51 protein-coding genes, 3 tRNA genes and 2 pseudogenes (1 of these 56 cut by a window edge) are annotated in these 55,929 nt (G+C 67.9%); 38 read left to right on the top strand and 18 right to left on the bottom strand.

Annotated elements, in window-relative coordinates; genetic code table 11:
• The 5 genes in view from ABD678_RS00615 to ABD678_RS00595 are tightly spaced (at most 20 nt apart) and all read left to right on the top strand, a layout consistent with a single transcriptional unit that may run on beyond the window.
• On the top strand, window positions 1-651 hold the 3' portion of the coding sequence (locus ABD678_RS00615; protein ID WP_344752671.1) for a carbohydrate ABC transporter permease. It extends 186 nt beyond the left edge of the window; 651 of the gene's 837 nt are visible here — the last part of the coding sequence; its start codon lies beyond the left edge, outside the window; the stop codon is at window positions 649-651.
• A 20-nt stretch (window positions 652-671) separates the two neighbouring features.
• Entirely contained in the window at window positions 672-1,823 is a 1,152-nt protein-coding gene (locus tag ABD678_RS00610) for a Gfo/Idh/MocA family protein (RefSeq protein WP_344752669.1), read from the top strand.
• A complete protein-coding gene (locus tag ABD678_RS00605; RefSeq protein ID WP_344752667.1) occupies window positions 1,820-2,767 on the top strand; it encodes a dihydrodipicolinate synthase family protein in 948 nt (315 codons plus the stop codon). Before ABD678_RS00610 ends, ABD678_RS00605 begins: the two co-directional genes overlap by 4 nt.
• A complete protein-coding gene (locus ABD678_RS00600; RefSeq protein WP_344752665.1) occupies window positions 2,764-3,696 on the top strand; it encodes an ROK family protein in 933 nt (310 codons plus the stop codon). Before ABD678_RS00605 ends, ABD678_RS00600 begins: the two co-directional genes overlap by 4 nt.
• Window positions 3,693-4,373 carry an N-acetylmannosamine-6-phosphate 2-epimerase gene (locus tag ABD678_RS00595; RefSeq protein ID WP_344752663.1) on the top strand — a complete coding sequence of 227 codons (681 nt, stop codon included), beginning with the start codon at window positions 3,693-3,695 and terminating at the stop codon, window positions 4,371-4,373. Before ABD678_RS00600 ends, ABD678_RS00595 begins: the two co-directional genes overlap by 4 nt.
• On the opposite strand, the gene ABD678_RS00590 is transcribed toward ABD678_RS00595, so the two are convergent.
• Window positions 4,370-5,119, bottom strand: coding sequence for a FadR/GntR family transcriptional regulator (locus ABD678_RS00590; RefSeq protein WP_344752661.1), 750 nt, complete (start codon window positions 5,117-5,119; stop codon window positions 4,370-4,372). The genes ABD678_RS00595 and ABD678_RS00590 overlap by 4 nt on opposite strands.
• A 148-nt stretch (window positions 5,120-5,267) precedes the next feature.
• Between ABD678_RS00590 and ABD678_RS00585 the strand changes: the two genes are divergently transcribed.
• On the top strand, window positions 5,268-6,242 hold the full coding sequence (locus ABD678_RS00585; RefSeq protein ID WP_344752659.1) for a DUF4862 family protein: 975 nt from the start codon (window positions 5,268-5,270) through the stop codon (window positions 6,240-6,242).
• Between the two features lie 60 nt (window positions 6,243-6,302).
• On the opposite strand, the gene ABD678_RS00580 is transcribed toward ABD678_RS00585, so the two are convergent.
• Window positions 6,303-7,298 (bottom strand): alpha/beta hydrolase, encoded by a 996-nt coding sequence (locus tag ABD678_RS00580; protein WP_344753517.1) that lies wholly within the window; start codon window positions 7,296-7,298, stop codon window positions 6,303-6,305.
• Window positions 7,299-7,537: 239 nt separating this feature from the next.
• On the opposite strand from ABD678_RS00580, the gene ABD678_RS00575 reads away from it, so the two are divergent.
• The 5 genes from ABD678_RS00575 (at window position 7,538) to ABD678_RS00555 (ending at window position 13,498) form a co-directional block, all read left to right on the top strand.
• On the top strand, window positions 7,538-9,451 hold the full coding sequence (locus ABD678_RS00575) for a DEAD/DEAH box helicase (protein ID WP_344752657.1): 1,914 nt from the start codon (window positions 7,538-7,540) through the stop codon (window positions 9,449-9,451).
• Window positions 9,452-9,513: 62 nt separating this feature from the next.
• Window positions 9,514-10,368, top strand: coding sequence for a tryptophan 2,3-dioxygenase (gene kynA / locus ABD678_RS00570; protein WP_344752655.1), 855 nt, complete (start codon window positions 9,514-9,516; stop codon window positions 10,366-10,368).
• 63 nt (window positions 10,369-10,431) lie between these two features.
• Entirely contained in the window at window positions 10,432-11,481 is a 1,050-nt protein-coding gene (locus ABD678_RS00565) for an amidohydrolase family protein (RefSeq protein WP_344752653.1), read from the top strand.
• Entirely contained in the window at window positions 11,478-12,695 is a 1,218-nt protein-coding gene (locus ABD678_RS00560) for a kynureninase (protein ID WP_344752651.1), read from the top strand. The genes ABD678_RS00565 and ABD678_RS00560 overlap by 4 nt, the downstream gene beginning before the upstream one ends.
• Window positions 12,692-13,498 (top strand): PaaX family transcriptional regulator, encoded by an 807-nt coding sequence (locus ABD678_RS00555; RefSeq protein ID WP_344752649.1) that lies wholly within the window; start codon window positions 12,692-12,694, stop codon window positions 13,496-13,498. Before ABD678_RS00560 ends, ABD678_RS00555 begins: the two co-directional genes overlap by 4 nt.
• Here the strand turns inward: ABD678_RS00555 and ABD678_RS00550 are convergent.
• Window positions 13,495-14,457: a DMT family transporter gene (locus ABD678_RS00550; protein ID WP_344752647.1), complete on the bottom strand. Its 963-nt coding sequence runs from the start codon at window positions 14,455-14,457 to the stop codon at window positions 13,495-13,497. The genes ABD678_RS00555 and ABD678_RS00550 overlap by 4 nt on opposite strands.
• Window positions 14,458-14,626: 169 nt before the next feature.
• Between ABD678_RS00550 and ABD678_RS00545 the strand changes: the two genes are divergently transcribed.
• The 3 genes and pseudogenes from ABD678_RS00545 to ABD678_RS00535 form a co-directional block, all read left to right on the top strand.
• Window positions 14,627-18,640: an ExeM/NucH family extracellular endonuclease gene (locus tag ABD678_RS00545; RefSeq protein ID WP_344752645.1), complete on the top strand. Its 4,014-nt coding sequence runs from the start codon at window positions 14,627-14,629 to the stop codon at window positions 18,638-18,640.
• A gap of 310 nt (window positions 18,641-18,950) precedes the next feature.
• Window positions 18,951-21,023 (top strand): acyl-CoA dehydrogenase family protein, encoded by a 2,073-nt coding sequence (locus ABD678_RS00540; protein ID WP_344752644.1) that lies wholly within the window; start codon window positions 18,951-18,953, stop codon window positions 21,021-21,023.
• A gap of 220 nt (window positions 21,024-21,243) precedes the next feature.
• A pseudogene (locus ABD678_RS00535) lies at window positions 21,244-21,384 on the top strand (DUF2249 domain-containing protein); the annotation flags it as partial.
• A gap of 125 nt (window positions 21,385-21,509) precedes the next feature.
• Here ABD678_RS00535 and ABD678_RS00530 read toward each other — a convergent pair.
• The 4 genes from ABD678_RS00530 to ABD678_RS00515 all read right to left on the bottom strand — a co-directional run bounded on the left by ABD678_RS00530 (window position 21,510) and on the right by ABD678_RS00515 (window position 26,065).
• Window positions 21,510-22,766: a sugar ABC transporter permease gene (locus tag ABD678_RS00530; RefSeq protein WP_344752642.1), complete on the bottom strand. Its 1,257-nt coding sequence runs from the start codon at window positions 22,764-22,766 to the stop codon at window positions 21,510-21,512.
• A complete protein-coding gene (locus ABD678_RS00525; RefSeq protein WP_344753515.1) occupies window positions 22,763-23,578 on the bottom strand; it encodes an ATP-binding cassette domain-containing protein in 816 nt (271 codons plus the stop codon). The genes ABD678_RS00530 and ABD678_RS00525 overlap by 4 nt, the downstream gene beginning before the upstream one ends.
• 98 nt (window positions 23,579-23,676) lie before the next feature.
• The gene (locus ABD678_RS00520; RefSeq protein WP_344753513.1) at window positions 23,677-24,768 is read right to left on the bottom strand and encodes an ABC transporter substrate-binding protein; all 1,092 of its coding nucleotides are present in this window, start codon (window positions 24,766-24,768) and stop codon (window positions 23,677-23,679) included.
• 115 nt (window positions 24,769-24,883) lie between these two features.
• On the bottom strand, window positions 24,884-26,065 hold the full coding sequence (locus tag ABD678_RS00515; RefSeq protein WP_344752640.1) for an ROK family transcriptional regulator: 1,182 nt from the start codon (window positions 26,063-26,065) through the stop codon (window positions 24,884-24,886).
• Between the two features lie 96 nt (window positions 26,066-26,161).
• Here ABD678_RS00515 and recQ point away from each other — a divergent pair, with 96 nt between their 5' ends.
• Complete coding sequence (gene recQ, locus ABD678_RS00510; RefSeq protein WP_344752639.1) at window positions 26,162-28,006, top strand: DNA helicase RecQ; 1,845 nt, start codon at window positions 26,162-26,164, stop codon at window positions 28,004-28,006.
• 12 nt (window positions 28,007-28,018) lie between these two features.
• On the opposite strand, the gene ABD678_RS00505 is transcribed toward recQ, so the two are convergent.
• Window positions 28,019-29,632, bottom strand: coding sequence for a DHA2 family efflux MFS transporter permease subunit (locus ABD678_RS00505; protein ID WP_344752637.1), 1,614 nt, complete (start codon window positions 29,630-29,632; stop codon window positions 28,019-28,021).
• 86 nt (window positions 29,633-29,718) lie between these two features.
• On the opposite strand from ABD678_RS00505, the gene ABD678_RS00500 reads away from it, so the two are divergent.
• Both ABD678_RS00500 and ypfJ read left to right on the top strand, forming a co-directional pair.
• Window positions 29,719-30,174, top strand: a complete 456-nt coding sequence (locus ABD678_RS00500; protein ID WP_344752635.1) for a MarR family winged helix-turn-helix transcriptional regulator — start codon at window positions 29,719-29,721, stop codon at window positions 30,172-30,174.
• Window positions 30,175-30,186: 12 nt separating this feature from the next.
• Window positions 30,187-31,071 (top strand): KPN_02809 family neutral zinc metallopeptidase, encoded by an 885-nt coding sequence (gene ypfJ / locus ABD678_RS00495; RefSeq protein ID WP_344752633.1) that lies wholly within the window; start codon window positions 30,187-30,189, stop codon window positions 31,069-31,071.
• 172 nt (window positions 31,072-31,243) lie between these two features.
• Here ypfJ and trxA read toward each other — a convergent pair.
• Together trxA and ABD678_RS00485 are read right to left on the bottom strand one after the other, a co-directional pair.
• Window positions 31,244-31,630: pseudogene (gene trxA, locus ABD678_RS00490) on the bottom strand (thioredoxin); the annotation flags it as partial.
• A 163-nt stretch (window positions 31,631-31,793) separates the two neighbouring features.
• Window positions 31,794-32,393, bottom strand: coding sequence for an HhH-GPD-type base excision DNA repair protein (locus tag ABD678_RS00485; RefSeq protein WP_344752631.1), 600 nt, complete (start codon window positions 32,391-32,393; stop codon window positions 31,794-31,796).
• 169 nt (window positions 32,394-32,562) lie between these two features.
• Here ABD678_RS00485 and ABD678_RS00480 point away from each other — a divergent pair, with 169 nt between their 5' ends.
• Window positions 32,563-33,369, top strand: a complete 807-nt coding sequence (locus tag ABD678_RS00480; protein WP_344752629.1) for an SDR family NAD(P)-dependent oxidoreductase — start codon at window positions 32,563-32,565, stop codon at window positions 33,367-33,369.
• Window positions 33,370-33,381: 12 nt separating this feature from the next.
• On the opposite strand, the gene ABD678_RS00475 is transcribed toward ABD678_RS00480, so the two are convergent.
• The gene (locus ABD678_RS00475) at window positions 33,382-34,734 is read right to left on the bottom strand and encodes an MFS transporter (protein ID WP_344752627.1); all 1,353 of its coding nucleotides are present in this window, start codon (window positions 34,732-34,734) and stop codon (window positions 33,382-33,384) included.
• A 235-nt stretch (window positions 34,735-34,969) separates the two neighbouring features.
• On the opposite strand from ABD678_RS00475, the gene ABD678_RS00470 reads away from it, so the two are divergent.
• The 3 genes from ABD678_RS00470 to ABD678_RS00460 are packed head-to-tail and all read left to right on the top strand — an operon-like array spanning window position 34,970 to window position 36,954.
• Window positions 34,970-35,329 carry a YciI family protein gene (locus ABD678_RS00470; protein WP_344752625.1) on the top strand — a complete coding sequence of 120 codons (360 nt, stop codon included), beginning with the start codon at window positions 34,970-34,972 and terminating at the stop codon, window positions 35,327-35,329.
• On the top strand, window positions 35,326-36,570 hold the full coding sequence (locus ABD678_RS00465) for an RNA polymerase sigma factor (RefSeq protein WP_344752623.1): 1,245 nt from the start codon (window positions 35,326-35,328) through the stop codon (window positions 36,568-36,570). Before ABD678_RS00470 ends, ABD678_RS00465 begins: the two co-directional genes overlap by 4 nt.
• 27 nt (window positions 36,571-36,597) lie before the next feature.
• On the top strand, window positions 36,598-36,954 hold the full coding sequence (locus ABD678_RS00460; protein ID WP_344752621.1) for a DUF1801 domain-containing protein: 357 nt from the start codon (window positions 36,598-36,600) through the stop codon (window positions 36,952-36,954).
• 31 nt (window positions 36,955-36,985) lie between these two features.
• Here the strand turns inward: ABD678_RS00460 and ABD678_RS00455 are convergent.
• The 3 genes from ABD678_RS00455 to ABD678_RS00445 form a co-directional block, all read right to left on the bottom strand.
• Window positions 36,986-37,058 (bottom strand) — tRNA-Phe (locus tag ABD678_RS00455).
• A gap of 56 nt (window positions 37,059-37,114) precedes the next feature.
• A tRNA-Asp gene (locus ABD678_RS00450) sits at window positions 37,115-37,188 on the bottom strand.
• 19 nt (window positions 37,189-37,207) lie between these two features.
• Window positions 37,208-37,283, bottom strand: a tRNA-Glu gene (locus ABD678_RS00445).
• 241 nt (window positions 37,284-37,524) lie between these two features.
• Here ABD678_RS00445 and ABD678_RS00440 point away from each other — a divergent pair.
• Complete coding sequence (locus ABD678_RS00440; protein WP_344752619.1) at window positions 37,525-38,787, top strand: peptidoglycan DD-metalloendopeptidase family protein; 1,263 nt, start codon at window positions 37,525-37,527, stop codon at window positions 38,785-38,787.
• A gap of 101 nt (window positions 38,788-38,888) precedes the next feature.
• Here the strand turns inward: ABD678_RS00440 and ppa are convergent, their stop codons facing one another.
• On the bottom strand, window positions 38,889-39,377 hold the full coding sequence (gene ppa / locus ABD678_RS00435; RefSeq protein ID WP_344752617.1) for an inorganic diphosphatase: 489 nt from the start codon (window positions 39,375-39,377) through the stop codon (window positions 38,889-38,891).
• A gap of 43 nt (window positions 39,378-39,420) precedes the next feature.
• Between ppa and tilS the strand changes: the two genes are divergently transcribed.
• The 4 genes from tilS (at window position 39,421) to ABD678_RS00415 (ending at window position 42,540) form a co-directional block, all read left to right on the top strand.
• Window positions 39,421-40,581, top strand: coding sequence for a tRNA lysidine(34) synthetase TilS (gene tilS / locus ABD678_RS00430; RefSeq protein WP_344752615.1), 1,161 nt, complete (start codon window positions 39,421-39,423; stop codon window positions 40,579-40,581).
• Window positions 40,578-41,129 (top strand): hypoxanthine phosphoribosyltransferase, encoded by a 552-nt coding sequence (gene hpt / locus ABD678_RS00425; RefSeq protein WP_344752613.1) that lies wholly within the window; start codon window positions 40,578-40,580, stop codon window positions 41,127-41,129. The genes tilS and hpt overlap by 4 nt, the downstream gene beginning before the upstream one ends.
• Before the next feature lie 84 nt (window positions 41,130-41,213).
• Entirely contained in the window at window positions 41,214-41,654 is a 441-nt protein-coding gene (locus ABD678_RS00420) for a VOC family protein (protein WP_344752611.1), read from the top strand.
• Window positions 41,655-41,892: 238 nt separating this feature from the next.
• Complete coding sequence (locus ABD678_RS00415) at window positions 41,893-42,540, top strand: nuclease-related domain-containing protein (protein ID WP_344752609.1); 648 nt, start codon at window positions 41,893-41,895, stop codon at window positions 42,538-42,540.
• Window positions 42,541-42,625: 85 nt separating this feature from the next.
• Here ABD678_RS00415 and ABD678_RS00410 read toward each other — a convergent pair whose 3' ends face one another.
• The 3 genes from ABD678_RS00410 to ABD678_RS00400 are packed head-to-tail and all read right to left on the bottom strand — an operon-like array spanning window position 42,626 to window position 44,695.
• Window positions 42,626-43,897, bottom strand: a complete 1,272-nt coding sequence (locus tag ABD678_RS00410; protein ID WP_344752607.1) for a DNA/RNA helicase domain-containing protein — start codon at window positions 43,895-43,897, stop codon at window positions 42,626-42,628.
• A complete protein-coding gene (locus ABD678_RS00405) occupies window positions 43,894-44,388 on the bottom strand; it encodes a GIY-YIG nuclease family protein (protein WP_344752606.1) in 495 nt (164 codons plus the stop codon). The genes ABD678_RS00410 and ABD678_RS00405 overlap by 4 nt, the downstream gene beginning before the upstream one ends.
• A complete protein-coding gene (locus ABD678_RS00400; protein WP_344752604.1) occupies window positions 44,375-44,695 on the bottom strand; it encodes a nucleotide pyrophosphohydrolase in 321 nt (106 codons plus the stop codon). Before ABD678_RS00400 ends, ABD678_RS00405 begins: the two co-directional genes overlap by 14 nt.
• A gap of 253 nt (window positions 44,696-44,948) precedes the next feature.
• On the opposite strand from ABD678_RS00400, the gene ABD678_RS00395 reads away from it, so the two are divergent.
• From ABD678_RS00395 to panC, 12 genes are all read left to right on the top strand, one after another.
• A complete protein-coding gene (locus tag ABD678_RS00395; protein ID WP_344752602.1) occupies window positions 44,949-45,845 on the top strand; it encodes a hypothetical protein in 897 nt (298 codons plus the stop codon).
• A gap of 274 nt (window positions 45,846-46,119) precedes the next feature.
• Window positions 46,120-46,479, top strand: a complete 360-nt coding sequence (locus ABD678_RS00390; RefSeq protein WP_344752600.1) for a hypothetical protein — start codon at window positions 46,120-46,122, stop codon at window positions 46,477-46,479.
• A 242-nt stretch (window positions 46,480-46,721) separates the two neighbouring features.
• A complete protein-coding gene (gene ftsH, locus ABD678_RS00385; protein WP_344752597.1) occupies window positions 46,722-48,719 on the top strand; it encodes an ATP-dependent zinc metalloprotease FtsH in 1,998 nt (665 codons plus the stop codon).
• Between the two features lie 9 nt (window positions 48,720-48,728).
• Complete coding sequence (gene folE, locus ABD678_RS00380; RefSeq protein WP_344752595.1) at window positions 48,729-49,412, top strand: GTP cyclohydrolase I; 684 nt, start codon at window positions 48,729-48,731, stop codon at window positions 49,410-49,412.
• The gene (gene folP, locus ABD678_RS00375; protein ID WP_344752593.1) at window positions 49,405-50,352 is read left to right on the top strand and encodes a dihydropteroate synthase; all 948 of its coding nucleotides are present in this window, start codon (window positions 49,405-49,407) and stop codon (window positions 50,350-50,352) included. Before folE ends, folP begins: the two co-directional genes overlap by 8 nt.
• On the top strand, window positions 50,349-50,714 hold the full coding sequence (gene folB, locus ABD678_RS00370; RefSeq protein ID WP_344752590.1) for a dihydroneopterin aldolase: 366 nt from the start codon (window positions 50,349-50,351) through the stop codon (window positions 50,712-50,714). Before folP ends, folB begins: the two co-directional genes overlap by 4 nt.
• A gap of 5 nt (window positions 50,715-50,719) precedes the next feature.
• On the top strand, window positions 50,720-51,271 hold the full coding sequence (gene folK, locus ABD678_RS00365; RefSeq protein WP_344753511.1) for a 2-amino-4-hydroxy-6-hydroxymethyldihydropteridine diphosphokinase: 552 nt from the start codon (window positions 50,720-50,722) through the stop codon (window positions 51,269-51,271).
• A complete protein-coding gene (locus ABD678_RS00360; protein WP_344752588.1) occupies window positions 51,268-51,741 on the top strand; it encodes a DUF3180 domain-containing protein in 474 nt (157 codons plus the stop codon). Before folK ends, ABD678_RS00360 begins: the two co-directional genes overlap by 4 nt.
• Window positions 51,742-51,812: 71 nt before the next feature.
• Complete coding sequence (locus ABD678_RS00355) at window positions 51,813-52,295, top strand: PH domain-containing protein (protein ID WP_344752586.1); 483 nt, start codon at window positions 51,813-51,815, stop codon at window positions 52,293-52,295.
• A complete protein-coding gene (locus ABD678_RS00350; protein WP_344752584.1) occupies window positions 52,292-54,028 on the top strand; it encodes a PH domain-containing protein in 1,737 nt (578 codons plus the stop codon). The genes ABD678_RS00355 and ABD678_RS00350 overlap by 4 nt, the downstream gene beginning before the upstream one ends.
• A 166-nt stretch (window positions 54,029-54,194) precedes the next feature.
• Entirely contained in the window at window positions 54,195-54,914 is a 720-nt protein-coding gene (locus ABD678_RS00345) for a Rossmann-like and DUF2520 domain-containing protein (protein WP_344752582.1), read from the top strand.
• A gap of 52 nt (window positions 54,915-54,966) precedes the next feature.
• Window positions 54,967-55,794 carry a pantoate--beta-alanine ligase gene (gene panC / locus ABD678_RS00340; protein WP_344752580.1) on the top strand — a complete coding sequence of 276 codons (828 nt, stop codon included), beginning with the start codon at window positions 54,967-54,969 and terminating at the stop codon, window positions 55,792-55,794.
• Window positions 55,795-55,929: the final 135 nt, after the last annotated feature.

Below are 55,929 nucleotides of genomic sequence, written 5' to 3'. Positions count from 1 at the left end.
GTGCTGTTCGACCTCGGCGCGCTCGGGAACCTCGGCAACAGCCTTCTCATCTCGCTGTCGACGACGGCGCTCACCATCGCGGCGAGCACGACAGCCGCATACGGGATCGTGCGCTTCTACCCCAAGGTCGGCCAGCGTCTCACCCAGCTGCTCATCAGCACCTACATGTTTCCGCCCATCCTGCTCGCCGTGCCCTACACGGTCATCATGATCTCGCTGGGTCTCGCCAACACCTATGTCGGCCTCGTGCTGGCCTACCTGTCGTTCTCGATCCCCTACGCGATCTGGATGCTGACGGCGTTCTATCAGACGGTACCGATCGAGATCGAGGAGGCGGCCTACGTCGACGGCGCGGGCCAGTTCCGCACCTTCCTCTCGATCGCCTCTCCGATCGTCCTGCCGGGAATCGTCGCGACCGCCATCTACACCTTCATCAACTCGTTCAATGAGTTCCTCTACGCGCTCCTGTTCATCAATTCGAGCGACCGGATGCCGATCTCGGTCGCGTTGTACTCGCTGAGCGGTTCGGAGGTCCTCGACTGGGGGGCCATGATGGCCGCCTCGGTCGTCGTCGTCCTTCCCTCGGTCGTGTTCTTCCTGGCGATCCAGAGGCACATCGCCGCGGGTCTGTCGGAGGGTTCGGTCAAATGACACTGCAGGAAGGGTTAGGGATGCAACAGATTCGATATGGCCTCGTGGGGGCCGGTTACTTCGGCTCCGCATTGGGCAGGGCGCTCGCCGCCCTGCCGGATGCGAGGGTGACCGTCGTGCACGACCCGCTCCATGCCGAGGCGCTCGCCTCCGAGCTGGGTGCTCGGGTGACCGAGTCGACGGAGGCGCTCTGCTCGGACCCCGAGGTGGATGCGGTCATCGTCGCGTCGCCGAACTGGGCCCACGTCGAACCGGTCATCCTCGCCGCGCAGAACGGCAAGCACATTTTTTGCGAGAAGCCCATCGCGCTCGGCTACGACGACTGCCTTCGCATGGTCGAGGCGGCCGATCGTGCCGGCGTGCTCTTCATGGCGGGGCACGTCATGAACTTCATGAACGGGGTTCGCAGGGCGAAGGAGCTCATCGCCCAGGGGGCGATCGGCGACGTCTTGTTCTGCCGCGCGGTGCGCAACGGCTGGGAGGAACCGCAGCCGGAGGTGACCTGGAAGAAGAAGCGCGAGCTTTCGGGCGGTCATCTCTACCATCACATTCACGAGCTCGATCTCGTTCAGTCGATCCTGGGCCCGGCGACCGAAGCCACCATGGTCGGCGGCAACGTCGCTCACAGGGGACCGCAGTTCGGCGACGAGGATGACCTGCTGGTCATCACGCTCGAGTTCGGCGGCCGGGCATTCGCCGCGCTGGAGTACGGATCGGCATTCCGCTGGCCCGAACATCATGTGCTCATCGAGGGCACCCTGGGCGCCATCCGCATCGACCTGCAGGACGTCGGCGTGGAGTTGCGTGCCCCCGGACGGCGTGAGTCCTTCCTGCTGCACCGCTCCGAGGCGGAGGATCGAGACCGTGCGCGCATCTACTCGGACAGCTCGATGGACGGTGCCATCATGTATGGCAAGCCTTCTCTCGTGCCACCCCTGTGGCTTCAGGGCGTCATCGAGGAGGAGTTGTCCTACTTCCATGGACTCCTCCTCGGCGGGGAGCCGCTTCCGGAGTTTGCGGCGCTCACCGACGGTTCCGCCGCGACGGCAGCGATCGCGACGGCCGACGCGCTGAGCCTCTCGTTGCGAGAGGGCCGCAAGGTGCGCGTGGCCGAGATCACCGGCGTAGACGGCGGGCGATCTCGCCACAGCGCAGGGGAGGAGGGGCGATGACCGCCGCACGGCTTCGGGGAGTCGTCCCACCGATCGTGACGCCGTTCACCGAGTCGGGGCAGGTCGATGTCGCATCGCTCGAACGACTCGCCGATCATCTCGTCGTCTCCGGGGTCCATGGTGTCTTCGTCCTGGGGTCGACCGGCGAGGTGGCCTATCTCGCCGACCGCGACCGCGCGCTCGTCACGCGCACGGTCGTGGCATCCGTTGCGGGGCGCGTTCCCGTTCTCGGTGGCGCGATCGACTTCACAGCCGCCCGTGTGCGAGACCAGGTCGCCTCCATCGTGGAGGCCGGTGTGGACGGGGTCGTCGTCACGGCGCCCATCTACGCCCTCAATGACACGGCGGAGCTCGAACGACACTTTCGCGACATCGCGGAGGCCGCCGGGAAGCCGGTCTACGCCTATGACATCCCGGCCCGCGTGAGGACCAAGCTCCCGGCGGACCTGCTCGTCAGGCTCGGCGCCGAGGGGGTTCTCGCGGGCGTCAAGGATTCTTCGGGAGACGACGTTGGATTTCGGCGGCTCGTCGCGGCGAATCGTGCGGCCGGCGCTCCTCTGAGCCTGCTGACCGGGCACGAGGTCGTCGTGGCCGGTATGCTCCTGCTCGGCGCCGACGGCGTCGTCCCCGGTCTCGCGAATGTCGATGCCGCCGGCTACGTACGCCTGTGGGAGTGTGCAAGCGCGGGCGACTGGGCGGGGGCCGAGCGTGAGCAGCGCCGTCTCGCGGACCTCTTCGAGATCACGGCGCAGGCGCGCGGTCTCTCGCCCGACGCCGCCGGAGTCGGCGCGTTCAAGGCGGCCATGCGCGCGCAGGGACTCATCGCGGGTGCGGGTATGGCATTCCCGGTCAGTGCCCTTTCAGCGGATGCAGTCGACCGGGTCGAGGCGATCACGCGTGCGGCGGGGCTGCCGATCGCCGTGCCTTTCGAGGTGTTGCAGTGACGATCGTCGGCGTGGATCTGGGGGGAACCAAGACCGCCGCTGCGATCGTCGAACCGGACGGCTCAGTGAGGTATCTGGCACAGATCGCCACGCCGGGGGCCGACGGAGCCGAAGCCGTGCTGGATGCCGTCGCCGGCCTCGTGCGTGACGTCGCGACGACATCCGGCGGGGAGCCTGTCGCGGTCGGGGTCGCTTCGGCAGGGACGATCGACCCGGCCAGCGGCGTCGTTCTGGCGGCGACCGACGCGATCGCATCGTGGGCAGGAACGGCCGTGGCGTCCGGACTCTCCGCGCGGCTGGGCGTTCCGGTGGCGGTGGAGAACGATGTCGCCGCCCATGCTCGCGGCGAGGCGCTGCACGGCGCGGCGCGGGGACAGTCCTGTGCTCTCATGATCGCCGTGGGAACGGGCGTGGGAGGGGCTGTTCTCCTCGACGGCGAGCCGCTTCGCGGCGCGCAGGGAGCCGCGGGCGCCATCGGCCATCTTCCGACCCCTGGCGCGGAGGGGATGCGCTGCGGTTGCGGCGGAACCGGTCACCTCGAGGCGATCGCCTCCGGACCGGCTCTGTACCGCCTCTACCTTGCCCTGGGTGGTGATCACAGCGTGATCGGAAGCCGGGCCGTCGTGGAGCGCGCGATGCGCGGCGAGGCGCTTGCCGCTTCGGCCGTGCGGATGTCGGCGCGTGCTCTCGGCGTGGCGGTTGCGGGGCTCGTGGCCGTGGTCGATCCCGGCATAGTGGTCATCGGCGGGGGCCTCGCCGAGGCGGGCGAGCTGTGGTGGCAGGAGCTCGAGTCGGCGGCTCGCGCCGGTCTCGTCGCCCCCGCACGCGACATCAGGATCGTCCCGGCGGCTCTCGGCGCGACGGCGGCGATCGTCGGTGCGGCCCACCGCGTTTCCGCACTGGTCGCTTCGCCAACGGCTGTCGCATGAGCACCGGAATTCTGGAGAGCCTGCGCGGCGGGCTCATCGTGTCGTGCCAGGCATATCCGGGCGAACCGCTGCGAGATCCGGCCATCCTGCGGCAGCTTGCGCTCGCGGTCGTCGAGGGTGGTGCGGTCGCGGTGCGGCTCGAGGGGCTCACGACCGTGCGGTTCGCGGCGGAGGTCGTGGACGTCCCCATCATCGGCATCGTCAAGGAGGGCCGGGGGCCGGTGGTGATCACTCCGACGGTCGACCGAGCTCTCGAGCTGGCCCGCGCCGGTGCCGACATCGTCGCCGTTGACGGGACGCGTCGGTCTCGTCCTGACGGTCTGGGACTGCGCGAGGTAGTGGAGAGGTTGCACGGTGAGGCGGGAGTGCTCGTCATGGCCGATTGCGGGTCGCTCCAGGATGCGCTCGCAGCCGAGGCGGCGGGGGCGGACCTGCTCGGAACCACGCTCGCCGGCTATAGCGGCGAACGCGCCCTGACTCGGGGCCCGGATCTCGAGTTGGTTCGGGAGCTCGCGTCGGAGTGCGGGAGCCCGATCGTGGCGGAGGGTCGCATCCGCACGCCGCACGAGGCACAGGCAGCTCTGCTGGCCGGCGCCTTCGCGGTATGCGTGGGTACCGCGATCACGCATCCGGCATCGATCACGCGCGACTTCGTCGACGGCCTGCAGGCCGGCTAGTGACGCCCGCTTCCATCTCCAGCGCCCTTCGCTCCGTCGAGGGCCCTTCGCAATGGTGCGTAGTGCGCGGTGATCGCCTCCCGCAGGCCGATCACGTCGCCGGCCTCCGCCGCTCGAAGGATGGAGCGGTGCGCCCGCGCTGTCTCGTCGAGTTCCCGGGCAGGGGCCAGGCCGAGCTGCGGGTAGACGGCGGTGTGCACTTCCCAGAACGCGGTGACGAGTTGCTGGATGAGCCGGTTGCCGAGCCGGGAGGCGAGCGCGGAATGGAACTCACGGTCGGCTTCGAGGAAGGGCTGTCCGTGGGCGCTCTTCTGCTCCATTTCCTCGACGAGAGTGTCCAGGTCCGGGTTGCTCGTTCCGACCAGCGAGGAGGCGAGGCTCTCGGCCATCGCAGTGTCGAGCGCCACGCGCACGTCGACCACTTCGCGCAGGGCCGCGAGATCATCGCCCGGACTCAGGATGCCGCGGAACACGAGTCCCTCGACGAGTGGGGCGAGGCTGAGCTGACCGACGAAGGTCCCGTGTCCATGTCGCACCTCGACGATGTCGAGGGCGGCCAGACGGCGCATGGCTTCGCGGACGCTCGAGCGGGATACACCGAGTGCGACGCAGATCTCGGTCTCGGTCGGGAGCATGTCGCCGGGGTGGAGCCGGTTGAGCAGGATGTAGTTCTTGATCTGCTGCGTGGTGGTCTCGGCGCGCGGTGCACTCGGGAACGCCACTCCTGCCTCAGCGGAGCTGACCATCGACTGACCCCCTGCCTTTGGGCAAGAGTAACACGTCTGACGTCAGATGTGATGCACTCCTCCGCGGATTCGTGGGCGAAGGGATATTTGGCGGGACATCGAACAGTATGACGAATCTTCCGACGCTGCAGAAGGGATGCGAGATGCCATGGGCCTGATCGTCGGAGCGTATGCCGCCTCGCCTGCTCACGCCGTGTGGGACCCGGCCCTCGAGGGCGAGTTCTTCGCCGGTCTCGGCGGGTTGTCCGGTATCCGGGGTCTCGAGCTTCCCTGGCTGGGCAGTGTGCATCCGCACGACGACGCCTGGCTGCTCGACAACGTGCCCAGACGGTTCGAGAACGTCATCACCGACATCGGCGCCACGGTGAAGGCCCTTTCCCACGACCGTGGATTCGGGCTCGCGTCGACCGACGCCGATGGTCGATCGGCGGCCATTGCCATGGCCAGGAGGCTGTGCGACGACGTCCGCAGGATCATGGATGGCGTCGGTCCCGCCTCTGTCCTCGCGGTCGAGCTGCATAGTGCCCCGCTCGCCCACTCGGGCAGCGCGGATGCGCTGGCCGCATCACTGGCCGAGGTGGCCTCGTGGGACTGGGCCGGAACGGCCCTCGTCGTCGAGCACTGCGATGCCGAGGTGGCGGGGCGGCTTCCCGAGAAGGGTTACCTGTCGCTCGAGGCGGAGCTTCGCGCCATCCGCCTGAGCGGTGTCGACATCGGTATGTCGCTCAACTGGGGGCGTTCCGTCATCGAGCTGCGGGATGCGCAGCGTGTCGTCGAGCATATCGATGCCGCCGTCGACGCCGGGGTGCTCCGCGGGCTCATCTTCTCCGGCGCTGCGGCGACGGCCTGTGCTTTCGGTCCCGCGTGGATCGACGCGCACCTTCCGCCGGCGCCGACCGTTTACTTCCCCTCAGGGGAGCGAGCATCGCTCTTGACATTCGACCATGTGCGAGAAGGCATCGGGCGGGCCGGGTCGATCGACTGGCTTGGCTTCAAATTCGGAGTCCGGCCCGAGTCGGCCGGAGTCGAGGAGCGGATCGCGATGGTCGCGAATGCCGTACGGGGAATCGGGTCACCGGCAGACCGTCCATCGAGTCAGGCGCACCCATTAATCGTTCCCTGAGAAGGCCACGAACCTCGCTGCAACCGCTGCCTGACGAGCTGATCCTTACCCCGCCGTTCCTCAGGGAACGGGGTCTGCCGCAGCGACCGGCGGCGTCACGCCCAACTTCGCGCGCAGGAAGCTCGCGATCCGCGTTCTCATCGCGTCATCCAGCAGGGCGATCGAGTGGAGCGAGCCGTCGACCGTGACGAGTGTCGCCTCGACGTCGTTGGCGCGCAACCGCTTCACGAGATCCTCGGACTGTGCAAGCGGAATGAGTTCGATCGTCGAGTTCGCGACGAAGAACGGCGGATCGGTGTCATCGACCGCGTAGAGGGGCGACGCCTGCTCGGCGACGGCGCAGGTGACGAGCGACTCGCAGCCGAGGTACTGGGCGGTGATGGCCTGGAACGCGGAGTCGACACCAGTGCGCTCCGCCCCTTCCGCCGTGAGGTCGGTCGGCCCGCTGAGGTCGACCACGGCCGAGACCCGGGATCCGACATTCCACTCGTCGTCTCCTTCGAGGCCGAGGAGGGCGACGAGGTTGCCTCCCGCGGATCCGCCGAAGGCGCCGATGCGGTCGGGATCGATGTCGAAGCGGGTCGCCTGATCGGGCTGGCGGATCCAGCGCACGGCCGCGCGGACATCCTCGATCTGGGCCGGGAAGACGAACAGGGGCGCGAGCCGGTAGTTGATCGAGAACGCGACGAAGCCTTCGGATGCGAGCCACTCGCAGACGCTTCGCCAGTGCGGGCTCGCCTTGTCCCCGGCGCGCCAGCTGCCCCCGTGGACGACGAGCACCGCGCGGCGAGGCCCGGCCGTCGACGGTGTCTCCTGGCGCTGGCGGCAGACATCCAGCAGGAGTGGTTCACTCCCTGCGACCCCGTACTGAACGTCCTCGGTGACCTGGATGCCCGGATACTCCAGCGGCTGCGGGTTGGCGAAGGACCCGTCGGCGGACAGGTGCTCGGAGGCGCCCGTCTGCCCGCATCCGGCGAGGATGATGGCCAGGGCGAGTGCGCCGAGGGCGACGGCTCCACGATGTCGGCCGTTGCGGGGTCGGATGGTGCAGAACATGTCCCGCACAAACGTAGCCGTTTGCGGCGCGATCCTGTAGTGTTGGTCGGTCGGCTCTGGACATCGCTGCTCTCAGCGAATGGGTTTGTAAGTCTGGTGGGCCGGTTCCCCTGATGTCTCCATAGGCATCCGTTCGTCGGGGGAAATCACGTATGTGAAACGGTCCTGGCCAAAGACTGCCCGGGTTCCCGCAGGTGCGCAGTCACCTGCCATGCAATCGAAACAACCCGGAAAGAATCATGTCCAATTTCAAGAAGACTCCTGCGCGCACCACGCGCTCCGCTGCGCCGACCCATAAGCCGGGCAGCAAGAGCCCGAAGCATCGCGGGTATCGCCCCGCCGAGGCCACGGCCGCTCCGGCCAAGAAGCGCTGGAACGCTGAGGACCGCGCCAAGCGCGCCGAGGCGCCCCGCGCCGACCGCGCCGACCGTCGCCCCGACTGGCAGCCGGGCGGCACCAAGCCCCGCCGCTCTTCCTCTCGGGTCGAGCCTGTCGAGACCCGCCCCCGTCGTTCCTCTTCTCGGGTCGAGCCTGTCGAGACCCGCCCTCACCGCTCGAACGCCGATCGTCCCGAACCTCGTCGGTCGAGTGCCGAGCGCGGTTCGGCATACCGAGACCAGCGCCCCGCGCGGGACGACCGCCCGCAGCGCGCCGACCGCCCGCGTTACGATCGTGCCGAGCGTCCGCAGCGCGCCGATCGTCCACGTTACGACCGTGCCGAGCGTCCGCAGCGCGCCGATCGTCCACGTTACGACCGTGCCGAGCATTCCGAGCACCGTCGGCCCGGCGCCGATCGTCCTGCCCGCGACCACCGTGACCAGCGCCCGCGCCGCGACGACCGCCCGCTGCGCGACGACCGCCCCCGTCGCGACTCCGACTTCTATCCGAAGCGCGATGGCGCGGCGACCCGCGAGGGCCGCTTCACCGCCCACGAGGACGTCGTGCTCGAGCGCCTCGAGGCCGACGCGATCCAGGCATCCGATGTCGTCGGCGTGACCTTCGCCGACCTCGGACTCGGCGCCAACATCGTGCGTGAACTGAGCACTCTCGGCGCCGACTCGCCGTTCCCGATCCAGGCGGCCACGATCCCCGACGTGCTCAAGGGCATGGATGTCCTGGGCCGCGGCAAGACCGGCTCCGGCAAGACGATCGCCTTCGGCGCACCGCTCGTCGAACGCCTCATGGAGAACGGCGGAGGCAAGGGCCGCAAGCCCGGCCGCAACCCGCGCGCGCTCATCCTGGCCCCGACCCGCGAACTGGCCCTGCAGATCGACCGCACGATCCAGCCGATCGCGCGCAGCGTCGGCCTCTTCACGACCCAGATCTACGGCGGCGTTCCGCAGCATCGCCAGGTGACGGCGCTGCAGCGCGGCGTCGATATCGTCATCGGGACGCCCGGTCGCATCGAGGACCTCATCGAGCAGGGTCGCCTCGACCTCAGCGACGTGACCATCACGGTGCTCGACGAGGCCGACCACATGTGCGACCTCGGGTTCCTCGAGCCCGTGCAGCGCATCCTGCACGAAACCGCGCCGGACGGGCAGAAGCTGCTCTTCTCGGCCACCCTCGACAAGGGTGTCGCTTCGCTCGTCGACGAGTTCCTCGTGAACCCGAGCGTGCACGAGGTCGCCGGTGAGGACCAGGCGAGCTCCACGATCGACCACCGGGTGCTGCTCATCGAGCAGTCCGACAAGCGCGCGATCATCGAGAAGCTCTCGTCGGGTCGCGGCAAGACCCTGATCTTCGCCCGCACCCGGGCGTTCGCCGAGCAGCTCGCCGATGACCTCGACGACGCCGGCATCCCCGCGGTGAGCCTGCACGGCGACCTCAACCAGGCACGCCGCACGCGCAACCTCGAGAAGCTCACGAGCGGTCGTGTCTCGGTGCTCGTGGCCACGGATGTCGCCGCGCGCGGCATCCATGTCGACGACATCTCGCTCGTGATCCAGGCCGACCCGCCGGACGAGTACAAGAGCTACCTGCACCGCGCCGGTCGTACCGGTCGCGCAGGCAAGGCGGGAACCGTCGTGACGCTCGTGAACAGTCGCCGCCGTCGCAAGATGGATGAGCTGCTCGGTCGCGCCGAGATCTCGCCTCGGTTCGACCACGTTCGGCCGGGGGATGAGCTTCTGGAGAAGCTCGCCGCCCTCTGATGACCCGAGAGCAGTAGTACAAAATCATGGCGGCCGTCGCGAATTGGTAATAGTGTGTCGGCATGTCCGACGCAACGACGCACGAACGTGCCATCGAGTCCGAGATCGTCACCGACTTCAAAGACAAGATGAGTTACGGGTCCTACCTGCAGCTCGACCGCCTGCTCTCGGCCCAGGTGCCCATCAGCGACCCGGAACACCACGACGAGCTGCTGTTCATCATCCAGCATCAGACGAGCGAGCTCTGGCTCAAGCTCATGCGTCACGAACTGCTCTCGGCGCGCGACCTCATCGCGAACGACGAGCTGCAGGTCGCGCTCAAGCGCATCGCCCGGGTCAAGCACATCCAGCGCCAGCTCACTGAGCAGTGGTCGGTGCTCGCGACGCTCACGCCCCCCGAGTACGCGCAGTTCCGGGGGTTCCTGGGCAACGCATCCGGGTTCCAGTCGTACCAGTACCGCGCGGTCGAGTTCCTGCTCGGCAACAAGAACGCGGGGATGCTGAGGGTCTTCGAGTCCCACCCTGAGGCCCACGAACTGCTCGAGACGCTGCTTCACGAGCCGAGCGTCTACGACGAGTTCCTGCGTTACCTCTCCCGGCACGGGTTCGACGTGCCGGCGAGCGTGCTCGAGCGGGACGTCACCCAGGGCTACAGATTCACCCCCGAGCTGGTCGACACGTTCAAGGTCATCTACGGCAATCCCGAGGAGCACTGGCTCGCCTACGAGACCTGCGAGGAGTTCGTGGACCTCGAGGACAACTTCCAGCTGTGGCGGTTCCGGCATGTGAAGACGGTGCTGCGCATCATCGGGACGAAGCGCGGAACGGGCGGATCGAGCGGCGTCGACTTCCTGAAGCGGGCGCTCGACCTCACCTTCTTCCCGGAGTTGTATGCGGTGAGGACCGAGATTGGGTAGGGGCATGTCAGGCGGCTCCCTTCGTGACAGGCCTTCGGCCTTCCTCAGAGAGCGGGTACCGCGATGATCGCGTTCACGGTCGACGACTGCTGGCTCGATGGCTGGCGCGGACGCACCACGCTCGTCGCCGATGACGAGGGATTTCGTCGAGCACGGGGAAGCGACCCGAAACCCGAAGCCCACCTCGCCGGCACCGTACTCCCCGGGTTCCGCGACGCGCACGTGCACCTCGGGCTCGTCGACGGGACGGAACTGCTCGCCGGCGGCATCGCCGCGGTCGACGACTTCGGCTGGGAGCTCGACCTCGCCCGCACCTGGCCCTCCGCGTCCGGCTTCCCGCGGGTGACCATCGCCGGCCAGCTTCTCACCGTCCCCGGCGGTTACCCCACGGCCAGCGGATGGGCGCCGCCCGGCGCCTCCTGGGAGATCGCGGCCCCTGACGATGCCCCTGCCGCCGTCGACCGCCAGCTCGACGCCGGGGCCGCCTTCATCAAGATCGCCCTCAACGCGGATGCCGGCCCGGTCCTCGACGACGCCACCCTCGCACGCGTGGTCGAGCATGCCCATGCGCGCGGGGTCACCGTCGCCGCCCACGCCCAGGGGAAGGGCCAGGCCGCCCGCGCCTTCGCGGCGGGCGTCGACGTGCTCGCTCACGCTCCGTGGAGCGAACGGCTGAGCGACGAGCTGCTCGGCGCAATGGTGGCCGGCGCGACGGCAGCCGGTGCGATGACGGCTCGCCCGATGACCTGGGTGAGCACCCTCGACATCCACGGCTGGGGCGCCCGGGACGCCGACTTCGTCGTGGCAAGCGACAACGTGCGGCGGTTCCATGCTGTCGGGGGTCGCATCCGATATGGAACGGACCTCGGCAATGGACCGCTCCCGGTCGGAATCAACGCTCGCGAGCTGCTCGCACTCGAGCATGCCGGCCTCGGGCTCGACGCGCTCGCCGCCGCGATCGCGCCCGCCGCCCCCGGTGCCCCGAACGGCTTCGGCCGCCACCTCAGCGTCATCTCCGCCGAGGGGGCCCCCGACCGTGCCACCGACCCCGCCGCCTGGCTCGCCACCGCCCGCCTCATCGACCACGACCGACTGAAGGAGCATCTCCGATGACCGAAGCCCGCGCCCGAACTCGCGCCCGGCAGCTCGACACCGCGGACCCCCTCGGCAGGTTCCGCGACGAGTTCATCCAGTCGCCGGATGTCGTCGCCTACCTCGACGGCAACTCGCTCGGTCGACCGACGAAGAAGAGCGCCGACCGCCTCACCGGGTTCGTCACAGGGCAGTGGGGTGCCCGCCTCATCCGCGGATGGGACGAGAGCTGGTATGAACTGCCGCTCACGGTCGGCGATCGCATCGGCGAGGTCGCCCTCGGTGTAGCACCCGGCCAGGTCTTCATCGGCGACTCGACGACGGTCATCCTCTACAAGCTCATCCGCTCCGCCCTCGACGCGAGGCCGGGCCGCAGCGAGATCGTGGTCGACACCGACAACTTCCCGACCGATCGTTTCATCCTGCAGGGCATCGCCGCCGAGTGCGGCATGACGCTGCGCTGGGTCACGCCAGAACCGGATGCCGGGGTCACCCCCGAACAGGTCGCCGCCGTTCTCGGCCCCGACACCGCGCTCGTCGTGCTCAGCCACGTCGCCTACCGTTCCGGGTTCCTCGCCGACGCCCCGGCCATCACCGCGCTCGCCCACGACGCCGGAGCGCTCGTGCTGTGGGACCTCTGCCACTCGGTCGGCTCTGTGCCGGTGGAACTCGACGCCTGGGGGGTGGACCTCGCGGCGGGGTGCACCTACAAGTACCTCAACGGCGGCCCGGGTTCACCCGCGTTCGGCTACGTGAGGGCCGAGCATCAGGACTCATTCCGCCAGCCGATCCAGGGCTGGATGGGCACGAGCGAACCCTTCGTCATGGGGCCGGAGTACGAGCCCCACGCCGGCATCCGGAGGTTTCTGAGCGGCACCCCCTCGGTCGTCGGCATGCTCGCGATGCAGGACATGCTCGACCTGATCGCCGAAGCGGGGATCGCGGCCATCCGGGCGAAGTCGCAGGAGCTCACCGCGTTCGCGACCGACCTCGTCGACGAGCTGCTCGTTCCGCGTGGGGTCGCGTTCTCCTCGCCACGCGATCCGGAGCGGCGCGGCAGTCACGTCACGATCGACCATCCGTCGTTCGCGGAGGCCAACGCTCGGCTGTGGGCGCGGGGGATCATCCCCGACTTCCGCCGCCCGAACGGCCTGCGTCTCGGGCTCTCGCCGCTCACCACGAGCTTCGCGGAAGTCGAGCTCGGTGTCGAGGCGATCGCTGCGGAGTTGCGATGATCCTCGACGACTTCGACTCGCGCCCCGGCAGCGCCACCTCGCTCCTGCGCACGATCATCGGCTCCTACCTGCGGGGCCTCGGCGGCTGGGTGTCGATCGCCGAGCTCATCCGGCTCATGGATGCCGTGGGCGTGAACGCCGCACACACCCGGACCGCGGTTCTCCGCGTCAAGGCGAAGGGCCTGCTGCTCCCCGAGCGCAGGGCCGGGCTGAGCGGCTACCGTCTCAACCCGGATGCCGTCCCCATGCTCGAGCGCGGCGACCGGCGCATCTTCGGGTTCCGCCAGCAGCGCGACGGCGGCGCGTGGTGTCTCCTCTCCTTCTCCCTGCCGGAGAGCGAGCGCGCGGCACGACACCAGTTGCGCAAGCGCCTCGGCTGGATCGGCTGCGGTACGGTCGCGACCGGCCTGTGGATCTGTCCCGCGTTCCTCACCGACGAGGTGGAGGAGATCCTCGCCGACCTGAACCTGCGGCAGGCGGCGACCGTGTTCATCACCGACACTCCCCAGCCGGCGGGCTCCCTCGCGGATGCCGCCAGCCGCTGGTGGGACCTCGATGCGATCGCCGGCCTCCACACCTCCTTCATCGACTCCTTCGACGGATGGGGCCCCGTCGACGACCAGCGAAGCGCCTTCACGGGCTACGTCGCCGCGCTCGACCGCTGGCGCATCATCCCCTACCTCGATCCGGGCCTGCAGCCCGCCGCGCTACCCGCCGACTGGCCGGGTTTCCGCAGTGTGTCACTCTTCGACCGTCTCAAGTGGGAGCTGGCGCCCGCGGCCGACCGGTTCGTGCACGGTTAGGCCAGGGCGAGCATCCCGGCGGCGACGAGTGCGAGCACGAGTCCGACGACCTGCACGGGGGCGATGCGCTCGCGCAGCACGATGGCCGCGAGGATGATGGTGCCGGCCGGGTAGAGGGCCGTGAGCACCGACATGACCGTGAGTTCCCCGATCCGCAGGCCGAAGAGCAGCAGAGCGTTCGCGGTCGCGTCGATCGCGCCGCAGGCGACGGCGACCCAGAAGCCGGCCCGCCACCCTGGGCTGAGCATGCCGACGGATTCCGCCACGTCGCCGGTTGGGCGTTCCTCTCCGGTCGAGCTTGTCGAGACCGCCGTCGGCTCGCCGGGTCTCGACAAGCTCGACCGGAGAGGAGTGCGCCTCCGCGTCGCGACGAGCGCGAGCACTCCGATGACCGCGAACATGACGAGGCCGTTGACCGCCCGGTTGGCGATGAGGGGGACCAGGCCCGAATCATCCGGGGTCAGGTCGATGAGGATGAGGAACGCGCCGATCATGGCACCGGAGCCGATCGCCATGAGGAGTGCCTTGAGGCTGGGCCGCACCGCCCCCTGCTCCTTCACGAAGCCGACGAGCACGACTGCGACGAGCGCGATCCCGATGGCGACGTACCCGAAGACCGGGAGGCGCTCGCCGCGGAACACCCCCGCCATGAGCGGGACGAACGCCGACACGAGTGCGGTGAGCGGCGACAGGATGCTCATCGGTCCGATCGCCAGGCACGCGTAGAGCAGGGTGATCGCGATGGCGCCGGTGACCCCGGAGATCCCGCCATAGAGCATCGCCTCGAACGACCAGCGGCCGCCGATGAGCGGCGCGGCGGCGAACAGGATGACGAGCCCGGATGCCGCCCCGATCGCCGTCACCCGGATCGGGCTCATGCGCTTCGAGGCGATGCCGCCGAGGAAGTCGGCGGAGCCGTAGACGAGCGCGGCAGTGACGCCGATGATGACGGTGAACATGGAAAACCAATCGGAGACGGAAATTCAACGTTACTGGCAACTGAGTCGGTGAGTTCTCTGTGAGTGTGGCCGCAGCCGGCGAGAGCGGGTTTAGTGTCGGTGGTGCCCCCACGAGCTGCCCCCCAACGGGGGTCATCGGACGCTTACCCGTCTAGGGAGTATTCGCACGATGTTCACGCGAACGACGTCGGCAACGCGGCCGGCGCACACAGGTATTCGCGCCCTCAGAACCGCAACGCTGGCATCCGCTGCCGCGTTCGCGATGGGGCTGACCTTCCTCTCGGCCCCCGCCTTCGCGGCCGTGACCAACACGATCGCCGAGGTGCAGGGCACCGGTGCGACCACGCCGCTCGACGGCCAGACCGTCACGGTGCAGGGGGTGGTGACCGCCGATTACCGCGGGGTCAGCAACTACCGCGGTATCGTCATCCAGACGCAGGGTTCCGGCGGGGAGGCGGATGCCACGCCGGATGCCTCCGACGGCATCTTCGTGTACCTCAACCAGGCGAATCCCGCCGTCGCGATCGGCGACCTCGTCGAGGTGACCGGCGTCGCCGGCGAGCACTTCGACCAGACCCAGCTCACCGCGACCGACGTCGCGAACACTGTTCTCGTCACAGCGGGTGTTGGAGTCCCCGAGGCCACCGCGCTCCCCGACAGTGTCGTCGGTGATGCGCGTGAACCGCTCGAGTCGATGCTCGTCGCGCCGACCGGAACCTATCTGGTCTCCTCGAGCCACCAGCTCTTCAACTTCGGCACGCTCTGGCTGAACGGCGGCGCGCTCGCCGTCAAGAGCACCGAGACGACGGATGCCGGCCCCGCCGCCGACGCGATCGCCGCCGCCAACCGCGCCAACCGACTGCTCCTCGACGACGGCTACAGCATCCAGGTCACCAACTCGAACCATCCCGGCACCCAGCCCTACTTCTCCGAGGGCACCGTCGTCCGCAACGGCGACACCGTGCAGTGGCCGGCCAACCCCTACGTGCTCAGTTGGGGCTTCGACGACTGGCGCCTGCAGCCGACCATCCCGATCAACGATGCGAGCCCGGCCGACTACAAGCCGACGTTCGCGCCGAGCAACCCACGGCCGACAGCGCCGCCGACCGTGGGCGGCGACTTCTCCGTCGCCGCGTTCAACGTCTTCAACTACTTCACGACGTTCTCCGATGACAACCCGGATGCCCGTGGCGCCGACGACCAGGCCCAGTTCGACATCCAGAAGTCCAAGATCGTCGCCGCCATCAACGGCCTCGATGCGGATGTCGTCACGCTCATGGAGATCGAGAACTCGATCCAGTTCGGCGACCCGGTCGACACCGCGCTCGCCGACCTCGTCGCAGGGCTCAACGCGGCCGCCGGCAGTGACGTCTGGAGCTACGTTCCGACCCCGGCCGCGCTCGCGGATGCCGTCGCGACGACCGACGTCATCACCAACGCGATCATCTATAAGAACGCCTCCGCCACACCGGTCGGCGCGAGCTTCGCCGACACCGACGAGACCGTGTGGGACATCGCCCGCGAGCCGATCGCGCAGACCTTCGAGGTCGACGGCAGGACGATCACCGTCGTCGCCAACCACTTCAAGTCCAAGAGTCCGCCGGACGTCGACCCCACGCCGGCCGAGCCCGCGGACGGGCAGGGCTTCTTCAACACCGAACGCGTCGAGCAGGCGAACAGCCTGTTGGCCTTCGTCGACGGCATCGCCGCTGACTCGGCCAAGGGGCCGGACATCATGCTGCTCGGCGACTTCAACTCCTACGCGCAGGAGGACCCGGTGCAGGCGATCACGGCCGCCGGGTTCGTCGACCTGCTCCCGGCGAAGACCGACGACCAGTACACCTACACGTTCGACGGCGAGCTCGGCTCGCTCGACCACGCGTTCGCCTCGGCGTCGCTCGCGGCATCCGTGACGGGTGTCGGGGCCTGGTCGATCAACTCGCCGGAGTGGTCCGACCGCGGGTACGCGTTCGGCGCCGCCGAAGCGGGCACCCCGTTCCGCTCGAGTGACCACGACCCGATCAAGGTCGGAGTGAGCGCGGTCGCCCCGCCGGTCGACATCGACCTCCTCTCGATCAACGACTTCCACGGCCGCCTCGAAGCATCGGGAGCCGCCGCAGGTGCCGCTGTGCTCGGTGGCATGGTGGACGCCTACCGGGCCGATAACCCGAACACGCTGTTCGTCTCGGCCGGCGACAACATCGGTGCGTCGACCTTCACCTCGTTCATCCAGGACGACCAGCCGACGATCGACGCGCTCAACGCGATCGGGCTCGATGCGAGCGCGTTCGGCAACCACGAGTTCGACAAGGGGCAGGCGGATGTCGACAACCGCATCCTGCCCGCCGCCGACTGGCCCTACCTCGGCGCGAACATCTACGACAAAGTCACCGGCGACCCCGTCTACGACGGCTACTCGCTGTCGACCGTCGATGGTGTCACCGTCGGGTTCATCGGCGCAGTGACGACCGAGATGCCGTCGCTCGTGAGCCCGGACGGCATCGCGAACCTCGAGTTCGGCGACATCCCCACCGCGGTGAACCGGGTCGCCGACGAGTTGAGCGACGGGAACGAAGCGAACGGCGAGGCGGATGTGATCGTGCTGCTCGTGCACGAAGGCGCCGCCTCCCCCGCCCTGGAGGACGCCATCGGCGACACCCCGATGGGCCACATCGTGAACGGCGTCGACGCGAACGTCGACGCGATCGTCTCCGGACACACGCACCAGGTGTACAACCACTCGATCCCGATCCCCGGGACCGACCGGTCACGCCCGGTGATCTCCGAGGGCAGCTACGGCGAGAACTACGGACACATGAACCTCAGCGTGGACCCTGCGACGGGTGAGCTGCTGAGCATCGACTCCGAGGTCCTCCCGCTGGCCGGGGCATTCCCGCCCGACCCCGAGGTCGCGCAGATCGTCGCGGATGCCGTGGCCGTCGCCGACGTCAAGGGCGCGGTGAAGGTCGGCGAGATCACGGCGGACTTCAACCGGGCCAAGCAGACGGCGACGCCATCCGAGAACCGCGGTGGTGAGTCGCCACTCGGCAACTTCGTGGCCGATGTGCAGTTGTGGGCGACCCAGTCCGCCGGCTCGCAGATCGCGCTCATGAACCCGGGCGGCCTGCGTGCCGACCTGACCTACGCGAGCAGCGGTCCTGACGACCCGGACGGCAACCTCACCTACAAGGAGGCGGCCGTCGTCCAGCCGTTCGCCAACACGCTCGTGACGATGGACCTGACCGGCGCGCAGCTCAAGCAGGTGCTCGAGGAGCAGTGGCAGCCGGATGCCGCGAGCCGGCCGTTCCTGAAGCTCGGCGTCTCCGACGGGTTCAAGTACACCTACGACCCGACGGCCGCCGACGGCGACCACATCGACGCGATGTACCTGGACGGCGAACTCATCGACCCGGATGCCAGCTACCAGGTGACGGTGAACTCGTTCCTGGCCGCCGGCGGCGACAACTTCGCAACCCTCGCCGAGGGCGCGAACGCCGCGGACTCCGGCAAGATCGACCTGCAGTCGATGGTCGACTACTTCATGGCGAACCCGGTCGCGAGCCCCGACTACAAGCAGCGTGCGGTCGGTGTGGCGTTGTCGGCCGAGGAGGTCGCGCCGGGCGACTCGCTCACGCTCGACCTCTCGTCGCTGCTGTTCAGCAACGGGGAGCCCAACGAGGGCACGGCCGTCGTGAGCGCGGGTGACACGGTGCTCGGCCAGGCCGCGCTCGACCCGACCATCGTCGACACGACGGATGAGGTGGGCCGTGCGAGCGTGACCGTCACTGTCCCGTCGGATGCGACGGGCACCCTCGTGCTGACCGTGAGCGTCCCGGAGACGGGGACCACGATCGACGTGCCGGTCGAGGTGACCGCCCCTCCGGTCGAGAAGGCCGACAGTCACACGTTCGGGTTCGCGAACAGGTTCTTCGTGAAGCACGACAAGTCGGTGCAGTTCACGGTCCTCGTGACGGCGCGTGGGGTGGAGCCGATGGGCGAGGTCCTGATCTACGACGGTGACACGGTGATCGCCACGGCGACGCTCGGGGCGCACGACCACGGTCGGGTCAAGGTCAAGCTTCCGGGCTTCGACAGCGGCATCCACTGGCTGCACGCGGAGTACACGGGCAGCGATGCGCTGAATCCCTCGCAGTCGTTCCCGGTTCCGCTGCTCGTGTACTGACCGACCGCCCCCTGAGGAGCGCGCAGCCATCCCCGTTGATTGAGTAGCCGCGCAGCGGCGTATCGAAATCAGGTCGCGATGACCTTGGTTTCGATACGCCGCTTCGCGACCTACTCAACCAGCGGTCGGGGTTCCCTTCGTGACAGGCCTGCGGTCCTCCTCAGGGGGCGGTGCCCCTCTCGTTGGGCGGTAGCGACAGGGTCGGGGCCGACTTCTCGCGAACCTTTTGTCGATCCCGCACTGGCCATTTTCGCCGGGTGACGCCCCGACCTACGGTTAAGGCGAGAACGCCAATCGAAGAGGAGTCGTCATGACTGACACTGCGGCGCGCGTCAAGATCTCCGCCGAAGTCGACCAGCACCTCGACGCGGCGGCCGCCGAGAGCGGGACCACCGCATCCGTCGATGTGAACGGCCTGAACGACCTGCTCATGGGGACCTGGAGCGACATCCGCCGCACCGCACGCGAGTTCGCCAAGGACCCGGCCCTGCACCGCAGGGACGGCCTCAGCCTCGAGGAGCAGCGCGAGCGCGCACTCGGTCAGTTGCACCTGCTCGTCGAGAACGGCTCGGTGCACCGCGCCTTCCCGAAGGCGGTCGGCGGACTCGAGGACAACGGCGGCAACATCACCGCGTTCGAGGAGCTCGTCACGGCCGACCCGTCGCTGCAGATCAAGGGCGGTGTGCAGTGGGGGCTGTTCGGTTCGGCGATCGTACAGCTGGGCACCGAACGCCACCACCACCTGCTGCCCCCGATCATGAACCTCGAGGTGCCGGGCGCGTTCGCGATGACCGAGATCGGGCACGGTTCGGATGTCGCGAGCATCGCCACGACCGCGACCTACGACGCGGAGGCCCACGAGTTCGTCATCACCACCCCGTTCCGCGCCGCCTGGAAGCAGTTCCTCGGCAACGCCGGCCGCGACGGCAAGGCCGCCGTGGTCTTCGCGCAACTCGTGACGAAGGGTGTCAATCACGGAGTGCATGCGCTCTACGTGCCGATCCGCGACGAGAACGGATTCCTCCCCGGGATCCAGGGCGAGGACGACGGCTGGAAGGGCGGCCTCAACGGCATCGACAACGGCACCCTCGCCTTCGACGCCGTACGCGTTCCGCGCGAGAACCTGCTCAACAAGTACGGCGATGTCGCCGAGGACGGCACCTACACCTCCGCCATCGACAGCCCTGGTCGCCGCTTCTTCACGATGCTCGGGACGCTCGTGCAGGGTCGCGTCTCGCTCGACGGGTCGGCGACGGCGGCATCCGCCCTCGGACTGGCCATCGCCATCCGTTACGGCAACGAACGCCGCCAGTTCACGGCCGGGACCGACGAGGAGGAGGTGCTGCTCGACTATCAGCGCCACCAGCGCCGGCTCCTCCCGAGGCTCGCCACGACCTATGCGCAGACCTTCGCGCACGATGAGCTGCTGCGCAAGTTCGACGCCGTCTTCAGTGGCGCGGAGGACACCGACGACGACCGCCAGGACCTCGAGACGCTCGCGGCGGCGCTCAAGCCGCTCTCCACCTGGCACGCGCTCGACACCCTGCAGGAGGCGCGCGAGGCCTGCGGCGGCGCCGGCTTCATGGCCGAGAACCGGCTCGTCGGGCTGCGCGCCGACCTCGACGTCTACGTCACCTTCGAAGGCGACAACAACGTGCTGCTGCAGCTCGTCGCCAAGCGACTGCTCACCGACTTCAGTTCGAAGTTCAAGAACGCGGATGCCGGGGCGCTCGCCGCGTACGTCGTCGGGCAGGCGGCCGAGGCCGCCTATCACGGGACGGGCCTGCGCACGGTGGCCCAGACCATCCGGGACTTCGGGTCGACCGCCCGCAGTGTCAAGGAGCTGCGCGAGACCAATGTGCAGCGCGAGCTGCTCACCGACCGGGTCGAGACGATGATCTCGGAGCTCGCCGGGCGGTTGCGGCCGGCCTCGAAGATGTCGAAGAAGGATGCCGCCGACCTGTTCAACTCGCAGCAGAACGAGCTCATCGAGGCGGCGCGCGCCCACGCGGAGCTGCTGCAGTGGGAGGCGTTCACCCGGGCGCTCGAGAAGGTCGAGGATGCCGGGACGAAGCAGGTGCTCTCCTGGCTGCACGACGTGTTCGGGCTGGGGCTCATCGAGAAGCACCTGGCCTGGTACCTCATCCATGGGCGGCTCTCTCCGCAGCGGGCACAGGCCGTCACCGCATACATCGACCGGTTGCTCGCGCGGCTGCGTCCGCACGCCCAGGACCTCGTGGATGCGTTCGGCTACTCGCAGGAGCACCTGCGTGCACCGATCGCGTCGGGCGCCGAGGCAGTGCGGCAGGAGGAGGCGCGGGCCTACTATCGCGACCTGAAGGCATCCGGGAACGCCCCGGTCCCCGAGAAGAAGAAGCGCTGACCGCTTCTGTCGGAAGCGGCAATACCACTCCCGCAGGTTCGCATCCGCGCCCTGCGACAACTCGGTGAGACCCGCCGCGCCGACGACGCCAGCCGACTCGCAGGGCGCGCATGGTCGGCACAACGCCGCGCCGACCCGGCCGCGGCCGAACGCATCAACGGCAGGATGCACTTCCTTGCGCGGCTCCTCGCCGCGGTGAACTCCAACCCCCGGCGACGCGTTCGTTCTGGTCAACGACCACGACCCGAAGCCGCTGTATTACCAGTTCGAGGCGGAGCACACCGGTGAGTTCAGCTGGGACTACCTGGAGCAGGGTCCGGATGTCTGGCGGGTGCGCATCGGTCGCGTCGCCGCCCCCTGACGTCCCCCACCTCGTTGACTCGGGTCATTCTGCGACTTGCGCTTCGCGACACGTCGCAGAATGACCCGAGTCAACGGGTGGCCGGGGCCGGGGTGGGTGGCCGGGGCCGGGGTGTGCCGGGATGCCTACGCCTGGCCGTGCGCGGCGCGGGAGCGACGGGAGAGCGCGTCGATGATGACCGCGAGCAGCAGCACGGCACCGGTGATCATGAACCTCACGGAGGAGTCGAGGTTGAGCAGCGAGAGGCCGTTCGAGATCGACTGGAGGACGAAGATCCCGAGCAGTGCGGAGTAGGCGCTCCCTCGGCCTCCGAACAGGCTCGTCCCACCGATGACCGCTGCGGCGATCGCCATGAGGTTGGTGTCTCCTGCACCGCTCGAGAGCGTCGCGGCAGTGAGCTTCGCCGTCGCGAAGAGGCCGCCGATCGCGGCGAAGAGCGTACCGAGCACGAGCACCGAGATGACGATCCGGTCGACCTTGATGCCCGCGCGCCTCGCCGCCTCGACGTTGCCGCCGACCGCATACACCGCGCGTCCCCACCGCGTGCGGGTGAGGAAGAAGTTCATGATGACCACGAAGAGCACGAAGAGCACGAACATGACGCCGACGCCACGTGTCGTGGCGAGGTACCAGACCGCCGCGACGAGCAGCACGAGCAGCACGATGGACTTGGTGAGCATGACCGAGACCGAGCCGCCGGTCAGGCCGGCCTTGACCCGCCGCCGGGAGCGGAGCCAGTCGGAGAGGAACATCCCGACTCCTGCCAGGATCGCGAGGGCGTAGGCGGCCCAGGGCGGGAGGAAGAGCGTCGTGCCGAGCCGCACGAACCACGAGTCGTATGGCAGGTTGATCGAGCCGTGCGCGCCCAGGATCTTCAACTGCAGGCCGAGCACCGCAAGCAGCCCGGCGAGCGTGATGACGAAGGTCGGCACGCCGAACCGGGTGTAGAGCAGCCCGTAGAGGAATCCGATGATCGCCGCTGCGGCCAGCGCGACGAGGATCGCGGTCCAGGTCGGCCAGCCGAGCTGCATCCAGCCCACCGCCACGATCGCTGCGGCCAGCCCGCTGATGGAGCCCACGGAGAGGTCGATCTGGGCGATGAGCAGCACGAGCACGACGCCGATGGCGATCGTGCCGGTCGCCGCGCTCTGCATGGTGAGGTCCACGAGGTTCCTCGACGACAGGAAGTTCGGGTTGAGGATCTGGAAGATCGCCCAGATGAGGATGAGGCCGATGACGACCGGCAGGGAGCCGAGGTCGCCCCCGCGCACCCTCTGGACGAAGCCGCGCACCGCACCCCCGATGCCTTCGCGGTGGATGAGGCGTTCGTCGCGGATGTCCGCGGCGAGCTCGGCGGGTGTCTCGGTGTTGATTTTCGTCATGAGTTGCTGTCCTCGTGGGGGGCGCGGGTGGATGCCCGGCGGGTGACGGCGTTGTCGGTCGCGCCGGTGATGGCGGAGATGATCTCCTCGTAGCTGACATCCGGGATGCGGAAATCGCCGTTGTTGCGGCCGAGCCGCAGCACGACGACGCGATCGGCGACGGCCTGCACATCCGCCATGTTGTGGCTGATGAGCACGACGCCGAGGCCGCGCTCGCGCAGGTTCTCGATGAGGTTGAGCACCTCGGCGGTCTGGGCGACGCCGAGGGCGGCGGTCGGCTCGTCGAGGATGACGACCTGCGGGTCGCCGATGAGCGAGCGGGCGATCGCGACGGTCTGGCGCTGACCGCCGGAGAGGGAGGCGACGGCGATGCGCACGGAGGGGATCTTGGCGGAGAGCTGGCGGAGGAGCGTCCAGGAGTGCTTCTCCATCTCCTCCTCGTTGAGGGTGAAGTCCCCGAGCTCGTGCCCGAGGAACAGGTTCGAGACGACGTCGAGGTTGTCGCACAGGGAGAGATCCTGGAAGACGGTGGCGATGCCGTGGGCGCGGGCCGCGGCAGGGGTGGGGATCGACACCCGGCGGCCGTCCGCGGTGATCGTGCCGGCATCCGCCCCGTGCACGCCGGCGAGGATCTTGACGAGCGTCGACTTGCCGGCGCCGTTGTCGCCGACGATCGCGACGACCTCGCCGGGGAAGATGTCGAGGTCGACATCCGTGAGCGCCTGGACGGCACCGAAGTTCTTGGAGATGCCGCGAAGGCTGAGGACCGGCTCCCGGGGCAGCGTCTGTTGCGGGGCCAGAGGGGCTTCCATGGTCACGATGTCTCCTTCGAATCGGACGTGTGTTCGCCGTGCAGCGAACGTACACCCGGCCGGGGTCGCAGGCGAGCGATCCCGGCCGGGCGCGCTACTTACTTGACGCCTGCCTTCTCACAGGCTGCCGCGTAGTCTGCCGTGCAGATGTCGCTGGCCTTGTAGAACCCGTCGGCGACGACGGTGCTCTCGATGTTGTCGACGGTCACGGCGACCGGGACGAGCAGGAACGACTGGATGTCGGCTCCGCCCTTCGTCTTCACCGTGGTGTCGCCCTTGTCGGTCTTGCCGTTGACGAGGTCGACCGCGAGCTGTGCCGCGCGCTCGGCCTCAGGCTTGAGGGCCTTGTAGACGGTCATGAACTGGTCGCCGGCGAGGATGCGCTGGATGCCCGCGAGCTCGGCATCCTGTCCCGTCACGGGCGGGAGCGGGTTCACACCAGCGGCCTTGAGCGCGGCGATCGCCGCACCGCCGGTGCCGTCGTTGGCGGCGTAGACGGCCTTGATCTGGTCACCGAACTGCGTGATCTGGCCGGTCACCCAGTCCTGGGCCTTGGGCGGGTCCCATCCGGGGGTGTCGAACTCGGCGAGCACCTTGTAGCCGCTCGCGTCGATCACCTTGTGCGCTCCGGCCTTGAACTGGCTGGCGTTGTTGTCGGTCGGCGAACCGTTGACCATGAGGATGCCGCCGTCGCCCGGCTGCACACCGTCATCCTTGAGCTTCTGGATCAGGGCGGTGGCCTGAAGCTCACCGACCTTCTCGTTGTCGAAGGAGATGTAGTAGCTGAGGTCGGCGCTGTTGATGAGCCGGTCGTAGGAGATGACCGGGATGCTCTGCGCCTTGGCGCTCGCGACGATGGCGGCAGCCGCCTCGCCGTCGAACGGGTCGAGCACGAGCACTTTGGCACCCTGTGTGATCATCGACTCGGCCTGCTGCTGCTGCTTGGCGGCATCCCCGTCGGCGTTCGCGTAGAGGACCTTGCAGTCGGGGCAGAGGTCCTTGACCTTCGCTTCGAAGTAGGGGCGGTCGGCGCTCTCGTAGCGGGCGGTGACCGAGTCGGGCAGGAGAAGCCCGATCGTGGCACCGGCGGTGTCACCGTTGTCTCCTCCCGGTGTTTCGGAACCGTTCGCACATCCGGCGAGGGTCCCTGCTGTGAGCAGGAGTGCGGCTGTGACTGTCACCGCTCTCATGGTGGCGATCTTCATTGAAAAACCTCCGTTGTGATCCGCCTTCGTCGGCGGCTGTGCTGAGCATGACATTTTCACGTCTTGGCGTCAAGTCTTGAACGCAAGGATTTGATAACTCTCAGCCGATCGTGTCATTCCCCCCGATCGCGACCTGGTCGATCGCGTGCGCGACCGCACCCAGCGTGGAGGCGCGTGCGCCCAGCTGGCCCTGCACGACATCCGGCATCGCCGCCTCGTCGACGATGACCGACCGCTCGAGCGCATGACGGATCGGGCCGAGCAGGATCTCGCCGGCGCGAGAGAGCTCGCCGCCGACCACGAGGCGCTCCGGGTCGATGAGGTTGCTGAGGTTCGCGGCCGCGACGCCGATGTGCCGGCCGGCCTCCGCGAGCGCCCGCGTGGCCCCGGCGTCGCCGCCCATCGCCTTGGTCACGATGTCGTTGAGCTTGAGGTTGCCATGCGTGGGCTTGAGCCCGTCGAGGATGGCGTACCCGCCCGCGATCGCCTCCAGGCAGCCGCGGTTGCCGCAGCGGCACAGCGGCCCGTTCTCCACGATCGTGGTGTGCCCGAACTCGCCCGCGCTGCCGTTGTGGCCGCGGAAGACCTGCCCGTTGATGATCAGGCCGGAACCGATCCCGTCGCCGATGTCGATGTAGATGGCATCCGACTTTCCGCGGGCTGCGCCGATGCGAAGCTCGGCGAGAGCCCCGAGGTTCGCGGCGTTGTCGAGGAATACCGGGCGCCCGAGGCGCCGCTCCAGGAGCTCGGCGACCGGGATGCCGTCCCACCCGCGCAGGATGCCGCTTCTTGCGGTCGTGCCAGTGTTTCGATCGAGCGGCGCCGGCAGCGCGATACCGACCGCGAGCACCTCGCTCATGGATGCCTTGAGCGTCTCGAGCATGTCCGCGATGAGGAGGGTGGTGCGGTCGAGCTCGTTGTCGGCGCGGTGATCCTTCGCGAGGGGGAGGTGATGTTCGGCGACGACCGTGTGGGCGACATCCGCGAGGGCGATGCGCATGTGGCGGGTGGAGAAGTGCACGCCGACGACGAGGCCGAGGGCATGGGCGAGGGTGACGTGCTGGGCGCGGCGACCGCTCTGCGTCGTCGGGCTGGTGTGGAGCACGCCGCTCGCCGAGAGCTCCTTGACGATGTTGGAGACGGTGGCGGGGGAGAGGCCGGTGACACCGGCGAGCTCGACCTGGGTGAGACCGCCGTGCTTCTTGATGGCGTCGACGATTCTGGCCCGGTTGGCTTCACGTAGTGAAGTCTGGGAGCCAGGAGTGCGTCGCTCGGTTGCCACGATCACACGATACAGGGGTGGTGCGAAATCGGAAGGGCTGCCGCCGCCTGTGGACAGACGGCCATCGGTCAGTGGGTGCGGCTATCGTTTCAGAGGATGACTGCCGCGACCGCCCCCGACTCCGCCCCCGCGCTCGAAGCCCTGCACCGGGTGTTCGGGTACGAGGCGTTCCGCGGCGACCAGGCCGACATCATCCGGCACGTCATCGACGGCGGGGACGCGCTCGTGCTCATGCCGACCGGTGGCGGCAAGTCGCTGTGCTACCAGATCCCGGCGCTCGTGCGCGAGGGCACCGGCGTCGTCATCTCGCCGCTCATCGCCCTCATGCAGGACCAGGTGGATGCCCTGGCCGCCCTGGGCGTGCGCGCCGCCTTCCTGAACTCCACGCAGGGGCCGGAAGAGCGCGCGCGGGTGGAGCGCGCCTACCTCGCCGGCGAGCTCGACCTGCTCTACCTCGCGCCCGAGCGCATCACCGTCCCCTCGACCGCCGACCTGCTCGATCGCGGGACGATCGCGCTCTTCGCAATCGATGAAGCCCACTGCGTCTCCCAGTGGGGCCACGACTTCCGGCCCGACTACCTGGCCCTGTCGATGCTGCACGAGCGCTGGCCTGCCGTGCCCCGCATCGCGCTCACCGCGACGGCCACAGAGCAAACACACCTCGAGATCCAGAAGCGTTTGCAGCTGGGCGACGCGAAGCACTTCGTCGCGAGCTTCGATCGGCCGAACATCCAGTACCGGATCGTCCCGAAGGACCAGCCGCAGAAGCAGCTGCTCGAACTGCTGCGCACCGAGCACCCCGGCGATGCCGGCATCGTCTACTGCCTCTCCCGCGCGTCGGTCGAGAAGACGGCCGAATTCCTCGTCGAGCAGGGCATCCCCGCACTGCCGTATCACGCCGGTCTCGACGCGCGGGTGCGCGCCGCGAACCAGGCCAGGTTCCTGCGCGAGGACGGTATGGTCATGGTCGCGACGATCGCGTTCGGGATGGGCATCGACAAGCCGGATGTCCGCTTCGTCGCGCACCTCGACCTGCCCAAGTCGGTCGAGGGCTACTACCAGGAGACCGGCCGCGCCGGTCGTGATGGCATGCCGTCGACGGCATGGCTCGCCTACGGCCTGCAGGATGTCATGCAGCAGCGCCGGATGATCGAGACATCCGAAGGCGACCTCGCGCATCGCCGTCGGCTGGGCGCGCACCTGGATGCCATGCTCGCGCTGTGTGAGACGGTGCAGTGTCGCCGCATGCAGCTTCTCGCATATTTCGGCGAGAAGTCGTCTCCCTGTGGCAACTGCGACACCTGCCTGAACCCGCCGGAGTCCTGGGACGGGACGATCCCCGCGCAGAAACTGCTCTCGACGATCGTGCGACTGCAGCGCGAGCGGAACCAGAAGTTCGGTGCGGGGCACCTCGTCGACATCCTGCTCGGCAGGCAGACCTCGCGCGTCGACCAGTACGGCCATGACTCGCTCTCCACCTACGGCATCGGCACCGAGCTCTCCGAGGCGGAGTGGCGCGGGGTCGTGCGGCAGCTGCTTGCGCAGGGGCTGCTCGCCGTCAACTCGGATGGCTTCGGGACGCTCGTGCTCACGGATGCCAGCGCGGGAGTGCTGGACGGCTCGCGCCGGGTCGACCTCCGCCGCGAACCGGCGCGCACATCCACCCGCGCCGCGCGCAAGTCGCGGAGTGCCGGAGCCGACCTGCCCGAGGCGCTGCAGCCGGTCTTCGAGGCGCTGCGGGCCTGGCGCGCCGCGGCCGCGAAGGAGCAGGGCGTGCCCGCCTACGTGATCTTCCACGACGCGACGCTGCGTGAGCTCGCCATCCGGCATCCGTCATCGCTCGACGAGCTCGGCACCGTCACCGGGGTCGGCGAGGCGAAGCTCGCAAAGTACGGGGAGCAGTTGCTCGAGGTGCTCGCGACCGCGGCACCCGCCGCGTAGGAGTGTAGCCCTTCAGCGCACCGCATCGGTGCCCGCGGGTTCTGCTGCATGCTCGCCCTCGTATTCCTGCCTGCGCCCATCGAGCCGCAGGGTCGCGAGCAGTCCGAGCGCGAGGAAGCAGGCCGCCGCGAACGCCGAGTAGCGCGTCCCGTCGCTGAAGGCGGCCCTCGCCTCAGCGGCGACCTCGGCCGACCGGTTGTCGAGCCCCGGGATGGCGTTCCCGGCGCTGTCGACGACGGCGTCGACGATCTGGGTCTTGACGGCATCCGGAATCGTGTCGTTGTCGGCGAGGCGCGTCTCGAGCGACGCGCCGACGCTCGTGAAGAGCACAGTGCCGAGTATGGCGATGCCGAGCGCGCTGCCCACCTGGCGTGCGGTGCTCTGGGTGCCGGAGCCCTGCCCGCTCTGCTCGACCGGGACATCCTTGAGCACGACGCCGGTGAGTTGAGCCGTCGCGAGGCCGATGCCGAAGCCGTAGACGAAGAGGCCGATGGCGATCGACCACCACTGCGTGTCCGGTGCGATGACCAACCCGACGGCGGCGACGCCGACCATCTCGGCGAGGATGCCCATCCGCACGATCCAGACCGGTGAGATCCGGTTGCCGAAACTGCCGGCGAAACCGCTCGCCACGAACGAGCCGATCGCGAGCGCGAGGATGACGTACCCGGTCTGGAGGGCGTCGTAGCCGAGCACGTTCTGCAGCCACAACGGCAACGACAGGATGACGCCGTACTCGCCGAGGGAGACGATGAGCGCTGCAATATTCCCGTTCCGGAATGAAGGGATCGTGAACAGGCCGAAGGCGAGCATCGTGGGCCTGCCCGCGCGCTCACGTCGAATCCCCCACAGGACGAACCCGATCAGGGCGAGCGCGGCGATGAGGAACACGATCGGGATGGGCGAGAGGTCGAACGGCCAGCTCCACGAGCCGATGTCGGGGACGGTGTCGGCGAGCCACCATCCGTAAGTGCGGCCCTCGATGAGCCCGAAGACGAGGGTACCGCTCGCGACGATCGAGAGCACAGCCCCGACGAGGTCCAGGCCGCGAGCGCCGGGCTCACGCGACTCGAGCACGAAGAACAACACCCCCACGACGATGACGACTCCGAGCGGCACGTTGATGCCGAACGCCCAGCGCCAGGAGAAGTAGGTGGTGAGCCATCCGCCGAGCACGGGGCCGACGGCGGCCATGCCGCCGATCGTCGAGCCCCACACGGCGAAGGCGATCGCACGGTCGCGCCCGCGGAACGTCGCGTTGATGACGGAGAGCGTCGACGGGAGGATCATCGCTCCGCCGACTCCCTGCAGCACACGCGAGCCGATGAGCAGGTCGCCGCTCCGGGCGGCAGCGGCGAGCACCGACGACAGGGCGAAGATCACGACGCCGATGAGCAGCATCCGCCGTCGCCCGAAGCGGTCGGCGAGCGTGCCGAACATGAGGAGCAGCGCCGCGAAGACGAGCGTGTAGCTCTCCTGCACCCACTGCACCTGGGTGGAGGTGATCGCGAGCTCGTCGACGATCGAGGGGATGGCGACGTTGACGATGGTCGAGTCGACGATGATGAGCGAGACCGCGAGGCTGATGACGACGAGGCCGAGCCATTTGGTGCGCGAGGAGGTCATGGTGTCGCTTCCGTGTCGTTAGTCAGCCAGCTTATCAAATCGACAGCCGGCTGAGCAATTCACTCCGGGGGCGCTATCCTGAGGGCATGGATGAGCTGGTCACCCCGGGCGAGGACGAGCACGGCCCCATGGCCGCCTGGCCCACTGGCCGACTCCTCTCGACCGCGGCGCGCCTCGTCGAACACGCCTGGCTGGATGCGCTCGACGAGTTGGGCCTCTCCCATGCCGGTCTCGTGGCCCTTCACCTCCTCGGCGACGAGTCGACGAGCCAGACCGAGCTCGCCGAGCGCGCCCGCGTCGAGAACCAGACGATGTCGCGCACCCTCGACCGGCTCGAACGGCAGGGTTACGTGGCGCGCGAGCGCGACCCGAAAGACCGTCGCCGGCACATCGTCACACGCACGCAGGAGGGCAATCGGGCCTGGGAGGCGGCGCGCACGCTGGAGGCCGACGTCTTCCCCGAACTCTCCGACCCGACCGCCCTGCGCAGCGCCCTCCTGGAACTCATCAGAGCCGGCACCGCACGCCGATGGCACGCGTAGTAACGTCTACCCATGACGTTCAACCCTGACTCGAATATCGGCAACGGTAAGGTCAGTCGCCGCGGTCGCAACACCGGCATCGCGGTCGGCGGGGGCGGAATCGCCGTCGTCATCCTCGCCATCCTCTCCCCGATTCTGGGCGTCGACCTCACCGGGCTCTCCGGCCTCTTCGACGGCAGTACCGGTCAGTCGCAGGTCGGCCCGTCCGACAACCTCGAGCAGTGCCAGACGGGCGCCGACGCCAACGCGAACGTCGAATGCCGCATGAAGGGCGCCGCGGCATCCCTCGACACCTACTGGGCGGGCAAGTTCGCCGAGGAGGGCATCACCTACCGCTCGCCCGCCGACTTCGTGCTGTTCACCGGCGCGACGAGCACCGGATGCGGCAACGCGACGAGCGCGACCGGCCCGTTCTACTGCCCGAGCGACGAGTCGATCTACGTCGACACCGGCTTCTTCGACGAGTTGCGCAACCAGTTCGGCGCGACCGGAGGCCCGCTCGCGGAGATGTACGTGGTCGCGCACGAGTGGGGCCACCACATCCAGAACGTGCTCGGCACGATGGACAACCTCGACCTGCGCGACACCGGCCCGACATCCGACTCGGTGCGGCTCGAGCTGCAGGCCGACTGCTACGGCGGCTCGTGGGCTAAGGATGCCTCGACGGTTCCGGATGCCAGTGGCGTGCCGTTCCTGGAGCCCATCACCCAGCAGCAGATCAACGACGCGCTCAACGCGGCGCAGGTGATCGGCGACGACCGCATCCAGTCGCAGGCGACGGGGCAGGTGAATCCGGAGACCTGGACGCACGGTTCGAGCGAGCAGCGCCAGAAGTGGTTCTCGATCGGCTACGAGAAGGGGCCGAACGCCTGCCAGACCTTCGGCGGGAGCCTGTAGGAGGGCTCGACGTCGCGGGAGTTCGGCGATTGCGTCCGTGCGTCCGCGCGTCCGCGCGCCCGCGCTGATGACGGGGTTTGTCCCTCGTGAGGGCGAACGTTCGGCATCCTGAGGCACAAACGCCCTCATGAGCCGGTCCGGGTCCGCAGGACAGACCGGATGCCGGGGGCACTCAGCGCGCGGGGGCTGCGGCTTCCTGCTGCGCGGCGATCTTCGCGTGGACCTCGTCCATGTCGAGCTCGCGCACCGCGGTGATGACCTGGTCGAGCGCCGGCGCGGGAAGCGCACCGGGCTGGGAGAACACGAGCACCCCGTCCCGGAACGCCATGAGCGTCGGGATCGAGGTGATACCGGCCGCACCGGCGAGTGCCTGTTCGGCGTCGGTGTCGACCTTTGCGAAGGTCACGTCCTCGTTGGCTTCGCTCGCCTTGTCGAAGACCGGCGCGAACTGTCGGCACGGCCCGCACCAGGCGGCCCAGAAGTCGACGAGGGTGATTCCGGGAGCGGTGACCGTCTTCTCGAAGTCGTCGGCGGTCAGTTCCACTGTTGGCATAATGGCTCTTCTTCTTTCCGGCGCATCAAAGTACCGAGACTAGGAGAGATTACGCCGACTTTCCATTTCTCGCTGGACCGGCGTCGGCGAGGTCGGCGATCCGGATGCCGATCGGGCGCCTGGAGGGCGCGTCGCGGACCGCGTCGGGATGCGTTTCGTTCAGTCCTTTTCAGGCCTTCTTTGCGGCCGCTTTCGCCGCCTTTTTCGTCTCGCGCACGAGCCGCAGCGATTCGGCATCCGTGATGTCGGCGATCGACCGGTGCGAGCCCTCCTCACCGTAGTGGCCGCTCGCCTCGCGCCATACGGATGCCGTGAGCCCGCACTGCTTGCCGAGCAGCGCGAGGAAGATCTTCGCCTTCTGCTCTCCGAAGCCGGGGAGTGCCTTCAGGCGACGCAGGATCTCGGGGCCGTCGGGCGCGCTGCCGCCCGGGCCGTTGTCATCAGGGCCGGCGGATGTCCAGATCGCCGCGGCGTCTCCGCCCCAGTCGTCCCGCACGGCCGCGGCCAGCGACTGCACGCGGGCGGCCATGGAGCCGGGGAAGCGGTGGACGGCGGGCGAGATCCGGAAGGCGTCGAGGAAGGCATCCGGGTCGTAGCCGGCGATTGTGGTGGGGTCGATCGAGCCGAGGCGGTCGCGCAGTTTCGCGGGGCCGGCGAACGCGGTCTCCATCGGGATCTGCTGGTCGAGCAGCATGCCGACGAGCAGGGCGAAGGGGTTCTCGGTCAGCAGGGTGTCGGCGGATTCGTCGCCGGTGAGATGCAGGCTCATGCGTCGATTCTCGCACCCGCTCCGACCGTTCCCTGAGGAGCGCGCGGGGGCGCGTCACGAAGGGAACCCCCGCACCGACTTTTCACGGCAGAAGGCTCAGCGGCCCGCCCGAACCCCGCGGATAATGGGCAGTACGGGCCACGTCGACCCGAATCGGAAAGGGATGTCCATGGACGTCAAGGGTAAGGTCTTCGTTGTCACCGGTGGCGGCAACGGTATGGGCCGCGAGGTGGTCATCGGTCTCATCGCGCGCGGGGCGCGGGTGGCTGCGGTCGATTTAAGCGAGGCCGGGCTGGCCGAGACGGTCGAGCTCGCCGGGGCGGCATCCGGGATGCTGACGACGCACGCTCTCAACGTGACCGACCGCAAGGCCGTTCTGGCGCTCCCGGTTGCGGTGGTCAAGGCGCACGGCCAGGTAGACGGTCTGTTGAATGTGGCCGGGATCATCCAGCGCTTCGTGAAGCTGCAGGAGCTTGAGTTCGAGGAGATCGAGCGGGTCATGAACGTGAACTTCTGGGGCGTCGTGAACATGACGAAGGCGTTCCTGCCGGCGCTGCTCGCGCGGCCGGAGGCGGCCGTGCTGAACGTGTCGAGCATGGGTGGGTTCCTGCCGGTGCCCGGCCAGGCGGCGTACGGGGCGAGCAAGGCTGCGGTCAAGCTCTTCACGGAGGCGCTGTACGCGGAGACGCGCGGCACGAACGTGTCGGTGACGGTGGTGTTCCCCGGCGGGGTGGGCACGAACATTACGGCGAACTCGGGTGTGGAGATCAAGATGCCCGAGAGTGCGGATGCCGGCAAGGGCTACAAGACGACGAGTGCGGTGGATGCCGGACGCCAGATCGTCGAGGGCGTCGAGAAGGGCGCATACCGGGTCGTCATCGGTGGTGACGCGAAGTTCATGGACCGGATGTCGCGCCTCTCGCCGCGCCGTGCGACGGAGCTCATCGCGAAGCAGATGAAGGCACTGTTGGGGTAGCAGTACCGTTCCTCAGGGAACGGTACCTTCGTCCCCGTGTCGGGCGCGCCGGAACGGTGACACCGCCAGCCCGATGGCGACGACGACGAACCCCGCGATCCCGATCCACAGCGCCTCCCGGTAGCCGATCGCCTCGGCGAGGACACCGCCGAGCGGCGCTCCGATGACGATCATGGCGCGGTTGACCGACCGGATGGACGTGTTCATGCGGCCCTGGAGGGCATCCGGAGTTACCGACTGCCGGTAGCCCAGCGTGTTCGCGTTCTCGAGACCCATCCCGGTCCCGTAGACGAACTGGCCGAGGCAGAGGATGCCGACCACCATGAGCACGGCACCTCCGTCGGCGCCCGCCCCGCCGGGGAATCCAGCGCGCCCATCGACGCCTGCCCCGCCGACTGCGACGCCGACTCCCGGCGCGAGCACGATGACAACCCAGCCGAGCGGCATGAGCAGGTTGGCGACGATCGCAGCGCGCCCGGCGCCCCACCGGATGCCGAGGCGTGTCGAGTACAGGCTGCCGAGGAGTGCACCGAGGCCGGCCGCCGCGAGCGTGATGCCGAGGTGGAGGGCACCGAGGTGCAGGTTGATGAGCACAAAGGCGACGAAGACCGTGCCCAGGATGCTGTTGAACAGAAACCAGACATGGGTGGCGACGGCGAGCGGGGCGAGCATCCGGTGCCGGTACACCCAGCGCAGGCCCTCCGCTAGTTCGGCGAACAGGCTGCGACGCGCGGCGGGCGGCGCCGCTGCGGGTTCGCCGACCCGGATGCGCGAGAGCGTGAGCGCGGAGGCCAGGTAGCTGGCGACATCCACGAGGATTGCGATCGGCGCGGTCAGCGCGGAGATGAGCGCGCCGCCGACGATCGGGCCGGTGGTCTGGGCGACGGCCGCGCTCTGGTCGATGCGGGCGTTGGCGGCGAGCAGGGCGCTGCGCGGGACGAGCCGCGGAAGGTAGGACTGCGAGGCGGAGTCGTTCATGAGGGTGAGCGTCCCGTACGCGAAGGCGATGGCGAGCACGACGGGGAGGCTCAGCCGGCCCATCCACCACAGCAGGGGGATGAGTGCGAGCAGCACGGCGCATCCGAGGTCGGTGGCGATGAGGACCGGGCGTCGGCGACGGCGGTCGATGAGGACGCCGAGCACGAGACCGAACAGCAGGTAGGGCAGCCAGCGGGATGCGCCCAGGAGCCCGACATCCACTGCAGTGCCGGAGAGGGTCGTGACGACGAGCACCTGCAGGGCGAGCACGGTCACGTAGTCGCCGAAGCCGGAGACGGTCTCCGCGGTCCAGAACCTCACGAACCCCGGATGCCGGAACACGTCGCGCGGGGACTGCGCCGCTTCTCGCTCGTCTGGGTCCGTCATGCGACTCGATCCGTTGGGGTCGTGTTCGAGTCTAGGAGCACCGCTCTCGTCGCCCTTCTGCGGGGAAATCGTGTCTCGAGGCCACCTGACCGCGGCGGCCGTTCCCAGCCTCACCTGCCACACTCGTCATCCGATTTCCGGCAATCTGGTCGAGGATGTCGAAATGGCGCACCACTCTTCGTGGTACCAGTGAGAGGCGGCCGACGGGGCCGCCCCACGTGAAGGGAGAAAGCTCATGGCGCACTACTTTCTGGTGGTCTGGGGGCCGAGCGATTACGGCGAGTTCGACACGTACGGCACGCAGGAGGAACGCGACGCCCAGATGGCGGCCACCGGCGTCTTCAACGACAGGCTCAAGGAGGAGGGCAGCTTCGTCTACGCGAACGGCCTGACCGAGCCGTCGACCGCGACCGTCGTCGACGGCACAGGGGCGGAGCCGGTCTTCACCGACGGTCCCTACATCGAGTCGAAGGAGTACTTCGCGGGCCTCTGGATCGTCGACGTTCCGGATCTCGACGCCGCGCTCAAGCTCGCCGCTGAGGGGTCGAAGGCGTGCGGGCGCAAGGTCGAGGTCCGCCCGACAGGCAGCGTGTGACGGACGCCGTCGCCGAGGCGATCACCCGGGTCCACCGTGAGGAGTGGGCGCGGGTGGTTGCCTCGCTCACCCGCCGGTTCGGCGATCTCGGCCTCGCCGAGGACATGGCCGGCGAGGCCTTCGCGACCGCGGTCGAGAGGTGGCCCCGCGACGGCATTCCCCCGAACCCGGGTGCCTGGGTCACCATGACCGCCAACCGCAAGGCGATCGACCGGTTGCGGCGGGAGGCACGGCGCGATGCGAAACATCAGGAGGCGCTCATGCTTCAAGACGACAGCCCGCCCGAGCCCACGGGCACCGTCGACGACGACCGGCTGCGCCTGCTCTTCACCTGCTGTCATCCGGCGCTCTCGATGGAGGCCCGCGTCGCGCTGACCCTGCGGATGGTCGGCGGCCTGACCGTGCCCGAGATCGCCCACGCGTTCCTCGTTCAGGAGGTCACGATGGGCCAGCGCATCACGCGCGCGAAGGGCAAGATCAGGGCCGCCGGCATCCCGTTCCGCGTCCCAGAGGCGCCCGACCTGCCGGCGCGGGTCGCCGGAGTGCTCGCCGTGCTCTACCTCGTCTTCAACGAGGGTTACCTCGCTTCCGGCGCCGAGTCCGAACCGGTGCGTCGCGAGCTCACGGCGGAGGCGATCCGGATGACGCGGCTCGTGCGGGAGCTTCTTCCGCACGACGGCGAGGTGGCCGGCCTGCTCGCCCTCATGCTGCTGACCGAGGCGCGGGCGGCCGCGCGCGTTTCGGCATCCGGTGAGCTCGTGCGACTCGATGAGCAGGATCGGGGCGCCTGGGACCACGCCCTCATCGCCGAGGGCATCGCTCTCGTGCGCGAGCGTGTGGATGCCGTCGCCCGCGGTGAGGGCGTGCCCGGTCGCTACCAGCTGCTGGCTGCGATCAACGCGGTCCACACATCGGTGCCCGACGCGCGCGACACCGACTGGTCGCAGGTCCTCGCGCTCTACGATCAACTCGCAGGCGTAGACCCGAGCCCGATCGTCGCGCTCAACCGTGCGATCGCGATGTCCGAGCTCGACGGTCCGGATGTCGCCCTCGCCTCCGTCGACCGCCTCGCGACCGCGCTCGACGACTACCACGCCTTCCACGCGACGCGCGCGGACCTGCTGCGACGACTCGGACGCTCGGCCGACGCGCGCGCTGCCTACGACCGCGCGATCGCCCTGGCCGGCAACACGGCTGAGGTCGCGCACCTCACCCGGCGCCGGGGCCAGCTCGGCGCCTGAGCCGCTGGGGCCCTGAGCCGCTGGGCCATGCCCACCCTCCTTCTGCACCCTCATCCGGGGCTACCATTCGTCATGGCCAACTCGGATGTCGGCAAAGGCAAGGATCGGACGTGGGGCTCGAGCGCTCGGTCAAGTGGGGGTATGGCCTACTACGGGGTGGGCGACGGGTGGTGTTTCAGCAGCGGCGCCTTTGCCGACCATGTCAAGCTCATGTTCGTGAACGGCGCGACGCTCGACCCCGTGCCGCCGGTGACGCCGATCGGGATGGGCAAGGCGACGCGGGGAGTCGAGCTCGCATCCCTCGATGACGTCGATGAGGTGCAGGTCGCGGACTGGATGAGGCAGATCACGTCACGGCCTGGTGTCGGCGGCAAGAAGAAGTGAACCCGTCGTCGCGACGATGAAGAACTGGCGGTGGCTCCGACCGGCGTCGATCCGGTGACCTCACGATTTTCAGTCGTGCGCTCTACCAACTGAGCTACAGAGCCGTGCCCTCCCCGGAGGGAGGTAAGGCACAGCCACTGGCGAGAGTGGCCGTGCCTTGCGACCCTGACCGGACTTGAACCGGCGACCTCCGCCGTGACAGGGCGGCGCGCTAACCAACTGCGCTACAGGGCCTAGCTATTCAGTTTCGGTTTGGTGACCCCAACGGGATTCGAACCCGTGCTGCCGCCGTGAAAGGGCGGTGTCCTAGGCCACTAAACGATGGGGCCAGGAAGTGTGGAACCTTCTTAGCTACCGACGATCAAGCATAAGGGCGAGCACCGGTTTTGCCAAACGCGCGGATGCGGCGCACCGGCGCGGTTCCCCGCCATCCGGATGCCGGCGAGTAGGTTCAAGTGAAAGTTGAAGCTTGTCAATGCTGGCCATCGGGCACAAGCCTTGTTACTGTGACTGATGTTAACAATGTTACTGGCGTGACCTGGGGGTCGCTGCCCAGGGAACCGGGGAAACATGACGCAGTCGCAGGGCGGACCCGCCCGCGTGCGTGCGCGCGGCGCAGGCAACTCAGCCGGCTCGCGCACGCTCTGGTGGCGCAACCGACTCTTCGTCACGCTCGCGCTCCTCAGCATGGTGTTCACCGGCACGGTCGCGGCTCCGTCGCACGACGCCGCCTGGGCGGTCGACTACCCGAGCTGGAATGACGTGCTCAAGGCGAGGAACGACGTCAAGGCGAAGAAGGTCGAGATCGCCCGGCTGCAGGCGCTGCTCAAGCAGCTGCAGGACAAGGTGGATGCGACCGAGGCAGAGGCGAAGCGGCTGGGTGAGGTGTTCCAGAAGGCTGTGGAAGCCTTCGACGCGCAGGACCGCAAGACGCAGGAGTACCAGCGTCAGGCGGATGAGGCCCAGGAGAAGGCCGAAGAGTACAAGAAGCGCGCCGGTCAGATGATGGCCCGCCTCGCGCGCATCGGCGGCGACGATCTCACGGCGACCCTGTTCTTCAACGGCGACGACGCATCCGACGTGCTCTCCCAGGTCGGCATGGCGAGCAAGATCAACGAGCAGTCGAGGGGACTGCACGACAAGGCGGTACAGCAGCAGAACACCGCCCAGTCGCTCACCGACCAGGCCAACGTGGCGCGGAAGGCGCTCGACGAGCTGAGGATCGCGGCCGAGGCGGCCCAGCTGAAGGCCCAGAAGGCGGCGGAGGCCGCTGCCGCGGCCTATTCGGAGCAGCAGGCCAACAACAGTCGGCTCCAGGCGCAACTCGCGACCCTGCAGAGCAACCGGGTCCACACCGAGGCGGAGTACGTCAAGGGCGTCAAGGAGCGGTGGGGTGCCGGCGGGGCGGTCGAGATCAGCTCGCAGGGCTGGGCGAGGCCGTCAGCCGGTCACGTGACGAGCCCCTACGGCGCGCGTGTTCCCCCGGTCAGCGGTGTCAACCCGTTCCATCGCGGCACCGACCTCGGCGCCGCGTGCAACAGCCCCATCTATGCGGCCCATACCGGCGAAGTGGTCTACACGGGGTGGTACGGCACCTACGGGTACTTCATCCTCCTCCAGCATGAGAGCAACATCCGCACCGGATATGCGCACATCGTGAGTGGCGGCATCCTCGTGCACGTCGGTCAGACGGTTGGTGTCGGCCAGCAGATCGCTCGCGTGGGGGCCACGGGGGCGGCGACCGGATGCCACCTCCACTTCGAGGTGCGCATCAATAACAGCGCGGTGGATCCTCAGCCCTTCATGCGGGCGCGCGGCATCAACCTCACCTGAGGCGCCCCTTCTCAGGTCGAGCCTGTCGAGACCCCGATTTCGGCGAACTCAATCGGAGAAGCTGGCGCTCAATCGGAGAAGCTAGCGCTCCATCGGAGAAGCTAGCCCTCGACCTTGCGCTTCTCGAGCCCCGCGACCACGATCGCCTCGGCTTCGGCGACGTCGCCCCAGCCTTCGGTCTTGACCCACTTGCCGGGCTCGAGGTCCTTGTAGTGTTCGAAGAAGTGCTCGATCTCTTTGCGCGTGAACTCGGGGATGTCGGTGACATCCTGAATGTGGTCCCAGCGCGGATCCTTGGCGGGTACGGCGATGACTTTCGCGTCGGAGCCGGCGTCATCCGTCATGCTGAACACGCCGACCGGGCGCACCGAGAGGCCGACGCCGGGGAAGAGCGGGTACTCGAGCAGCACGAGCACGTCGACGGGGTCGCCGTCGAGGCCGAGCGTGTTCTCGAAGAAGCCGTAGTCGGCGGGGTAGACGAAGCTCGTGTAGAGCACCCGGTCGAGGAACACGCGGCCGGTCTCGTGGTCGACCTCGTATTTGTTGCGGCTCCCGCGCGGGATTTCGATGATGGCGTCGTAGTAGGCCATGGATGGGGTCCTTTCGAGCGGGTTGCTGGAATAACGTTACTGGATGACCACCCGCCCAAGATTGTCGCCCGCCATCGCGGATGTGCGCCGCGCTGTGCGTGGGGCGCTCGCGTCGCTGGGCTCGTCCGGCGAAGGGCTCGTGCTCGTGGCACTGAGCGGCGGACCGGACTCCCTCGCGCTCGCGGCCGCCACCGCGTTCGAGGCGCCGCGGGCCGGACTCCGCGCCGGTGCGGTCGTCGTCGACCATGGGCTGCAGGCGGGGTCGGCGGATGTCGCGGCTCGGGCGGCGGAGCAGGCGCGCGAGCTGGGGCTCGACCCTGTCGTGGTGCGTCGGGTCGAGGTCGGCGCCGAGGGCGGGCCGGAAGCTGCCGCGCGGACGGCGCGGTACGCCGCGCTCGCCGACGCGGCGGTGGAGCTGGGCGCATCCGCCGTGCTCCTCGGCCACACGCTCGACGACCAGGCCGAGACGGTGCTGCTCGGGCTCGCCCGGGGCAGTGGGTCCGCGAGTCTGAGCGGGATGGCGCCGGTGAGTTGGTCGGACCGGGACGGGTATCTGCGCCCGGACGCCGCGAATGCGCCCGCGCGCCAGGAGGCAAACGCCGCGTCCGGGCGCAATCGTGAGGGAGAGGGGTCCGCGACGGCACCGGATGCGCGGTTCGCGTACCTCCGCCCCCTCCTCGGCATCCGCCGCGCGACGACCCTGCAGTTCTGCGTCGACTCGGGGCTCGAGCCGTGGCACGACCCGCAGAACGGCGACCCCGCGTTCGCGCGGGTGCGGGTGCGAGAGACGATCCTGCCGATGCTCGAGGCGGAGCTCGGCCCGGGCATCGCCGAGGCGCTCGCCCGCACGGCAGAGCAGTCACGGGAGGACTCCGAGGCCCTCGATCACTTCGCCGACGAGCAGGCCGAGGAGCTCGCCGAGCACGCTGAGGCAGGCCTGTCGCTCAGCGTCAAGGGTTTGGAGCACAACCCGGCAGCGCTGAGGCAGCGCATCATCCGGTTGGCGGTCGCATCCGAGTTCGGGGTGTCGCTGAGCCGCGCGCAGACGCTCGAGGTGGCGAGGCTCGTGACGGACTGGCACGGGCAGGGCGAGCTGCATCTGCCGGGCATTAGAGTGGTGAGACAGGGCGCCTTGCTCGTGTTCTCCGCCGCGGGCGGTGGGCAGGGCCGCGGGTCATCGAACGAAGGAACACCACGGGCATGAAACTCGACGATGTCGCCGATGACCTCGAAGAAATCCTCCTGACCGAAGACGCCATCCACGAGCGCATCGCCGAACTCAGCCGCGAGATCGAGAAGGATTACGCGGGCGAGCGCCTGCTGCTCGTCGGGGTGCTGAAGGGCGCCGTCATGGTCATGGCGGACCTCGCTCGCGAGCTCAAGCTGCCGATCAACATGGACTGGATGGCGGTGTCGAGCTACGGCTCCGGCACGCAGTCGTCGGGGGTCGTGCGCATCCTGAAGGACCTCGATTCGGATCTGACCGGCCGCCGCGTGCTCATCGTGGAGGACATCATCGACTCCGGCCTGACCCTGTCGTGGCTGCTGGCGAACCTGCAGAGCCGCGGGGCGGCATCCGTCGACATCCTCGCGCTGCTGCGCAAACCGGATGCCGCGAAGGTCGACGTGCCGGTGCGGTACGTGGGCTTCGACATCCCGAACAAGTTCGTGGTCGGCTACGGTCTCGACTACGCCGAGCGTTACCGCAACCTGCGCGGTGTCGGGGTGCTCGCGCCGCACGTTTACGCGTAACCGGCTTCGGTGGTTACGCTTACCGCAGGTTGAGTAGGCCGCAAAGCGGCCGTATCGAAACCAGCGGGCCTACACTCAACTCCCATGGCAATCCAACGCATGGACAACGTCGCCATCGTCGTCGACGACCTGGATGCGGCGGTCGCCTTCTTCACCGAACTCGGCATGGAGCTCGAGGGCCGAGCCGAGATCGAGGGCCCCTGGGCGGACCAGACCGTCGGCCTCGAGGGTGTCGTGACCGAGATCGCGATGATGAGAATTCCGGATGCCCCCGGTCGGCTCGAGCTGAGCGTCTACCGCCACCCCGCGGTGATCACGCCCGAGCCGTGGCCGATCCCGTCGAACACGCTCGGCCTGCACCGCGTCATGTTCGCCGTGGACGACATCGACGACACTCTCGCGCGCCTGCGCCCGCACGGCGCCGAAGTCCTCGGCGAGGTGGCGCAGTACGAGAACATCTACCGCCTTTGCTACCTCCGCGGGCCGGCGGGCATCATCCTCGCGCTGGCGGAGGAGCTCGGCTGACCTGCCGCTGCACTTCGCATCCCGTCACCCGCTGATTGAGTAGCGCGCGGCGCAAAGCGGTGAGGGCCATTTCTGGCCCTCACGCGCCGCCAGCGCCGAGCGTCGTCTCGACGCTCGGAGGCGGCGTATCGAAACCAAGCCCCAAGTGCCCCCAGATGACGGGCTACCCCAGCATCCCCCTGACTGGCAGGGTAGGCCCAATAGATAGTTGACAGAGTGTCGAATCGAGGGCTCGCTCATGACCAATGGTGATAGCTCGGCGGGAGCTTCGGCGCGCCGCGAGTACGACCGCCGAAAGGCGAAGGATGAGGCCAAGATCCGCGCGAACTGGGGCCGCTTCGGCAACATCGCCGTCGCCCTGACGCCGGAGCGCACGAGCACGCGCGTCTGGAGCACGGGTGCCGACGGTGAGGCGCGCGTGGGGGCGCGGCTCGACAGTATCGCGTCGGACAGCATCCGGGTTCTGCATGATCGCCGCATCCCGCGTACCAAGGCGAACATTGACCACCTGGCGGTCACCCCGTCGGGTGTGTGGGTGATCGACGCGAAGAAGTATTCGGGGGCCCCGAGCCTGAGGGTCGAGGGCGGGTTTCTGCGCCCGAGGGTCGAGAAGCTCATCGTGGGTGGGCGCGATAGGTCGAAGCTTGTCGATGGCGTGTTGTGGCAGATCGAGCGCGTGCGCGAGGTGGTGCCGGATGTGCCGGTGCGCGGCATCCTGTGCTTCGTCGAATCGGACTGGCCGCTTCTTGCTGGCCCGTTCCGTGTTAACGGCGTCGAGGTGCTCTGGCCGAAGAAGCTTGCGGGTCGGCTGAAGGAGTCTGCAGCTGGCCAAGTTGACGTGGCTGCGGTGGCCGAGCTCTTGGCTGTGCGGTTCCGGGTCGCCTAACGGCGGCGGGCATAATCCTCGCGATGGCCGAGGGTCTTGGCTGAGCGCCAGGGCGAAGCCTTCAGTGGCGCTGGAGCTGCGTTGTCTATCCGAAGAACGGACGCAACCTTTCGCGAAGGTCGGGGTCACACACGTACAAATATGTTCCTTGGATTCCTCGCGTGAGCAGCACCGTGTACACGTTCGTGACAAAGCGCAGGATGTCTTCGTCACTGTAAGTCTTTCCCAATTTCGGGTTGTTCTCTTTGCCTTTGGTATCGAAATACTGATCGAGATCTACCCGGAGGCGGCCAGCCTCGCGGTCGTATCGGAGGTCGTTGCCAATGATCACCCCGGCATAGTTGAGGTCGTAGCCCTGCACGGTATGAATCGAGCCCACTTCGTCAAGTGAAGTGGGCGAGTTGATCCAATCCTTGTCGGTGCGATTCCATTGCAGACTTTGGCCGTCGAGTTCGATGTCGTTTGCGCTCTTGTCCTTTTTGCTTTTCCACTCCCATGCGTATCCGGCAACGAGTCGAGCAAGCCCGAATTCGGCGTCGCGCGCGCGAATGGCGTCATGCATCTCACCCAGATCATCGAAAAATCGGATGTCATATTCATGAAACTTGCGCGGCTCCACGGCCATCAGTCCATCGTCTGTAGAACCGGGACGCAGAACGTTACGGACATATCCGACGTAGTCCTCGCCAGCCTTGACGCGCATCTGCGTCGTGAGGGGGTAGTAGCGCTTGGCGGATTTGGCCCCATCGATGAGGGCGTGCACGAACTGAGTCGGCAAGTCGGCCGGCCGCACGCTCTGCATCGGGTCGAGCAGCAGTATCTGATTGCTGCTGCGGGAACGTATCCAATCAAGCTGGGTCTTGCTTTGATCGTCGACGCCGTAGAGCTTCTCATTAATGTCGATGAATTTGCGATTGAGGCTTCCGGATGACTGATTCGCTCGCAGGTTGAGGCGATGCGCCTCGTCCACGATCAGTAGATCCCAGCTGACATCCGATTCACCGACCTGAAATGGTGTGAGCACCTGCGCTGGGCTGAGCCCTGGCGTGCGAGTGAATACTTGCTGGAGAGTCTTACGAAGTGATTGCTGTGGGACGACCAGGCCGAATGTGAAATTCTTGAGAAGCTCGCGATATCCGTCGGTGAAGTAATCGGAGAAAATCGAGTCCGCATCCTGTTCGTCGTCCGGTTTGGATTTCGCGATGTCGGCAAGAAGTTTGAGCAAATATGTTGCGATGACGGTCTTACCCGTTCCCGGTTCACCCTGAATCACCGTTGTGCCGTGAACCTCTCCGTCAAGATCGCGAAAGAGTCCTTCGAGGATGTCTTCCACAGCGACGGCCTGGTCGATAGTCAACGCTTTGAATGGTGACAGTTTGAACAGTCACTGTTCTCTATCTCCGGGATGCTCCTCGTGAAGATGCCCTCATCGCGGAGTCGTTCGAATACGTCGCGAAAGGATTCGCGGTAGGTGTCGCGGTCGTAATAGTCGGCGTCAATGACACCGTCATTACCGTTAAGGACTCGATACGTGCCGTCGCCTGCAAGGAGTCGCACGAGGTGGGATTCAAGATCCAGACAGGCCGATTTGTTGTAGGTATCGTCCAGTACGACATGCACGGTGGAGAGCTGCCGTTTGCCGGGGGTTCCGAGATGTTGAAGTATGCGGGACTCCGCATTGACCGTTTCTCCCACGTACACATCGACAAACTTCTTTGTCTGTCGGCGTTTGCCCGCCGCGTCGATCACGTAGACAACGGGCCAGTTGCGGTGTCGTTGGTCCTTCTTGCCCCACTCGCGTACAGCGTGCTTCTCAAAAGCCACTCGCCGGATCTCAAAGCCGGTCATACTTCACACTGCTGCCTCGGGACTTGTCGATCGGGTACTTCTTGCGCGTCAGTTCGAGCTTGTCGAGCACGAGCTGGTTCGGGTCGGCGCCTATCTTGTTCGCGAGATGGAGTGCGTAAGTGAGTACGTCCGCAAGCTCGTCTCGTACTCGATCTTCGTCGGCGTCCGTACTCCACTGGTAGCACTCGAGTAGTTCCCCTGCCTCGATGACGATGCTCTTGGCTAAATTTTCGGGGGAGTGGAATTGGTCCCAGTCTCGCTCTGCAACGAACGCCCGGAGTGTATCGAGGAGAGCATGGTCAATCATGGTGGTCACGCTAGCGCACCGGGCGCAGTGTGTCATTGCGATCCTTGCATAGAACCTAACGGGGCCCATGCTTCATCCCCGGAAGGAAATTGCCCAGCGGATTGCCAACTAGGCGGGATTGATTGCGAGCCGTCGGGGTGCGCAGTTGTGGAGGACTCTAGATGGCAATAGACCTGCAACTTCCAGGGGCATCGTGTTTATCGGCGGCGCTCATTACTCTAGAGAAGAGTTCTCATATTAACAGGAGGCGAGCATGCGAGTCACAGACAAGTACGGCCTCACCACGCCGGTACCATTCGTCAATATTCATGTAGAGCGAGATAACGCTCTGTATTTGGATCCAAGTGCCATTCGGAACGGGACTGACTCATGGTCCAGACGGGCTCATACGCAACTAGTTGATTTCTTCACCGAGGTCTTGCTCTTGAGGAAAAGCTCGTTGCCCGCCGATCATGCGAAAGGGCTGGCGCTTCTGCAGTACCTCCATGAGCCCAATCAAACGAGGCTCGGAGTGTCTGCGCGTGGCATTGGCGGAAAGGCCATTGGCTCCGGACTTGCAGGTGAGCTTTGGGACGAACTTGGTGCGAACCCCGCAGCGCAAAGCGATGCCCTAACCCGATTGGAACATCTTCCAGTGTTTTTAGAGAGGGTCGGTCCAGATCTGATCTCAGATTTGACAACGCGAATTATCTTCGGTGTCTTGGTGGACTTCACTAACGAGATGATGCGCCGGTATCCTGGGCTCGCTGCGGGCGCCACAATTGAGTCTGTTCCAATGTACGATCCGACCACCAAGCAGTGGCGACCAGTTATGGCGCACTTACCGTATGTGGCCCCGCACCAGATCCTCCTCATTCCGAAGGAATGGGTCTTCTGGAGACTGCTTATGTGGTCAGAGCCGTTCTACAACCGCTACGCGACTACGACAGTTAGGTTCGAGCGTGGTTCCTACGACAACAAGGGCCGGTTCCAAGGCCCCCTAAAGAAATCGCTCAAGAGTGAGTTTACCGATCATCGCAAGCTCAACAACGACCAAGCGGTCAAGTACAAGACTGAGCAAGACCGTGACCTCGTCATCGAGTACCAGAATTTCGTCGACACCGAATTCGAACCGCTGTCTGACGCCGAGATCGAGTCTCGAACGGACTAGAACCGCGGAACCGTTTGAGCGAAGATGTGGCCGCGTAAGTGAAGCGCCGGCCGGGTTCGTCCGTTCTCCCAAAGTAGAGCGGTTCCTGAAGCAGCACTCACTGCGCAGCTGGTAAATCTCGTCGGCTGAGCCCGTCCTGGCATAATGACATCCTCCCCGAGGGACGAATCCCTAAAGATCACTTGTCACCCAACCCTGCACCAGACCCGAGGCTCGCTGACCGAATAGCTTTGGAGGTGGTGTCACGCGCTCATAGGTGAGGTACGGTTCCCCAATGCTTCCTGGAGACTGGGTCGAGCACCGGCGCGAGGGCGACCGCGAACTCGTGGGGTGGATCGCGCCGGACGGCGACGGGTTTCGGGCATACGACATCCTGGGGCGGCCAGTCGGCGACGGGGTGCTCGACTGGGTTGCCGCCGAAGAAGTGCTCGAGGCGCGTGGGATCGGGTTTCTTGCGGCGCGGCACCGGCTGCGGCTGCCTGACGGGAGTGAGCGGCCGGTGAGGATCAGCGAGGTCAATACCTCGCGGGTCGTCGTGATTGCTGATGAGTGGGGGAGCGCGTCTGCGGTGGGGAGTGGGGCGGATGTTTGGGAGCTGGGGTTTCCGGCGCCGGGGGAGTTGATGCTGGGGTAGGGCGGGCGGGGTCTCGACAAGCTCGACCGGAGAAGTTTGGGCTCGACCTGGGTAGGGCGGGCGGGGTCTCGACAAGCTCGACCGGAGAAGTTTGGGCTCGACCTGGGTAGGGCGGGCGGGGTCTCGACAAGCTCGACCGGAGAAGTGGGGGTTACGCCGTCGGCAAACACTGAGCGGGCGCCTAGGAACGCTCCGGTACCCTTGACAGCAGAAAGGTGCCGGGACCATCGCCCGGATCGCTCATGGACTTCAAGCGTTTTCTTCGCGGCCCGTTCCTCTACATCGTGCTCGCGATCATCGTCGTGTCCGTGGGCTTCAGCCTGCTGACCAGCTCCGGATTCCGGGAGATCACCACCCAGCAGGGCCTCGAGCTGCTCTCCACGAGTAAGGTCGAGTCCGCCACCATCGTCGACGCCGAACAGCGCGTCGACCTCGTGCTCAAGAAGGCCGGCTCCGAGGGCACCCAGGTGCAGTTCTACTACGCCGCCCCGCGCGGCGCCGAAGTCGTCACCGCCGTCAACAACGCCGACCTCAAGAAGTTCGACGACCAGGTCGACAAGGGCAACTGGTTCACGTCCATGCTCGGCCTCATCATCCCGTTCCTCATCATCGGCGTCGTCTTCTGGTTCCTGCTCTCCAGCATGCAGGGCGGCGGTAACAAGATCATGCAGTTCGGCAAATCGAAGGCCAAGCTCATCTCCAAAGAGAGCCCCAAAGTCACCTTCGACGATGTCGCCGGCGCCGACGAAGCCGTCGAAGAACTCCACGAGATCAAAGACTTCCTGAAAGACCCCACCAAGTTCCAGGCCGTCGGCGCACGCATCCCCAAGGGCGTGCTCCTCTACGGCCCCCCCGGAACCGGCAAGACGCTCCTCGCCCGCGCGGTCGCCGGCGAGGCGGGCGTCCCCTTCTACTCCATCTCCGGCTCGGATTTCGTGGAGATGTTCGTGGGCGTCGGCGCGAGCCGCGTGCGCGACCTCTTCCAACAGGCGAAGGAGAATGCCCCCGCCATCATCTTCGTCGACGAGATCGACGCCGTCGGCCGCCACCGCGGCGCCGGCATGGGCGGCGGTCATGACGAGCGCGAGCAGACCCTCAACCAGCTCCTCGTCGAGATGGACGGGTTCGACGTCAAGACCAACGTCATCCTCATCGCCGCGACCAACCGTCCCGACATCCTCGACCCGGCCCTCCTGCGTCCCGGCCGCTTCGACCGCCAGATCGGCGTCGACGCACCCGACCTCCTCGGCCGCCAGAAGATCCTCGAAGTCCACTCCAAGGGCAAGCCGATGGCCAAGGGCGTCGACCTCGAAGTGCTCGCCCGCAAGACCCCCGGCTTCACCGGCGCCGACCTCGCCAACGTACTCAACGAGGCCGCCCTCCTGACCGCCCGCTCCAACGCCCAGCTCATCGACAACCGCGCCCTGGATGAGGCCGTCGACCGCGTCATGGCCGGCCCGCAGCGTCGCACCCGCGTCATGCGCGACCAGGAGAAGCTCATCACCGCCTACCACGAGGGCGGACACGCGCTCGCCGCGGCATCCATGCGCCACACCGACCCGGTCACCAAGGTCACGATCCTCCCGCGCGGCCGCGCCCTCGGCTACACCATGGTGCTCCCGCTCGAGGACCGCTACTCGGTCACCCGCAACGAACTCCTCGACCAGCTCGCCTACGCCATGGGGGGCCGCGTCGCCGAAGAGATCGTCTTCCACGACCCGACGACCGGCGCCTCCAACGACATCGAGAAGGCCACCGCGATCGCCCGCAAGATGGTCACCGAATACGGCATGAGCTCGGATGTCGGCGCGATCAAGCTCGGACAGTCCAGCGGCGAAGTCTTCCTCGGCCGCGACATGGGACACCAGCGCGACTACTCGGAGAACCTCGCCGAGAAGGTGGACGTCGAAGTGCGCAAGCTCATCGAGCAGGCCCACGACGAGGCCTGGAAGGTGCTCAACGACAACCGCGACGTGCTCGACAACCTCGCGACAGAGCTGCTCGAGAAGGAGACCCTCGACCACCTGCAGCTCGCCGAGATCTTCGCCAAGGTCAAGAAGCTGCCCGAGCGCCCGCAGTGGCTCTCCAGCTCCGACCGGCCGGTATCGAAGCGGCCCCCGGTTGCACTGCCGGTGAAGGCACCGATCGATGAGGGCGTCGTCGACGGCGGCGTGGGCTCGACGCCGGACAAGCCCAAGCGCGCCCCGCGCCGCAAGGCGCCCGGAATCGCGACGGCGTAGCGGGACACCGTGAGCATCGACGCGGCACGCATCCGCGCCGCCGTCACCGAGTTGCTCGCCGCGATCGGCGAGGACCCGACACGCCCGGGCCTGCTCGACACCCCTGACCGCGTGGCCGATTCCTACGCGGAGTTGTTCTCCGGCGTCGGCGTCGACCCGCTCACGCACCTGGCGGACACCGAACTGCTCCCCGTCACCGAACTGCGCCCCGCCACCGAACTGCGCCCCGCCACCGAACTGCGCCCCGCCACCGAACTGCGCACAGACGCCCGTCACCGCGAGGGCGAGCTCGTGATCGTGAAGGGCATCGACTTCCGCTCGATGTGCGAACACCACCTGCTGCCCTTCCTCGGGGTCGCCCACGTCGCCTACCTCCCTCGCGAGCGAGTCGTCGGCCTCGGTAAACTTCCTGCCGTGGTCGAAACCCTCGCCGCACGCCCGCAGTTGCAGGAGCGCCTCACCGAACAGGTCGCGGATGCGATCGAGACCGGGCTGGACGCGCTCGGCGTGCTCGTGGTGCTGGAGGCGACCCACGGATGCGTGACTGCCCGCGGCGCGCGCCAGACCAGGAGCACGACCGTGACTCTCGCCTCGCGCGGAGCGCTCGCCGACCCGGTCGAACGGGCCGAGGTCATGGCGCTCATCGGCGTCGCGAACGCTGATCCTGGACAGGACGGAGGGCACCATGGCTAACTCGCGCAGGGCACAGAACCCGATCGGAGCCGCCCGCCCCGCCATCATGGGCATCCTCAACGTCACGCCCGACTCGTTCAGCGATGGCGGCCTCTACAGCAACTTCGACGACGCGGTCGACCACGCGGTCGAACTCGTCGCGGCCGGGGCCAACATCATCGACGTCGGCGGGGAGTCGACCCGGCCCGGGGCAGAACGCCTGCCCGTCGACAAGGAGCAGGCGCGCGTGCTGCCGGTCATCCGGGAACTCGTCGCCCGCGACATCCCGGTCAGCATCGACACTATGAACTCGGCGACCGCCGCCGCCGCGATCGACATCGGCGCCGTTCTCGTCAACGACGTCTCCGGCGGCCTCGCCGACCGCGGGATGCCACGTCTCATCGCCGAGAGCGGCATCGACTACGTCGCCATGCACTGGCGCGGCCACAGCGCGAAGATGGACGACCTCGCCGTCTACACGGATGTCGTTCGCGACGTTCGCAACGAACTCAAGCACCGCGTCGCCGAACTCATCGTCGCCGGCGTGCGTCCCGACCGGATCATCCTCGACCCCGGCCTCGGTTTCGCCAAGAACGCGCAGCACAACTGGCAGCTGCTCGGCCGGCTGCGGGAACTCGAGACGCTCGGCCATCGCGTGCTCATCGGCGCCTCACGCAAGAGGTTCCTCGGCGAACTGCTGCCCGAGGGCGCACCAACGAGCGACCGCGACCCGGCCACCGCGACGATCAGCGCGCTCGCCGCCGAATCCGGGGTCTGGGGGGTTCGCGTGCACGACGTCGCCGGAACCCTCGCCGCCCTCGAGGTCTGGGAGGCCCTGAACGCCGGCCGCGCCCCCGCGCCGCGCGCGCTCGGGGCCGGGCCGAGCGGGGCCGGGCCTGCTGGCCCCGGGCCGAATGGGGCAGGGTCTGCCGGCGCCGGGCCGAGGAGGTCCCGAAGGTGACCGCCGACCGCCTCACGCTCACCGGGCTCAGGGGCACCGGGCACCACGGCGTGTTCGAGCACGAGCGCCGCGACGGGCAGGAGTTCGTCGTCGACCTCGACATCGAGACCGACTTCGCCGCGGCCGCGCGCACCGACGACCTCGAGCACACGCTCCACTACGGCATCCTCGCCGAACGGGTCGTCGCCGCGATCGAACGCGACCCGGTCGACCTCATCGAGACCCTCGCCGAACGGATCGCGGATGTCGCCCTCGAGTTCCCGGCCGCGGCATCCGTGACCGTCACCGTGCACAAACCGCACGCGCCGATCACCGTACCGTTCGACGACGTCGCCGTGACCATCACGAGGAGCCGCCCGTGAGCCGGATGCGCGTCGAGCTTCCGGTCGTGATCGCACTCGGCAGCAACCTGGATGGCGCCCTCGGCGACCGCGAACAACTCCTGCGCCTCGCCGTGCGCGCGATCGACTCGCTCGTGGGCGTGCGCGTGACCGACGTCTCCGGGATCGTCGAGACGCCGGCGCTCAAGCCGCACGGCGTCGACGAGACCGCACCGAGCTACCTCAACGCGGTCGTGCTGGCCCGCTCCGCGCTCAGCCCCGAGATGCTGCTCGGCGCGCTGCACGGCATCGAGGCGACCCTCGGGCGCCTGCGCGAAGAAGTGTGGGGGGACCGCACGATCGACCTCGACCTCATCGACTTCGGCGGGCTCGCCCGGGCGACCGAGGAGATCACGCTGCCGCATCCGCGAGCCTGGCAGCGCGCCTTCGTGCTCGCGCCGTGGCTGCAGGTGCAACCGGATGCCGTGCTCGGCGGGGCGGACGGCCAGCGCGGCCGGGTCGCCGACCTGCTCGCAGCGACCACCGATCGGGTGACCGAGTACCCGGCGGCGCCGCTCAGCGAGGGGCTGGACCGGTGAAGCGCACCAGGGTCACGACCCTCATCGTCCTCGCTGTTGTCGGGGCCGCCATCGGCTCCCTCGTCGAACTCGCGCTCGTCGCGAACGGCCGCCCGATCGTCAACCTGCCGATCACCCTCGCCATCGCGCTCGCCGTCATCGGCGGGATCGTCGTGACCATGGCCGTGCCCATCCGGCGGATGACGCGGGCTACGACCGCGCCGAGGGTCGACCCGTTCTATGCCACGCGCATCCTCATGCTCGCGAAGGCCTGCGCCCTCACCGGATCGCTCGTCGCCGGGGTCGGCATCGGGGTGCTCGCGTACCTGCTGACCAGATCGGTGATCGGGGTAGGCTCGGTCACGCAGGCGATCGCGGCGATCCTCGGGGCCGGAGTGCTGCTCGCGGGAGGACTCATCGCGGAGCACATGTGCCGGGTCCCACCCGGCGACGACGAGAACGACCCGGGCAAGGAACCCGTCAAGGCCTGATCCGGGGCCTGACCCTGACCCTGGGCCTGATCGCCGGGCCGGAGCCGCAACCACTACCGCGAAGGAACCACATGGCAGAGCGACTCGAGATTCCCGAGGCCGTCTGGCAGCGGGTCTCGCCGAAGTACATCGTCGCCGAATACATCGGGGCGGTCATCGGCGCGGCCGTGTTCCTGGTCGCGGCCTGGGTGTTCACGTTCACCGGTTGGCCGGTCGCAACCTGGGCGCTCATCGCCGTCGCCGTCCTCTCTGCCATCACCCTCGTGCTCATCCCGCGGCAGGTCAAGGCGATCGGGTACCAGCTGCGCGAGGACGACCTGCTGTTCCGCCGCGGCATCCTGTTCCAGCGGTTCGTGGCCGTGCCCTACGGCCGGATGCAGCTCGTCGACATCAACCGCGGACCGCTGTTGCGCGCGCTCGGGCTGAGCGAGCTCAAGTTCGTGACCGCCGCCGCCTCGACCGGAATCACCATCCCCGGGCTGCCCGAAGTGAATGCCGACGACCTGCGCGACCGGCTCGTCGCCCTCGCCGAGACCCGCCGGGCGGGGCTGTGACGAGCGAGCCGCTCCCGCAGCCACCGCTCCCGCCGACGTCGTCATCCGGGGCCGGCGCTTCCGGGACCGGCACCCCAGGGCACGGCACCTCCCTCACCGACGGCGGCTGGCACCGCCTGCATCCGGCATCGCCCCTGCTCAAGGGGGGCATCGCGCTCCTGGCCATCCTCGGTGTCGTCGTCGCCAACCTGCGTGAGCGCATCTTCGACCTGTTCCTCCCGCACCTGCCGCAGGAGGGCGACCCGGTCGACTACATCCTCGGGCACGGGCTCATCGGATGGGCACTGCTCGCCGTCGCGGTCCTGCTCATCGTGCTCGTGGTCGGCTTCTACCTCTCCTGGCGGATGCACACCTTCCGCATCACCGAAGAAGTCGTCGAGGTGCGCAGCGGCATCCTGTTCCGCACCAACCGCAAGGCGCGGCTGGACCGCATCCAGGGCATCAACATCGTGCGACCGTTCTTCGCGCGGCTGTTCGGCGCCGCCAAGCTCGAGATCAGCCAGGCCGGGCAGGACGCCAACGTGCAGCTCTCCTACCTCGGCTCTGCTTCGGCGGATGGGCTGCGCCGGGAGATCCTGCGGCTCGCCTCCGGTGCGCGCGGAGAGAGCGTGGTCGCATCCGCCGCGCCGACAGCGCAGGTCGTCGGGGAGCGTGTCATCGACCGGCGGGTCAGCGAGTTTCTCGCCCCAGAGCTCGACCCGGATGCCGCCCCGCCCGAGTCGATCGTCAAGCTCGACCTCGGCCGGCTCATCGGCTCGCTCGCGCTGAGCGGCAGCACGATCATGCTCATCGTGCTGGTCGCCGCCGGCATCGTCTGGATCTCGCTGACCGGCGACGTCTTCGCGCTGTTCTGGGTGGTTCCCGGCGCGATCGGCTTCGGCAGCTACTACGTGCGCAAGTTCACCAAATCGCTGCGCTACAGCATCGCCGGAACGCCGGACGGCATCCGCGTCGGCTTCGGCCTGCTCTCGACGAGCAACGAGACGCTGCCGCCCGGGCGCATCCACTCGGTGGAGGTGAGCCAGCCGCTGCTGTGGCGCATCCCCGGCTGGTGGGAGATCAAGGTCAACCGGGCCGGGCACTCCTCCACAAAGGGCGCGGGCGGTGAGGCGAACACGACGATCCTGCCGGTCGGCGACCGCGGCGACGTGCACAAGGTGCTCGAGCTTCTGCTGCCGGAGCTGCTCGCGCAGTCGGCGGATGTCGGGGTGGCGGGCACCGGATCGGCGGATGGTGGGCCGGCGGATGGCAGGCTGGCGTACGGAGGGCCGACGGATGGCGTGCCGGCGGAGCTCAGTGCGACGGTCAGGGCCGACACCTCCCGGGCGATCAGCGTGATCGAGTCCGGTCTCGAGTCGAAGGGCGGCCCGGATGACGGGTTCACGAACTCGCCGTCGCGGGCGGCTGTGCTGCGGTGGTTCTCGTGGCGCCGCAACGGGTTCGCGATCACGCCCGGCTCGCTCGTGCTGCGCAAGGGCGCCATCTGGCGGCAGCTCGTGATCGTGCCGCAGCCGCGACTGCAGAGCGTCTCGCTGCACCAGGGCCCGTTGCTGCGGATGCTCGACCTCGCCTCGGTGCACCTGCACACGGTGTCGGGGCCGATCAGCGCCGACCTGGGTGCCATCGACCGGGATGCCGCCATCCGCTTCTTCGAGGATGTCGCGAGCGTCGCCGTCTCGGCCGCCGTGCGCGACACCACGCACCGCTGGCGCGCGGGGGAGCAGCCCGCATGAGTAGTGACCGTTGGTTGGGCCCGCCGGAGCGAATCAGAATCGGAGAACGTGCGCGAGATGCGGCAAGTTCAGGGTCCTTGCGCCGTGCACCTCGAACTTGCCGCATTTCGTCGGGGTTTTCTACACGCTTGGCTGCGCCCCACTACTCAACCCGCAAGGGGTTGTCGTGAGGGCGGCATCCGGCCGCCTCGGCGTCGGCATCGTCGGCGCTGGACGCGTCGGTCCGGTGCTCGGCGCCGCACTCGCCGGGGCCGGGCATGCGATCGTCGGGATCTCCGCCGTGTCGCAGGAGAGCCGCGACCGCGCCGAGGCGATGCTGTCCGGTGTGCCGATCCTGCCGCTGCCGCAGGTCGTCGAGCGCAGTGAGCTCGTGATCCTCGCGGTGCCCGAGGAGGAGCTCGCGTCCCTCGTCGAAGGCCTTGCCGCCGCCGGCACCTGGCAGGCCGGGCAGCTCGTGCTCCACACGGTCGCGGGCCTCGGGACCGGCGTGCTCGCCCCCGCGACCGCCGCCGGCGTGATCCCGCTCGCGCTGCATCCGGCCCTCGCCTTCACCGGGACGAGCGTCGACCTCGCTCGCCTGCGCGAGTCGTATTGCGCCGTCACCGCGCCGACCCCGGTGCAGCCGATCGGCCAGGCGCTCGCCGTCGAACTGGGCGCAGAGCCGGTACTCATCGCCGAAGAAGATCGCGCCGCCTACGGCGAAGCCATCGAGACGGCCACCCGGTTCTCGGCCGCGATTGTCGGCCAGGCGATCGGCCTGCTCGACGGGATCGGCGTCGAGTCGCCGGGCGCCGTGCTCGCATCCCTCGTACGATCGACCGTGGACAATGCGCTCGCCGACGCCACCATCCCGGTGATCGAGCCGCTGCCCGACCACGAGGAGTGACGGATGGGCGCCAGAGGATGAGCGGCGGACGACGAGTGACAGGGGAGGCCGCATGACCGAGGTCATCGAAACCATCGCGAGCCTGCGGCTGCGCCTCGAAACCGCGGGCAGCATCGCGTTCGTCCCCACGATGGGCGCCCTGCACGAGGGGCACCTCGCCCTCGTGGCCCGGGCGGCCGAGCTCGCCGACACCGTCGTCGTCTCCATCTTCGTCAACCCGCTGCAGTTCGGCGAGGGCGAGGACCTCGACCGCTACCCGCGCGACCTCGACTCCGACGTCGCAAAGCTTCCGGATGATGTGGTCGTCTTCGCGCCGTCGGTCGCCGAGCTCTACCCCGGCGGCGCATCCGAAACTCTTGTCACCGCTGGGGAAGCCGGTACGCGCTTCGAGGGCGCGAGCCGTCCTGGCCACTTCGACGGGATGCTCACCGTCGTCGCGAAGCTGCTCAATATCGTGCGGCCCGACGTGGTCGTGTTCGGGCAGAAGGATGCCCAGCAGGTGTTCCTCGTGCGGCGCATGGTGCGCGAGCTGAACGTGCCGGTCACGGTGGATGTCGTGGAGACCGTGCGGGAGGAGAGCGGGCTCGCGCTGTCTTCGCGCAACCGCTACCTGGACGCGGATCAGCACCGGGCCGCGCTCGCGCTCTCGGGCGCGCTGAACACGGCAGCGGCATCCGCAACGACGCGGGCGAACGCGCTCGCCGCCGCACACGAGGTCCTGGATGCCGAACCCGCCGTCGACCTGGACTACGTCGAACTCGTCGACCCGGCCACGTTCCTGCCCGTCGCCGACGACTACCGCGGCCCCACCACCGCGATCGTCGCCGCCCGAGTCGGCACCACCCGCCTCATCGACAACCGGATGCTGCAGCTCGGCTGAACCGCTCCCTGAGGAGCCGCCGCAGGCGGCGTCACTAAGGGCTCCTCAGTCACCGGTCGGTTCCCTTCGTGACGGGTTGCGCCCTCCTCAGGGAACGGGGATCGGCAAGTGAGCGCGGGGGATGGGTGTTCCCGG

Source organism: Leifsonella bigeumensis (assembly GCF_039537265.1).
Classification (GTDB): Bacteria; Actinomycetota; Actinomycetes; order Actinomycetales; family Microbacteriaceae; genus Terrimesophilobacter; species Terrimesophilobacter bigeumensis.
This window is presented reverse-complemented; position numbering and strand designations above follow the sequence as displayed.

Excerpts from the sequence above, each read along its gene's own strand:
- ABD678_RS00415 (WP_344752609.1), top strand. The coding sequence starts at position 41,893 with ATGACCAATGGTGATAGCTCGGCGGGAGCTTCGGCGCGCCGCGAGTAC.
- ABD678_RS00440 (WP_344752619.1), top strand. The coding sequence starts at position 37,525 with ATGACGCAGTCGCAGGGCGGACCCGCCCGCGTGCGTGCGCGCGGCGCA.
- folP (WP_344752593.1), top strand. The coding sequence starts at position 49,405 with ATGGCTAACTCGCGCAGGGCACAGAACCCGATCGGAGCCGCCCGCCCC.
- ABD678_RS00605 (WP_344752667.1), top strand. The coding sequence starts at position 1,820 with ATGACCGCCGCACGGCTTCGGGGAGTCGTCCCACCGATCGTGACGCCG.
- ABD678_RS00485 (WP_344752631.1), bottom strand. The coding sequence starts at position 32,393 with ATGAGCCTGCATCTCACCGGCGACGAATCCGCCGACACCCTGCTGACC.
- ABD678_RS00585 (WP_344752659.1), top strand. The coding sequence starts at position 5,268 with ATGGGCCTGATCGTCGGAGCGTATGCCGCCTCGCCTGCTCACGCCGTG.
- ABD678_RS00505 (WP_344752637.1), bottom strand. The coding sequence starts at position 29,632 with ATGACCTCCTCGCGCACCAAATGGCTCGGCCTCGTCGTCATCAGCCTC.
- ABD678_RS00525 (WP_344753515.1), bottom strand. The coding sequence starts at position 23,578 with ATGGAAGCCCCTCTGGCCCCGCAACAGACGCTGCCCCGGGAGCCGGTC.
- ABD678_RS00545 (WP_344752645.1), top strand. The coding sequence starts at position 14,627 with ATGTTCACGCGAACGACGTCGGCAACGCGGCCGGCGCACACAGGTATT.
- ABD678_RS00580 (WP_344753517.1), bottom strand. The coding sequence starts at position 7,298 with ATGTTCTGCACCATCCGACCCCGCAACGGCCGACATCGTGGAGCCGTC.
- recQ (WP_344752639.1), top strand. The coding sequence starts at position 26,162 with ATGACTGCCGCGACCGCCCCCGACTCCGCCCCCGCGCTCGAAGCCCTG.
- ppa (WP_344752617.1), bottom strand. The coding sequence starts at position 39,377 with ATGGCCTACTACGACGCCATCATCGAAATCCCGCGCGGGAGCCGCAAC.
- ABD678_RS00575 (WP_344752657.1), top strand. The coding sequence starts at position 7,538 with ATGTCCAATTTCAAGAAGACTCCTGCGCGCACCACGCGCTCCGCTGCG.
- kynA (WP_344752655.1), top strand. The coding sequence starts at position 9,514 with ATGTCCGACGCAACGACGCACGAACGTGCCATCGAGTCCGAGATCGTC.
- ABD678_RS00555 (WP_344752649.1), top strand. The coding sequence starts at position 12,692 with ATGATCCTCGACGACTTCGACTCGCGCCCCGGCAGCGCCACCTCGCTC.
- ABD678_RS00475 (WP_344752627.1), bottom strand. The coding sequence starts at position 34,734 with ATGACGGACCCAGACGAGCGAGAAGCGGCGCAGTCCCCGCGCGACGTG.
- ABD678_RS00470 (WP_344752625.1), top strand. The coding sequence starts at position 34,970 with ATGGCGCACTACTTTCTGGTGGTCTGGGGGCCGAGCGATTACGGCGAG.
- ftsH (WP_344752597.1), top strand. The coding sequence starts at position 46,722 with ATGGACTTCAAGCGTTTTCTTCGCGGCCCGTTCCTCTACATCGTGCTC.
- ABD678_RS00400 (WP_344752604.1), bottom strand. The coding sequence starts at position 44,695 with ATGATTGACCATGCTCTCCTCGATACACTCCGGGCGTTCGTTGCAGAG.
- ABD678_RS00520 (WP_344753513.1), bottom strand. The coding sequence starts at position 24,768 with ATGAGAGCGGTGACAGTCACAGCCGCACTCCTGCTCACAGCAGGGACC.
- ABD678_RS00355 (WP_344752586.1), top strand. The coding sequence starts at position 51,813 with ATGGCAGAGCGACTCGAGATTCCCGAGGCCGTCTGGCAGCGGGTCTCG.
- ABD678_RS00595 (WP_344752663.1), top strand. The coding sequence starts at position 3,693 with ATGAGCACCGGAATTCTGGAGAGCCTGCGCGGCGGGCTCATCGTGTCG.
- ABD678_RS00560 (WP_344752651.1), top strand. The coding sequence starts at position 11,478 with ATGACCGAAGCCCGCGCCCGAACTCGCGCCCGGCAGCTCGACACCGCG.
- ABD678_RS00590 (WP_344752661.1), bottom strand. The coding sequence starts at position 5,119 with ATGGTCAGCTCCGCTGAGGCAGGAGTGGCGTTCCCGAGTGCACCGCGC.
- ABD678_RS00420 (WP_344752611.1), top strand. The coding sequence starts at position 41,214 with ATGGCAATCCAACGCATGGACAACGTCGCCATCGTCGTCGACGACCTG.
- ABD678_RS00540 (WP_344752644.1), top strand. The coding sequence starts at position 18,951 with ATGACTGACACTGCGGCGCGCGTCAAGATCTCCGCCGAAGTCGACCAG.
- ABD678_RS00565 (WP_344752653.1), top strand. The coding sequence starts at position 10,432 with ATGATCGCGTTCACGGTCGACGACTGCTGGCTCGATGGCTGGCGCGGA.
- hpt (WP_344752613.1), top strand. The coding sequence starts at position 40,578 with ATGAAACTCGACGATGTCGCCGATGACCTCGAAGAAATCCTCCTGACC.
- ABD678_RS00500 (WP_344752635.1), top strand. The coding sequence starts at position 29,719 with ATGGATGAGCTGGTCACCCCGGGCGAGGACGAGCACGGCCCCATGGCC.
- ABD678_RS00405 (WP_344752606.1), bottom strand. The coding sequence starts at position 44,388 with ATGACCGGCTTTGAGATCCGGCGAGTGGCTTTTGAGAAGCACGCTGTA.
- ABD678_RS00460 (WP_344752621.1), top strand. The coding sequence starts at position 36,598 with ATGCCCACCCTCCTTCTGCACCCTCATCCGGGGCTACCATTCGTCATG.
- ypfJ (WP_344752633.1), top strand. The coding sequence starts at position 30,187 with ATGACGTTCAACCCTGACTCGAATATCGGCAACGGTAAGGTCAGTCGC.
- tilS (WP_344752615.1), top strand. The coding sequence starts at position 39,421 with ATGACCACCCGCCCAAGATTGTCGCCCGCCATCGCGGATGTGCGCCGC.
- panC (WP_344752580.1), top strand. The coding sequence starts at position 54,967 with ATGACCGAGGTCATCGAAACCATCGCGAGCCTGCGGCTGCGCCTCGAA.
- ABD678_RS00550 (WP_344752647.1), bottom strand. The coding sequence starts at position 14,457 with ATGTTCACCGTCATCATCGGCGTCACTGCCGCGCTCGTCTACGGCTCC.
- ABD678_RS00530 (WP_344752642.1), bottom strand. The coding sequence starts at position 22,766 with ATGACGAAAATCAACACCGAGACACCCGCCGAGCTCGCCGCGGACATC.
- folK (WP_344753511.1), top strand. The coding sequence starts at position 50,720 with ATGCGCGTCGAGCTTCCGGTCGTGATCGCACTCGGCAGCAACCTGGAT.
- ABD678_RS00390 (WP_344752600.1), top strand. The coding sequence starts at position 46,120 with ATGCTTCCTGGAGACTGGGTCGAGCACCGGCGCGAGGGCGACCGCGAA.
- ABD678_RS00610 (WP_344752669.1), top strand. The coding sequence starts at position 672 with ATGCAACAGATTCGATATGGCCTCGTGGGGGCCGGTTACTTCGGCTCC.
- ABD678_RS00480 (WP_344752629.1), top strand. The coding sequence starts at position 32,563 with ATGGACGTCAAGGGTAAGGTCTTCGTTGTCACCGGTGGCGGCAACGGT.
- ABD678_RS00395 (WP_344752602.1), top strand. The coding sequence starts at position 44,949 with ATGCGAGTCACAGACAAGTACGGCCTCACCACGCCGGTACCATTCGTC.